Source organism: Fundidesulfovibrio agrisoli (assembly GCF_022808715.1).
Taxonomy (GTDB): Bacteria; Desulfobacterota; Desulfovibrionia; order Desulfovibrionales; family Desulfovibrionaceae; genus Fundidesulfovibrio; species Fundidesulfovibrio agrisoli.
This window is the reverse complement of record NZ_JAKZKX010000002.1, coordinates 192189-248585: the sequence shown is the minus strand read 5'-3', so window position 1 is coordinate 248585 and position 56397 is coordinate 192189. Positions and strand designations below refer to the sequence as shown.

Annotated in this window: 52 protein-coding genes (2 of these 52 running past the window's edge); 19 read left to right on the top strand and 33 right to left on the bottom strand. The window is 65.1% G+C overall.

The annotated features are described in order from the left end of the window. From MLE27_RS02540 to MLE27_RS02525, 4 genes are all read left to right on the top strand, one after another. A protein-coding gene (locus tag MLE27_RS02540; protein WP_243310313.1) for a D-alanine--D-alanine ligase family protein crosses the window boundary here: on the top strand, positions 1-552 show its 3' portion. It extends 354 nt beyond the left edge of the window; only the last 552 of its 906 coding nucleotides appear in the window; the start codon falls outside the window, past its left edge; it ends in the stop codon at positions 550-552. Positions 553-651: 99 nt separating this feature from the next. Further along, a complete protein-coding gene (gene carA / locus MLE27_RS02535; protein ID WP_243310312.1) occupies positions 652-1782 on the top strand; it encodes a glutamine-hydrolyzing carbamoyl-phosphate synthase small subunit in 1131 nt (376 codons plus the stop codon). A 21-nt stretch (positions 1783-1803) separates the two neighbouring features. Then, positions 1804-2613 (top strand): tetratricopeptide repeat protein, encoded by an 810-nt coding sequence (locus MLE27_RS02530; RefSeq protein WP_243310311.1) that lies wholly within the window; start codon positions 1804-1806, stop codon positions 2611-2613. Positions 2614-2619: 6 nt separating this feature from the next. Next, the gene (locus MLE27_RS02525) at positions 2620-3939 is read left to right on the top strand and encodes an FAD-binding protein (protein WP_243310310.1); all 1320 of its coding nucleotides are present in this window, start codon (positions 2620-2622) and stop codon (positions 3937-3939) included. 214 nt (positions 3940-4153) lie between these two features. Here the strand turns inward: MLE27_RS02525 and MLE27_RS02520 are convergent, their stop codons facing one another. Then, positions 4154-5563: a sigma-54-dependent transcriptional regulator gene (locus MLE27_RS02520; protein WP_243310309.1), complete on the bottom strand. Its 1410-nt coding sequence runs from the start codon at positions 5561-5563 to the stop codon at positions 4154-4156. A 10-nt stretch (positions 5564-5573) separates the two neighbouring features. Next, complete coding sequence (locus MLE27_RS02515; protein WP_279355637.1) at positions 5574-7088, bottom strand: PAS domain-containing sensor histidine kinase; 1515 nt, start codon at positions 7086-7088, stop codon at positions 5574-5576. Between the two features lie 176 nt (positions 7089-7264). Here MLE27_RS02515 and MLE27_RS02510 point away from each other — a divergent pair, with 176 nt between their 5' ends. Further along, positions 7265-7936, top strand: coding sequence for a DUF47 domain-containing protein (locus tag MLE27_RS02510; RefSeq protein ID WP_243310307.1), 672 nt, complete (start codon positions 7265-7267; stop codon positions 7934-7936). 215 nt (positions 7937-8151) lie between these two features. On the opposite strand, the gene MLE27_RS02505 is transcribed toward MLE27_RS02510, so the two are convergent. The 10 genes from MLE27_RS02505 to MLE27_RS02460 form a co-directional block, all read right to left on the bottom strand. Then, on the bottom strand, positions 8152-8589 hold the full coding sequence (locus tag MLE27_RS02505; RefSeq protein WP_243310306.1) for a bacteriohemerythrin: 438 nt from the start codon (positions 8587-8589) through the stop codon (positions 8152-8154). 108 nt (positions 8590-8697) lie between these two features. Then, entirely contained in the window at positions 8698-9687 is a 990-nt protein-coding gene (locus MLE27_RS02500) for an alpha/beta hydrolase (RefSeq protein ID WP_243310305.1), read from the bottom strand. Positions 9688-9837: 150 nt separating this feature from the next. Next, positions 9838-10344, bottom strand: a complete 507-nt coding sequence (pal, locus tag MLE27_RS02495) for a peptidoglycan-associated lipoprotein Pal (RefSeq protein ID WP_243310304.1) — start codon at positions 10342-10344, stop codon at positions 9838-9840. Positions 10345-10521: 177 nt separating this feature from the next. After that, on the bottom strand, positions 10522-11844 hold the full coding sequence (locus tag MLE27_RS02490) for a translocation protein TolB (protein WP_243310303.1): 1323 nt from the start codon (positions 11842-11844) through the stop codon (positions 10522-10524). Between the two features lie 3 nt (positions 11845-11847). Then, the gene (tolA, locus tag MLE27_RS02485; RefSeq protein ID WP_243310302.1) at positions 11848-12993 is read right to left on the bottom strand and encodes a cell envelope integrity protein TolA; all 1146 of its coding nucleotides are present in this window, start codon (positions 12991-12993) and stop codon (positions 11848-11850) included. A 37-nt stretch (positions 12994-13030) separates the two neighbouring features. Beyond that, complete coding sequence (gene tolR, locus MLE27_RS02480; protein ID WP_243310301.1) at positions 13031-13480, bottom strand: protein TolR; 450 nt, start codon at positions 13478-13480, stop codon at positions 13031-13033. Position 13481: 1 nt separating this feature from the next. Beyond that, the gene (locus tag MLE27_RS02475) at positions 13482-14222 is read right to left on the bottom strand and encodes a MotA/TolQ/ExbB proton channel family protein (protein ID WP_243310300.1); all 741 of its coding nucleotides are present in this window, start codon (positions 14220-14222) and stop codon (positions 13482-13484) included. 4 nt (positions 14223-14226) lie between these two features. Next, positions 14227-14988 carry an SIR2 family NAD-dependent protein deacylase gene (locus MLE27_RS02470; RefSeq protein WP_243310299.1) on the bottom strand — a complete coding sequence of 254 codons (762 nt, stop codon included), beginning with the start codon at positions 14986-14988 and terminating at the stop codon, positions 14227-14229. Between the two features lie 217 nt (positions 14989-15205). After that, entirely contained in the window at positions 15206-15625 is a 420-nt protein-coding gene (locus tag MLE27_RS02465; protein ID WP_243310298.1) for a ferritin-like domain-containing protein, read from the bottom strand. Continuing rightward, positions 15594-16415 carry a tRNA (adenine-N1)-methyltransferase gene (locus MLE27_RS02460; protein ID WP_243310297.1) on the bottom strand — a complete coding sequence of 274 codons (822 nt, stop codon included), beginning with the start codon at positions 16413-16415 and terminating at the stop codon, positions 15594-15596. The genes MLE27_RS02465 and MLE27_RS02460 overlap by 32 nt, the downstream gene beginning before the upstream one ends. A gap of 86 nt (positions 16416-16501) precedes the next feature. Here MLE27_RS02460 and MLE27_RS02455 point away from each other — a divergent pair, with 86 nt between their 5' ends. The 6 genes from MLE27_RS02455 (at position 16502) to MLE27_RS02430 (ending at position 22231) form a co-directional block, all read left to right on the top strand. Next, a complete protein-coding gene (locus MLE27_RS02455) occupies positions 16502-17479 on the top strand; it encodes a radical SAM protein (protein ID WP_243310296.1) in 978 nt (325 codons plus the stop codon). 90 nt (positions 17480-17569) lie between these two features. Continuing rightward, on the top strand, positions 17570-19027 hold the full coding sequence (locus MLE27_RS02450; RefSeq protein ID WP_243310295.1) for an Rne/Rng family ribonuclease: 1458 nt from the start codon (positions 17570-17572) through the stop codon (positions 19025-19027). 4 nt (positions 19028-19031) lie between these two features. Further along, positions 19032-19613, top strand: coding sequence for an epoxyqueuosine reductase QueH (locus tag MLE27_RS02445; RefSeq protein ID WP_243310294.1), 582 nt, complete (start codon positions 19032-19034; stop codon positions 19611-19613). A 40-nt stretch (positions 19614-19653) separates the two neighbouring features. Next, on the top strand, positions 19654-20403 hold the full coding sequence (locus MLE27_RS02440; protein ID WP_243310293.1) for a GGDEF domain-containing protein: 750 nt from the start codon (positions 19654-19656) through the stop codon (positions 20401-20403). A gap of 120 nt (positions 20404-20523) precedes the next feature. Continuing rightward, on the top strand, positions 20524-21657 hold the full coding sequence (gene hemW, locus MLE27_RS02435) for a radical SAM family heme chaperone HemW (RefSeq protein WP_243310292.1): 1134 nt from the start codon (positions 20524-20526) through the stop codon (positions 21655-21657). A 76-nt stretch (positions 21658-21733) separates the two neighbouring features. After that, complete coding sequence (locus tag MLE27_RS02430) at positions 21734-22231, top strand: hypothetical protein (RefSeq protein ID WP_243310291.1); 498 nt, start codon at positions 21734-21736, stop codon at positions 22229-22231. A 259-nt stretch (positions 22232-22490) separates the two neighbouring features. On the opposite strand, the gene MLE27_RS02425 is transcribed toward MLE27_RS02430, so the two are convergent. Together MLE27_RS02425 and MLE27_RS02420 are read right to left on the bottom strand one after the other, a co-directional pair. Then, positions 22491-22775: a sll1863 family stress response protein gene (locus MLE27_RS02425; RefSeq protein WP_243310290.1), complete on the bottom strand. Its 285-nt coding sequence runs from the start codon at positions 22773-22775 to the stop codon at positions 22491-22493. A gap of 73 nt (positions 22776-22848) precedes the next feature. After that, positions 22849-24246 carry a sigma-54 interaction domain-containing protein gene (locus tag MLE27_RS02420; protein WP_243310289.1) on the bottom strand — a complete coding sequence of 466 codons (1398 nt, stop codon included), beginning with the start codon at positions 24244-24246 and terminating at the stop codon, positions 22849-22851. A gap of 117 nt (positions 24247-24363) precedes the next feature. Here MLE27_RS02420 and MLE27_RS02415 point away from each other — a divergent pair, with 117 nt between their 5' ends. The 4 genes from MLE27_RS02415 to MLE27_RS02400 are packed head-to-tail and all read left to right on the top strand — an operon-like array spanning position 24364 to position 28253. Beyond that, positions 24364-25350 (top strand): 4Fe-4S dicluster domain-containing protein, encoded by a 987-nt coding sequence (locus MLE27_RS02415; RefSeq protein ID WP_243310288.1) that lies wholly within the window; start codon positions 24364-24366, stop codon positions 25348-25350. Then, on the top strand, positions 25343-25768 hold the full coding sequence (locus MLE27_RS02410) for a hypothetical protein (protein ID WP_243310287.1): 426 nt from the start codon (positions 25343-25345) through the stop codon (positions 25766-25768). Before MLE27_RS02415 ends, MLE27_RS02410 begins: the two co-directional genes overlap by 8 nt. Positions 25769-25772: 4 nt before the next feature. Next, positions 25773-26072, top strand: a complete 300-nt coding sequence (locus MLE27_RS02405; protein WP_243310286.1) for a hypothetical protein — start codon at positions 25773-25775, stop codon at positions 26070-26072. Between the two features lie 57 nt (positions 26073-26129). Further along, a complete protein-coding gene (locus MLE27_RS02400; RefSeq protein WP_243310285.1) occupies positions 26130-28253 on the top strand; it encodes a cytochrome b/b6 domain-containing protein in 2124 nt (707 codons plus the stop codon). A 60-nt stretch (positions 28254-28313) separates the two neighbouring features. Here MLE27_RS02400 and thiL read toward each other — a convergent pair whose 3' ends face one another. The 4 genes from thiL to MLE27_RS02380 form a co-directional block, all read right to left on the bottom strand. Then, positions 28314-29282, bottom strand: coding sequence for a thiamine-phosphate kinase (gene thiL, locus MLE27_RS02395; protein ID WP_243310284.1), 969 nt, complete (start codon positions 29280-29282; stop codon positions 28314-28316). Beyond that, positions 29279-30493, bottom strand: a complete 1215-nt coding sequence (locus MLE27_RS02390; RefSeq protein WP_243310283.1) for an oligosaccharide flippase family protein — start codon at positions 30491-30493, stop codon at positions 29279-29281. Before MLE27_RS02390 ends, thiL begins: the two co-directional genes overlap by 4 nt. Beyond that, entirely contained in the window at positions 30490-31095 is a 606-nt protein-coding gene (locus tag MLE27_RS02385; protein WP_243310282.1) for a D-glycero-alpha-D-manno-heptose-1,7-bisphosphate 7-phosphatase, read from the bottom strand. Before MLE27_RS02385 ends, MLE27_RS02390 begins: the two co-directional genes overlap by 4 nt. Before the next feature lie 218 nt (positions 31096-31313). Continuing rightward, complete coding sequence (locus MLE27_RS02380; protein WP_243310281.1) at positions 31314-32336, bottom strand: tRNA methyl transferase PRC-barrel domain-containing protein; 1023 nt, start codon at positions 32334-32336, stop codon at positions 31314-31316. A gap of 179 nt (positions 32337-32515) precedes the next feature. On the opposite strand from MLE27_RS02380, the gene MLE27_RS02375 reads away from it, so the two are divergent. The 3 genes from MLE27_RS02375 to MLE27_RS02365 all read left to right on the top strand — a co-directional run bounded on the left by MLE27_RS02375 (position 32516) and on the right by MLE27_RS02365 (position 36109). Then, positions 32516-33796 (top strand): nickel-dependent lactate racemase family protein, encoded by a 1281-nt coding sequence (locus MLE27_RS02375; RefSeq protein ID WP_243310280.1) that lies wholly within the window; start codon positions 32516-32518, stop codon positions 33794-33796. A gap of 202 nt (positions 33797-33998) precedes the next feature. Further along, entirely contained in the window at positions 33999-34802 is an 804-nt protein-coding gene (locus tag MLE27_RS02370) for a hypothetical protein (protein WP_243310279.1), read from the top strand. Positions 34803-34894: 92 nt separating this feature from the next. Continuing rightward, positions 34895-36109, top strand: coding sequence for an acyltransferase (locus MLE27_RS02365; RefSeq protein ID WP_243310278.1), 1215 nt, complete (start codon positions 34895-34897; stop codon positions 36107-36109). Positions 36110-36301: 192 nt separating this feature from the next. Here the strand turns inward: MLE27_RS02365 and MLE27_RS02360 are convergent, their stop codons facing one another. From MLE27_RS02360 to MLE27_RS02340, 5 genes are all read right to left on the bottom strand, one after another. After that, a complete protein-coding gene (locus MLE27_RS02360) occupies positions 36302-36913 on the bottom strand; it encodes a hypothetical protein (RefSeq protein WP_243310277.1) in 612 nt (203 codons plus the stop codon). 545 nt (positions 36914-37458) lie between these two features. Next, positions 37459-39867 (bottom strand): phosphoenolpyruvate synthase, encoded by a 2409-nt coding sequence (ppsA, locus tag MLE27_RS02355; RefSeq protein WP_243310276.1) that lies wholly within the window; start codon positions 39865-39867, stop codon positions 37459-37461. Positions 39868-39999: 132 nt separating this feature from the next. Continuing rightward, complete coding sequence (gene cydB, locus MLE27_RS02350) at positions 40000-41028, bottom strand: cytochrome d ubiquinol oxidase subunit II (RefSeq protein WP_243310275.1); 1029 nt, start codon at positions 41026-41028, stop codon at positions 40000-40002. A gap of 15 nt (positions 41029-41043) precedes the next feature. Then, a complete protein-coding gene (locus MLE27_RS02345; protein ID WP_243310274.1) occupies positions 41044-42345 on the bottom strand; it encodes a cytochrome ubiquinol oxidase subunit I in 1302 nt (433 codons plus the stop codon). A 12-nt stretch (positions 42346-42357) separates the two neighbouring features. Beyond that, positions 42358-42840: an RrF2 family transcriptional regulator gene (locus MLE27_RS02340; RefSeq protein WP_243310273.1), complete on the bottom strand. Its 483-nt coding sequence runs from the start codon at positions 42838-42840 to the stop codon at positions 42358-42360. A gap of 207 nt (positions 42841-43047) precedes the next feature. On the opposite strand from MLE27_RS02340, the gene MLE27_RS02335 reads away from it, so the two are divergent. Beyond that, the gene (locus MLE27_RS02335; protein ID WP_243310272.1) at positions 43048-43758 is read left to right on the top strand and encodes a molybdopterin-dependent oxidoreductase; all 711 of its coding nucleotides are present in this window, start codon (positions 43048-43050) and stop codon (positions 43756-43758) included. A gap of 103 nt (positions 43759-43861) precedes the next feature. Here the strand turns inward: MLE27_RS02335 and MLE27_RS02330 are convergent, their stop codons facing one another. From MLE27_RS02330 to MLE27_RS02285, 10 genes are all read right to left on the bottom strand, one after another. Beyond that, positions 43862-44911, bottom strand: a complete 1050-nt coding sequence (locus MLE27_RS02330) for an acyltransferase family protein (protein ID WP_279355636.1) — start codon at positions 44909-44911, stop codon at positions 43862-43864. A gap of 130 nt (positions 44912-45041) precedes the next feature. Continuing rightward, positions 45042-45266, bottom strand: a complete 225-nt coding sequence (locus tag MLE27_RS02325) for a hypothetical protein (protein ID WP_243310270.1) — start codon at positions 45264-45266, stop codon at positions 45042-45044. 101 nt (positions 45267-45367) lie between these two features. After that, positions 45368-45538: a hypothetical protein gene (locus MLE27_RS02320; protein WP_243310269.1), complete on the bottom strand. Its 171-nt coding sequence runs from the start codon at positions 45536-45538 to the stop codon at positions 45368-45370. A gap of 18 nt (positions 45539-45556) precedes the next feature. Then, the gene (locus MLE27_RS02315) at positions 45557-46996 is read right to left on the bottom strand and encodes a putative sulfate exporter family transporter (protein ID WP_243310268.1); all 1440 of its coding nucleotides are present in this window, start codon (positions 46994-46996) and stop codon (positions 45557-45559) included. Positions 46997-47283: 287 nt separating this feature from the next. Then, positions 47284-48489 (bottom strand): FprA family A-type flavoprotein, encoded by a 1206-nt coding sequence (locus MLE27_RS02310; RefSeq protein ID WP_243310267.1) that lies wholly within the window; start codon positions 48487-48489, stop codon positions 47284-47286. A 59-nt stretch (positions 48490-48548) separates the two neighbouring features. Beyond that, positions 48549-48707: a rubredoxin gene (gene rd, locus MLE27_RS02305; protein ID WP_243310266.1), complete on the bottom strand. Its 159-nt coding sequence runs from the start codon at positions 48705-48707 to the stop codon at positions 48549-48551. Positions 48708-48950: 243 nt separating this feature from the next. Then, positions 48951-50987 carry a methyl-accepting chemotaxis protein gene (locus MLE27_RS02300; RefSeq protein WP_243310265.1) on the bottom strand — a complete coding sequence of 679 codons (2037 nt, stop codon included), beginning with the start codon at positions 50985-50987 and terminating at the stop codon, positions 48951-48953. A 20-nt stretch (positions 50988-51007) separates the two neighbouring features. Continuing rightward, positions 51008-51466: a cytochrome c family protein gene (locus MLE27_RS02295; protein WP_243310264.1), complete on the bottom strand. Its 459-nt coding sequence runs from the start codon at positions 51464-51466 to the stop codon at positions 51008-51010. A gap of 353 nt (positions 51467-51819) precedes the next feature. Next, entirely contained in the window at positions 51820-54807 is a 2988-nt protein-coding gene (locus MLE27_RS02290; RefSeq protein WP_243310263.1) for an AIR synthase-related protein, read from the bottom strand. 81 nt (positions 54808-54888) lie between these two features. After that, positions 54889-56397, bottom strand: partial view of a diguanylate cyclase domain-containing protein gene (locus MLE27_RS02285; protein WP_243310262.1) — the 3' portion only. The gene runs 978 nt beyond the window's last position; the window shows 1509 of its 2487 coding nt (coding positions 979-2487); the start codon falls outside the window, past its right edge; its stop codon occupies positions 54889-54891.

Sequence of the window (56397 nt, the reverse complement as noted above, 5' to 3'; positions counted from 1 at the left end):
CACCCCGGCGAGGCCTGGCGGCCCCGCTTCGGCCTGCCCGCGTTCTTCAAGCCCAACAACGGCGGCTCCAGCCTGGGCATGAGCCTGGTGCGCCAGGAGTCCGGCCTGCCCGCCGCCCTGGCCGCCGCCTTCGAGCGCGACCGGGAGGTGCTGGTGGAGCCCGCCCTGGACGGGCTGGAGGTCACCTGCGCCGTGCTCGGCGACGAAGCCCTTCCGCCCATCCTCATCAAGCCCAAGGCCGGAGTCTTCTTCGACTACGAAAGCAAGTACGTGAAGGACGCCGCGGAGGAGATCTGCCCCGCGCCCCTGCCCGGCGAGATTCTCGCGGCGGTGGAGCGCGCCTCCCTGGCCGCTCACAAGGCCCTTGGCCTGCGGGGCTGCAGCCGCTCCGACTTCATCCTCACCGGGCAGGCCCCGGTGCTGCTGGAGGTCAACACCCTCCCGGGCATGACCTCCACCAGCCTGCTGCCCAGGGCTGCGGGGGCCGTGGGGCTTGACTATACGGCCCTGGTGGGGCGGCTGATAGAATTGGGCCTTTCCGGTAGGGAATAGAACAACGCACTGGACGAACAGGCCCCCGGCATTATACAGCACCTGTCCGGCCGAAGGCCCCGCCATTTCACGCCGCTCATGCGGTTTTCTGGAGCATCAATGAGAGCTTTTCTTGCCCTTGAGGACGGCACCTGGTTCGAAGGCGCCTCTTTCACCGGTTCGGGCCGCGCAGGCGGCGAGGTCATCTTCAATACCGGCATGACCGGCTACCAGGAGGTCCTCACCGACCCCTCCTACACCGGCCAGATGGTCTGCATGACCTACCCCCATATAGGCAACTACGGCGTCAACCTGGAGGACGTGGAGTCCGACCGCGTCCGGGTCGCGTCCTTCATCGTCAAGGAATGCTGCAAGACCCCCTCCAACTGGCGCGCCAAGGAGAGCCTTCCCGCCTACCTGGAGCGCCACGGCGTCATGGGCATCGAGGGAATCGACACCCGCGCCCTGACCCGCCACCTGCGCCTGCACGGCGCGCAGCGCGGCATCATCTCCACCGAATGCTCCGACCCGCGGGACCTCGTGCGCCAGGCCCAGGAGCTGCCCTCCATGGAAGGCCTGAACCTGGCCGACGCGGTGACCCCCAAGGAACCCTACGTCTGGGAGAACGGCAGGCCCCGCATCGTGGCCCTCAAGCCCGACGGCGGGTACGACTGGCCCGGCACCGGCCCGCGCGTGGTGGCCTTCGACTGCGGCATCAAGTGGAACATCCTGCGTCTGCTGGTTGCCCAGGGGCTCGATCTGCTGGTGGTTCCGGCCTTCTTCACCGCCGAGCAGGTGCGCAAGCTGAACCCCGAATCCATTTTCCTCTCCAGCGGCCCCGGCGACCCGGCCGCCCTCACCGACATGGTGCACGCCACCAGCCTGCTGGTGAACGACTACCCCACGGCGGGCATCTGCCTGGGCCACCAGCTGCTGGGCCTGGCCCTCGGCGGCAGGACCTACAAGCTCAAGTTCGGCCACCACGGCCTGAACCACCCCGTGAAGGAGATCGCCACCGGGCACATCGAGATCTCCTCCCAGAACCACGGCTTCTGCGTGGACCTGGCCAGCCTGGACAACGTGGAGATGACCCACGTGAACCTGAACGACAACACGCTGGAAGGCTTCGCGCACACCAAGAAGCCCATCATCGCCATCCAGTACCACCCCGAGGCCGGGCCGGGACCCCACGACAGCCGGTCCTTCTTCGTCCGCTACCGGGAGATGTTGCGCAGGGAGCTTGGTCGCTAAAAGCCGTCAGGAAGGTGGGAAATGTCCGCCGAACTCACCAAGGCCAGGAAACAGATCAGCGAGGTCAACTCGTACCTCAAGCAGGTGAAGCCGCTTCCCGCGGTGAACGCCCTGTACGAGGCCGTGGCCGCCATCCTCAAGGCCCCCTTGATGAAGGCGGAGCGCGACGAGTTCGGCAAGCTCATCGAACAGGCCGTTTACCAGCTCAACAACAACAGGACGCTGCGCAAGCTGTATCCGCTCATTATCCCCTACGTGGCGGGGGACGAAAAAGGCCTCCTGGAAGTTCTGCGGGAGCTGCTGCGCGAGCTGCAGGCCAACACCGTGGAGGAGGCCAAGGATCAGATGGAGGGGCGCTCCAAGCGCCGGGCCGAGGGCATCGCCCTGGGCCTGCAGCAGCTTGAGGCCAAGGATTTCGACCAGGCCCGCAAGACCTTCGCCTCCCTCTGCCGGGAGTTCCCCAACGATGCGGAGTTGCGCGCCGAAATCGCGGAGATCTACATCCAGGCCGAGATGTTCCAGGACGCCTTCGGCTACCTGGACGAAGCCCTCAACCTGAGCCCCGACCAGCTCAGGCTCTACAACCGCATCGGCATCGTGCTGCGCAAGCTCGGCCAGTTCGAGCTGGGCGAGAAGTACTTCATGCGCGCCGTGAACTACGCCAAGGACGACCCCAACCTCTATTTCAACCTGGGCCGCCTCTACATCGACTGGGAACGCTGGGACAAGACAGAGAAGGCCGCCAAGCTGGCCCTCAAGCTCGACCCGCAGTTCGTGCAGGCCCAGAAGATGCTCACCTTCGCCCTGAACAAGCAGGGCAAGGGAGCCTAGGGGCCCGTGCCGCCCTCACGGGTGGACGTGCTGATCCTCGGCGGCGGCCTTGCCGGGCTGCGCGCCGCGCTGAGTTGTTTGTCCGCCGCCCCGAAACTGCGGGTGGCGGTCGTCTCCCTCGCTTCAGTCCCCTCCGGCTCCTCCTTCGCCAACCGCAACGACGCCCTGGGCGTCCACGTCTGCCTGAACGACTCCGAGCGCGAACAATACGTGCGTGAGGTCCAGGCCCTGAACCGGGGCCAGGCCGTTCTCGATGCGCGCCTGCTCGCCATCCAGGCGGAGGAGGGCGCGGCGCGGCTGGCCGACCTGATCGGGCTGGGCCTGCCCTTCGAGCGCGACGAGCGCGGCGCGCTGATTCCCCGTTCCTCCTGCTTCTCCCCTGATTCCCGCCGGGCCTACGTGTTCAAGGGCCTTGAACGCGCCTGGGGCTGTTTCAAGGCCCGGCTGGACGCCCTGGGGTGCCTGTTCGTGCCGGGTGTCCTGCCTGTATCCGTTCGCGGCGGTAGGGAGCCTGGCGCGCTGCTCCTGCCTGTGGGCGGCGGCGCGGCCGTTCCGGTGCGTGCGAGGGCTGTGGTCGCGGCTCTGGGCGGCCCGGCGAGGCTGTTCCGGCACACCATGAGCGGGCCGGGGGCGCCCGGGTACAGCCACGGGCTGCTGGCGCACGCAGGAGCGGACATGGCCAACTGCGGGTACCTGCAATACATGTGGGGCACGGTGCCGGGGAAGCGCTTCTTCCAACCCGGGGACTGGAGCGGCGCGGACCCGGCGCTGGCAGGGGCGCGCCGGGGGCACTGCCCGTTCGGCTACGGGCTGGAGGATTCGGCCGTGGATTTGGCCCTGGCCGCGATGATGGAGCAGGACGGCACGGTGCGGCTGGAAGAGGGGCGTGTCGCGCCCATGGCCCACGCCAGCAACGGCGGGGCGGTCATCGACGAATGGGCGCAGACCCGCGTGCAGGGCCTGCTGGCCTGCGGTGAGTGCGCCACCGGGATGCACGGGGCCAACCGCATCGGCGGAGGCATGGTGCTGGCCACGCAGGTGTTCGGGCATAGGGCGGGTACGCGAGCGGCGGAGCTGGCGCAGGGCTCGGATGGTGGGCGCGGCCCGGACTGGGAGGCTCCCGTCATCGACCGCGCCGAAAGAATTGCAGGCCTGCGCTGGCTGGCGAAGGGGCTGTCGCGGTTCGCCGTCCTGGGCGGACGGCCGGGGCATCAGGAGTTCTTGTGGGACGTGCGGGTGCGGCTGGAAACGGCGCGGGACTGGCGGTTGCGGCTCAGCTTACGGACGGGGGAGTTTATTCTGGACGGGCTGCCAGGATGGCTGTAGGCGGGGCGGTTTGATTCAGGAGGAGCCTCCGGCGGGCAAAGGGCTGCGCCCTCTGCACTCCCAAACAGCTTCGCCTTGCTATCGGTGTGGTCGCGTTCTCGTCGGTAATACGCAATGAATGCGAAGCGGAAATGGATTCCAAAGGAACGAAGTTCCTTTGGCGGGAGAATCCAGAGAGGGCGGAGCCCTCTTTGGCCACCGGAGGCCTTCCTCCTTATCCCTCTCCCTTCCTCTTCTTCGTCAACAACCTCCTATTCAACGCCTGCCGCGTAATCCCCAGCATCTTCGCGGCCTCGCTCTGGTTGCCCCCGGCGCGCTCCAGAGCCTCTTGAATAATCCGCTCTTCCGCCTGTTTCAGCGTGGGCACGGGCTGCCCCCCGCCTTCCTCCAGCACCGGCGGGAACAGTTCCGGCCCGGCGCCCTTGCGCACCGAGCCTATCCAGGCCCGCAGCGGCTCCATGGGCAAACTATCCCCCTCGCAGAGGGCTACGGCGTTGAAGATCATGGCCTCCAGCTCCCGGATGTTGCCCGGGAAGCCGTGCCCGGCCAAGAGCGGCAGGAACTCCGGGGGCGTGGCGGGCACGGGCTTGCCCAGCCGCTCCGCCGCCTTGACCAGGAAGTGCCGTGCCAGCAGGGGCAGGTCGTCCATGCGTTCGCGCAGCGGGGGGATGGCCACGTAGTGCGTGCGCAGCCGGAAGAAGAGGTCGCTGCGGAACTGGTCGCGCTCGATGAGCTCCTCCAGCGGCTGGTTGGTGGCCACGATGAGCCGGGCCTCCAGGGGCTTGGTGGTGTCCGAACCGAGCTGGTAGTACTCGCGCTCCTGGATGATGCGAAGCAGCTTGAGCTGCGAGGCCTTGCCCAGGTCGCCGATCTCGTCCAGGAACAGGCTGCCCCCGGCGGCCTCCTCGATGAGGCCCCTGCGGCCGATGGAGGCCCCGGTGAAGGCGCCTTTCTTGTGGCCGAAGAGCGTGTCGGAGAACATGGCGTCGTCCAGGCCCGCCACGTTGACGCCCACGAACTTGCCGGTGAGGCCGCTGGCGTCGTGGATGGCGCGGGCCACCAGCTCCTTGCCGACGCCCGTCTCCCCCGCGATGAGCACGGGCTCGCTGGAGGGGGCCACGGCCTCCACGTAGGCCACCACGGCCTTCATGCGCGGGTTCTCCGTGACGATGCGCGCCGTGGGGGAGGGCTTCTCCTTCTCGGCGGAGTCCTCCTTCCGGGCCGGGGGCGCGGGTTCCTGGCGTTGCTCCAGGGCGTGGCGCACGGCCGAGAGCAGGTGCGCGCGGTCCACCGGCTTGACCAGGTAGTCCACGGACCCGGCGCGCATGCAGCGCACGGCGGTCTCCACCTCGTTGTAGCCCGTGACGATGATGACCGGTATCTCGGGGAATTCGTCCTTGATGAAGGCCAGCAGCTCCTCGCCCTTGAGGTGCGGCATGCACAGGTCCAGCATGATGAGGGAGACGGTCTGGCCGCGCAGGATGTTCTTGACCTCGCGCGGGTCCGAGCAGCGGATGGTGTTGGTCAGCCCGGAGTAGCGCAGGTTGAGGTCGTAGCTCTGCAGGGCCTGCTCCTCGTCGTCCACGAGCAGGATGGGGTGCCTGGGGATGGGGGCGGCGCTCATGGCCTGGCGATTACTGCATGGCGGCGGGGAGGGCAATGGCGGCCGTGGTTCCCTCGCCGGGTTCGGATTCGATGATGAGCCTGCCGCCGTGCTCGCGGGCGATGGAGAGGCTGATGGAAAGGCCCAGGCCCGTGCCGCCCTGCTCGCGCTTGGTGGAGTAGTAGGGGTCGGTGACGCGGGGGATGTCCTGCGGGGGTATGCCCACGCCCTGGTCGATCACGCTGATGCGCACGCTGCCGGACTGCTCGTCGTGGGTGGTCGCGATCTCGATGCCCTGCTCGGGGGAGCGCAAGGCGTGGCAGGCGTTCTGCACCAGGTTGACCACGATCTGCTCCAGGCGGTGCCTGCGGCCGCGCACCGGGGGAAGGCCCGCGCCGTAGCGCACCGAGAAACGGCTGGTGTGCATGCCGATGGTCTTGCTCATGAGCAGCACGGCGGTCTGGACCACGTCGTTGACGGAGAGCATCTCGAAGCCGCTCTCCATGTCCTGCCGGGCGAAGTTCTTGAGCTCGCGCACGAAGTCGCGGATGCGCTGCGAGCCCTCGATGATGCCGCCGAGCAGTTGGGGCACGTGGGCGGTCACGTCGTCCAGGGGGATGCCGCCCAGGGCCGCGCCAGGCTCCTTGTCGGCCAGCTCGCGCAGGCGGGGGCTCACCGCGTTCCAGAGGTCCAGCACCAGGGGGGCGTTGAGCATGATGAAGTTGTTGGGGTTGCTGATCTCGTGCGCCACCTCGGAGACCAGCGTGCCCAGGGAGACCAGCCTGTCCGCGTGCATGAACTGCGACTCGGTGACCTTCTGGTCGGTCACGTCCAGGCCGGTGGCCTGGAAATCCTTGATGTGGCCGGTGCGGTAGAAGAAGCCCTGGATGATCCAGCGCAGCCAGAGCGGGCGGCCTTCCTCGTCGCCGTCCACGCGCAGCTCCAACTCGGCGATGGGGTTGTCCGTGGTGATGGTGTCCACGGCCTGGCCGAACAGCTCGCGCACTTCGGGCGGGAGCAGCAGCAGAAAGTGCTGGCCCAGGATGGTCTCGCGGTCCATGTTGAAATACCGGCTGGCGGCCGTGTTGGCGTAGGTGAGGCTCCAGTCGGGCAGGAAGCAGCAGATGAGGTCGGGCCGGGTCTCCACGATGGACTGGTAGAGGTTCTTGCGGTTGAGCAGGCCCTCGATGGCCACCTTGTAGCGGGTGATGTTGTCCACCATCAGGCGGTGCGCCGTGCCGCCCTGCGGCAGCGGGCTCATGTCGGTGCGCACGCGGACCCAGGCCAGGCCGCCGTCGCGCATGGCCACGGGCTTGTCGATGTCGCGCCAGCCCCCGGAGGACTCCAGAAGTTCGGAGATGTCGCCGCACAGGCCCAGGCAGAACATGCTCAGCACGTCGCGGAACTCCATGAGCTCCAGGTCGGCCAGGGTGCATTCCGTCAATGTGAAAAAGGCGGGGTTGGCGTAGAAAACCCGGTAGTCGTCGTCGGCGAGCACGACTGCCATCGGCAGGCTTCCGTATAAGGCGTCGAGTGCTTCTCGCATGGGGCTCACGTGGGGCGGTGCGGCCGATGGCATGCATCACCCTCTGGTCGGGTATGAATTGCTCCTATATCCTCTTGTAACGTTTGGCAAGTTGCTGTTACAGGTTTCACAAGCGTGTTACAAGGCGGACCGTGGGGTCCATCCTGCACACCCCGCGCCGATCGACAGGAGCTGACATGTTACTTTCACGTCTGCTGGTGAAGATTACCGGCCGTAAATGCCTGGAAGGGCTCTACGAACATTACGAGCCCGTGGCCAAGGGCGTCGTGGTGGTTCAGGCCGCCATGAGCGAATACTCCAAGACCGGCTTCAGCCTGGCCTTTCAGACCCTCTCCGCCCAGATAGACACCCTGGAGGGGCAGGCGGACAAGATCAAGCGCAGGATCAGGAACCACCTGCCCAGGGCCATGTTCCTGGAGGTGGATAAGACCCTCTTCCTAAACTACACCCGCAGCCAGGACAACATCCTGGACGAGGCCCAGCACGCCCTGAACTGGCTGGGAATGCGCCCCATGAACCTGCCCTGCGAGCTGCTGCTCGGAGCCAAGGCCGCCACCAAGGAGACATGCCATTCGGTCGAGCTGCTCAAGCCCGCCATAGAGGCCACCATCGACCTGGTGTACGGCAAGGTGGACGACCGCTCCGCCGTCAAGGAGACCTTTCACAACATCCGCCTGCAGCACCACAAGGCCTCAAAGGCCTGGCGCAAGCTCATCCGCGAGGCCTACGACGTGGAGTGCGATTTCCGCGACGTGTACCAGTTCCTGAAATTCGTGGAGCACATGCACGCCATGAGCCACAACGCCGAGGGCTCGGCGGACGTGCTGCGGGCCATGATAGCGCGCTGAAGCCCGGAAGGGGCCAGGCCGGAAAATAAGGAAAGGGCCGCCGAGCAGTGTGTTCGGCGGCCCTTTTTTGCGCTTGAGCCGGGTGTTTTCCAGCCTGAAGGCTGGGCGCCGCGCCCCGGAAGGCTGGATGCACAAGGGCCTGGAAGCGGATGCCTCATGCCGTCGGCCCCTGCGCCCCGGGACACGGAACGCGAGCGGGCCCGGAACTCACCCGGTCAGGCCCTGCGTCCTGCGATACCGTTCCTTCCGGCTTGATCGAGCACGAAGGGGGCGTATTGCCTGTCTTCCTTGTTGATGTGGGTGAGCCACCATTCCTTGAGGAAGGCCAGGGCTTTCATGTCCGTATCGATGTTCGTGGAGGCCTCCTGGGCGATGGCCTTCGTCCGCTTCATCAACGCCCTGTGCAGGGTCACATGCTGTTCCATGTGGGGGTATCCGGCGGCGGCGATCAATTCCTCCTCCACGAGGAAATGAACGGACGTGAAGTGCAGCAGCCCCATCAGGGTGGGGACGATGATCTTCTCGCCGCGACCTTCGTGCACGAAGGAGTAGTAGGAGTTGATGATCGAGACGATGCCCCTGTGCTGCTCGTCGATGATGGGTATGCCGAGGCAGTTGGATTCGTTCCAGACGATGTACAGATTGCTGGCCATGAGCTCGCTCCGTTCAGGTGATGGGGCATGCGTCCCCGCTCCCAACATATAGGCTGGCCTCTTCCCGCACAAGGCCGATTCGTAGCGAAAGGGGTATCGTCCGGTATTCTACAGGGCAGGAGCCACAGCCGGACAGAAAGCCCTGCGCAGGGCGTCCCCGGCCATGCCCAGCGCCGCCAAGGTGGCCTGGGAGCGGGCCAGGGCGTTGTTCGCCGCGAAACCGTGGACCGTGCCGAGCATGCGCACCGCGCACACGGGCACGCCCGCGTTGGCCAGGCGGCGGGCGTAGAGCTCCCCCTCGTCGCGCAGCACGTCGAACTCGGCCGTGATGACCAGGGCCGGGGGCAGGCCCGCAAGGGTCTCGGCCGGGGCCTGGAGCACGGAGGAGGTGGGCAGGGCGCGCTGGGCGGCGTCGGGAGCGTACTGCTCCCAGTACCAGAGCATGTCCTGCCGGGTCAGGTTGAGCCCGGTGGCGAATTGCTCATAGCTGGGCTGGGAGCAGGTGGCGTCGGTGACGGGGTAGAGCAGCGTCTGGTGGGCGATGGCCGGTCCGCCGCGCTGCTTGCTGAGCATGCACGCGGCCGTGGCCACGTTGGCCCCGGCGCTGTCGCCGCCCACGGCCATTCGCGCGGGGTCCAGCCCCAGGGCCGGGGCGTTCTCCGCAAGCCAGCGCAAGGCAGCGTAGCCTTCCTCCACGGCCACGGGGTAGCGGGCCTCGGGGGCGCGCGAGTAGCGCACCATGAGCACCGCCGCGCCGCTCGCGGTCATGAGGTCGCGGGCGAGCCTGTCGTGGCTGTCGGGGCTGCCCAGCACCCAGCCGCCGCCGTGGAAATAGACCAGCACAGGCAGCTTCCCGGAAGCGCCCTCAGGCTTGAGCAGGCGCAGGCGCAGCATGCCGGAAGGGCCGCACGCGGCCTCTATCTCACGCACGTCGGCTGCGGGGGCCGCTCCCGGCGGGAGGGCCTGGGCGGCCTCCACGCCCTTTCGGGCCGCCGCGACCGGCACCGAATAGACCGGGGGCAGTTGCGCCGCGAAGCGCGCCTGCAAGTGCGCCAGGGCGTCGGGTTCCAGGGACTGGGCGATATGTTCGGGTATCATCGTTGCGTTCTCCTGACCGGGCTGCCGCCCGGGGTGTCTCGGCTGTCTGTCGCCACGCTGCGGGCGAAACGGGGCTGGGCAATCCGCAGGCCAAAGAAAAAAGGCCGCAGGAAACCCTGCGGCCTTTCTGTCAGCAGATGCTCGTGCGGTCTAGTAGCTGGGCTTGAACTCGTCGCGACGGTTCTTGGACCAGGCGGCTTCGTTGTGGCCGGGATCCAGGGGACGCTCCTTGCCGTAGCTCACGATGGAGAGGCGGGAAGCGGTGACGCCCAGGTTGGCCAGGTAGTCGGCCGCGGCGCGGGCGCGGCGCTCGCCCAGGGCGAGGTTGTACTCGGCGGTGCCACGCTCGTCGCAGTGACCCTCGACGACCAGCTTGATCTCGGGGTACTGCTTCAGGATCTCGGCCTTGCGGGTCAGGATCTGGCGGGATTCGGGCTTGAGGTCGTAGCGGTCCAGATCGAAGTAGATCATGGAGCCGAGCTCACCGGCGACCTTGGCCAGCTTTTCGCGCAGTTCGCGCTCCTTGGCGAGGCGCTCGCGCTCCTGCTCTTCCCAGGAGTCCTTGTCGGGTCCGGCGACCTTCTTGCTGGCGCAGCCGAAGCTCAGCAGCGAGACGCACATAAGAGCCAAAATAGCCAATAACAGTCTGTTCTTCATGAGTTGATCCTCCTCTTGCGGTAGATGACGCGGCCACCCATTACCGCGTTACGCTGTACGGAAAATTGATCCGCCAACGGGCGAAACTCATACTCTCTTAGATGAAAAAGGCAAGTCCGCCGGGGGGCGAATCCAAACTAATGCCTCAGTCTTTCACGATGGAAATCTTAGCGTGTATCAATCCTTTCCGACGACCGGGCTGAAGGCGGGCATCAGGGCTTCGCCTTCACCGGTGGGAATCTGCACTGCGCCGTCTCCGTTGCGGGTGGTCAGGTACAGTTTGCGACCGCCCGCCCTGCTGGAGGAGAAGGCGATGAAGTAGCTGTCCGGCGCGAAGCTGGGGTTCTCATCGGAGCCGGGGCCGAAGCTCACCTGCTTTTCCGAGTCGGTGGCCACCTCGTACACGTAGATGCGGTGGCCGCCGCCGCCCTGCTTGGAGTAGGTGACGAACTTGCCGTCCGGGCTCATGGAGGGGTTGGTGTTGTACCCGCTCTTGGAGGCCCGGCGCACCGAACCGGAGGAGAGGTCCTTGATGAACACGTTGGGGTTGCCCAGCCGGTCGGAGACGAAGGCCATCAGATTGCCGGACTGGTCGAAGCTGGGGGAGACGTCGATGGAGGAGTCCGCCACCAGGGTGCCGGCGGTGTTCTTGTAGGAACCGTCGAGGGTGAAGATGTCGGTGTTGCCCCGGATGTTCAGGGCCACGGCGATGGAGCCGCCGGGGGTGAAGTGCGGGCTGATGACCGTGGAGCTGGGCAGCGTGTACACGTTGGCCTTGCCCCCGCCCCAGACGCCCAGATAGTGCGAGGTGGAGCCGATCAGGGTGAAGCAGATGCGCGAGCCGTCCCAGGACCAGGCCGGGGAGATGGCCATGCCCAGGTCGCCGTAGCGGGTCACCTGGGCCAGGTCGCGGCCCATGGCCCCGACCATCCAGATGTCCTTGCCCTTGCCGGAGGGGCGCACGAAGGCCAGCTTGGCCTTGAAGATGGTGCCCTGGCCGGTGAGCAGGGCCATGAGCTCCATGCAGAAGCGGTCGGCCACCTCGGGCAGCTGGTCACGGGTGACGCCGGAGTACACCTTGCCCAGCAGGAGCTTCTGGGAGAACACCTCGAAGGCGCGCAGTTCAACGTCGCCCATGCCCTTGCCCGGCTTCCAGACCGAGGTGATCATCAGGTCCACCTTGGCAAGGGAGAAGGGCTTGAAGTCGATCTGGTCGGCCTTGGGGCCGGAGAGGCGCGCCCCGCCGAGAATGTCGGCGTCGCTCATGACCTTGAGGAAGGGCATGAACGAGAGGTTCTTGCGGATGAGCTCGTTGAGGTACTGGGCGTCGCTCGGCAGGTTCGGGTCTCCGAAGGGCTGCGCCTGGACCACGTTCATACGGGCTTGGCCCGGGCCGTGGATGTCCACGGAGAGATTGTCCTGAGCGAAGGCGGCGGAGCAGAGGCAGAGCGCCGCACACGCCGTGGCCAGCAGTTTGATGATGCCGCGGGGAGCTGTCATGTCTTAACGCTGTTCCTGGGAGTTGAAATTGAGTGTGAGCAGATTCAACGTGGGCGAGGGCGGAGCGGGCAGGTTTTCGGTCTCCTGCACGGCCCGCAGCGCCGAGTTGTCGAAATCCGCGCGACCCGATGACTGGACTATTCTCATATTCTGGATTCGTCCATCCCTGGCGATCTGCAATTCCACCTGGCAGACGAGCTTCAGGTTGGCGAACTGCGGGAAGCGCCAGTTCTGTTTGACGAGCTTCTCCACGATGGCGGCGTAGACCTGCAACGTGGCGCCCGCGCCACCGCCGCCGCCACCGCCACCGCCGCCGCCACCGCCCTGGCCGGCCTGCTGGCGCAGCTTGGCCAGCTCCTGGGCCACGGTGTTGGCGTTGGACGAGCCGGAACCGCCCGCCTTGGACTTGGCGTCCTTGAGGGCCTGGTTGAGCACGTCCTGACGTTCCTTGGCGGCCTTGTCGGCAGCGTCCTTGGCGGCTTTTTCCTTGGCTGCCTTGTCGGCGGCCTCCTTGGCGGCCTTCTCGGCCGCTTCCTTCTCGGCCTTCTCCTTGGCTGCCTTGTCAGCCGCGTCCTTGGCCGCCTTCTCCTTGGCGGCTTTGTCGGCGGCCTCCTTGGCGGCTTTTTCCTTGGCCGCCTTCTCGGCGGCCTCTTTCTCGCGCTTGGCGTTTTCAGCCGCAATGCGCGCGGCCTCGGCCTTCTCGGCGGCCGCCTTTTCAGCGGCTGCCTTCTCGGCGGCGGCTTTCTTGGCGGCGTCTTCGGCCGCGGCCTTCTTGGCAGCCTCTTCGGCCGCCTTTTTCGCCGCGTCCTCGGCGGCCTTCTTGGCCGCTTCCTGCTGGGCCTTGAGCTCGGCCTGGTCGGGCTTGGGCGGTTCGGGGATGGGCTTGGCCTCCTGCGGGCCGGGGGGCACGTCGGCCTTGGGGCCGGGAGGCTCGGGGGTGTTGGGCTGGCCGGGCTGGCCCTCGCCTTCCCAGCCAGGGGCGGCGTCGGGCTTCAGGGCGGGGCCGGGGGTGCGCAGGTCGATGAGCTCCACCTCGTAGACGGGGACGTCCAGGCGGATGGTGCGCATCTCCAGATTGGTGAGCAGGATGCTCCCCAACACCACCGTGAGGTGGAGGAATATGGAAAAAAGCCAGCTAAGATAGCGCATGTTTATCTGAGGGCGCCGCCGCTAAGGCGTGGCGGCGTCACTTTTTCTGACGGGCCTGGGTTTTTTCTTCCTTGGCGGGGGCGTCGGGTTCCGCCACCACGCCAAGCTTGTCCACGCCCGCGGTCTTGAGCACGCCCATCACCTGCACCACCAGGCCGTAGGGCACTTCCTTGTCGGCGCGCAGGAACATGAGCTTCTTTTGGTCGGTGACCAGGCGCTTGATGTGGCCGGGCAGCTCGTCCATGGTGACCGTGTACTCGTCAATGTGCAGGGTGCCTTCCTTCTTGATGGTCAGCACGATGTTCTCGGAGTCCTTGGGCAGGGTGGTGACGGCCTTGGTCTGGGGCAGGTCCACCTCGAGGCCCTGGGTCATCATGGGCGCGGTGACCATGAAGATGATGAGCAGCACCAGCATCACGTCCACGAAGGGCGTGACGTTGATCTCGGCGAGGAAGCCCTCCCCGCCGCCCCCTGTGGACATGCCCATGCTAGTACTCCTCCCGGGTGCGTCCGCCTTCCGGGCGGGGGCTCTGCTTGGGGGCCCAGCTCACCTCGCGCTGGATGCGGTTGAGGAACGCGCCCGAGAAGCCGATGAGCTCGCGCTCGATGTGGCGGATGTAGCCCAGGTAGAAGTTGTAGGCCAGGGTGGCGGGGATGGCCACGCCCAGGCCGATGGCCGTGGCCACCAGCGCCTCGGAGATGCCGGGGGCCACCGCGGCCAGGGCGGCGCTCTGCTGCAGGCCGATGGAGTGGAAGGAGTTCATGATGCCCCAGACCGTGCCGAACAGGCCGATGAAGGGCGAGGCGTTGGCGCAGGTGGCCAGGAAGGAGAGCGACTTGGTGAGCATGCCCAGCTCCGTGGCGACGGCCTGGCGCAGGGTGCGGCGGATGTTGTCCATGGCCACGCGGGACTTCTCGGCCGGGTCCAGGTCGGACTCCTCCATGCGCATGAGCTCCTCGAAGGCCTGCAGGCCCACCGCGTAGCAGGGGGACTGCTTGTTCTGGCTCACGGAACGCATGGCGGTCTTGAGGTTCTCCGCCTCCTGAAAGAGCTTGGCGTCTCTGGCGGCGTCCTTGCGGGCGGCGCTCAGGGTGAACAGCTTCATGAAGATGATGCTCCAACTGGCCAGGGACATGGTCACCAGCAGGCCCATCACGCATTTGACGGTCAGGGTCGCGTTGGCCAGCATTTCCAGGATGCCGCCATGCGGCGTCAACGACTCAAGCATAGTATCACCTTGCGGTATGGTTTCGCGTGCCCAGCAGCAGGTCGGCCAGCCTGGGCAGGAGTTCTTCAGCCTTGCCGCTGGCCACGGCCTCGCACAAGTGCGCCATGCGGCTCGACTGGACGTTTATCTCGACTACTTTCCCGCCGGTGCGGTTGCACAGCGCGGGCAATGCATTGGCCGGGGCCACCTCGCACGACGTCCCGGCGATGAGCAGCAACTCCGCACCGGAGGCCAATTGACCGCTTTTGTTCAAGGCGTCAAGTGGGATGGCCTCCCCGAAGAAGACGATGTCCGGCCGGACCACGCCGCCGCAGGAGCAACGCCAGGGAGCGGTGGCCGCCGTGATCGCGGACGCCTGCGAGGCTGGGTAGGCCTCCTTGCAGGCGTTGCAGTGGTAGCTGGCCATGCCGCCGTGGAATTCGACCACGTTCAAGGAGCCCGCGCGCTGGTGCAGCCCGTCGATGTTCTGGGTCACGACCGCTTCCAGCAGGCCCTCCCGCTCCAGGCGGGCCAGCGCCAGGTGCGCCGGGTTGGGGCTGGCGGCGTCCATCACGCGCACGGCGTCCATCAGGAAGTCCCACACGGCGGCGGGGTTGTCGTCCAGGGCCTCGACGGTGGCCACCCGCATGGGGTCGTAGCGGGACCACAGGCCCCCCGGGCTGCGGAAGTCCGGGATGCCGCTGGCCACCGAAATCCCCGCTCCGGTCAGGGCGACAGCCTTGCCGTTGCGGGGCCACAACTTCGCTATCTGCTCGATCACATCCATGCTGTATCGGTCGCTCCATTCATGCGACGAAGGCTTTTCCGGCGCTGCGCCGCCCTGCGCGGCGGTAGCAGATTGGGCCGGGGCTGCAAAGGGCCGCCACCCCACGGCGGGCCCCAAGGCGCGCATCCGCGTTCAGCCGGAATAGCTAACACGCCGGGATGTCAGGGCCTACGGAAATTCGGGCCGCTTGATTACAATGTGTTCATGTGCGGGGCGTTCAGGAACGGTCCGCCGAGTGCCCGCAGGCCGAACGCAGCCGGAGGATCTGTTCGCGGTGCAGGGCCTCCTGGTCGATGGAGGACTGCAACACCGCGCGGTCGGCCTCGGTGGGGAGCAGCGGCAGCAGGACGGTGTAGCGCAGGATGGCGTCATCCTCGCGGGCCAGGCTGCGCTCGAAGAAGTCGTCCAGGGAGTCGGCCGGAAAGCTCTGAGGGGCGCTCATGGAGACCTCGCCGCCGTTGCGGGCGATGAGGGCCATGAGCTGCCGGATGTGCTCGGCCTCTTCCAGGGCGAAGGCGGCCAGCTCGCGCTCCATGCAAGGGTCCCCGCAGGATGCGGAGCGCAGCGAGTACTCCAGGAAGGAGGCTATCTCCGTCTGGAGCTGCTCATTGAGGTACTTCAGCAGCGTCTTCGTCATGCGGCTGTTCCTCCTGAACGTCGAGGCCCCTGTGCCTGGCGAAAACAAGGAACCCGGTGTGCGCCACCATGCGATCCTCGGGGCGCAGCCTGTCGGCAACGGGCTTGTAGCGCCGCAGCATGATCTCCAGCACCTCGATGTCCTCGAAGGGGGAGTTCTCCAGGCCGCGCAGCAGGTCGCTGATCTGGTTCACGGTGGGCAGCAGGAAGCCCACGGGCGCGCCGGGACAGATGATGTCGGCGGCCTGCTCCAGGTAGTCCCAGGGGGTGCGCACGTCCAGGAAGAGGGCGTCCGCGCCCCGGGCCTCCTCGGGGAAGCCGTCGGCGATGTCGAGGTTGAAGCGGGTGGCGCGATGGGCCAGGCCCACGCGCTCCAGGTTCTCCCCGGCCAGTTCGTAGAACTCCGTGCGTTTCTCGCAGGTGTAGAGGCGGCCGTTGTCGCCCACCATCCAGGCCAGGGCGGTGCTGAGCCCGCCGGAGCCGCTGCCCGCTTCGATCACGCGCCTGCCCGGGCCCACGCCCAGCTTGAGCAGGATGTAGCCGATCTCCTTGGGGTACATGATGGTGGTGGCGCGGCGCACGCCCTTGATGCAGTCGTAGAGGGTGGGGCGCATCACGCGGTAGGGCTTGCCCTTGTGGGTGCGCACCACCGCCCCGAACCCGGCCTGGGCCGCCTCGGACATGTGCAGCAGACCGTCCTGGGTGTGGAAGGTGGTGTCAGGCACCAGCGTGCGAAGATAGCGCTTGCCCTCGGGGCTTATGAGCAGTACCAATTCTCCGGTTTCAATCATGCCGGAATGCATCCTTTTTTTCTTCGGTGTCGTCGAGCACGACACTGTGTCCCTCCAGGCTCCACCTGTCAAGCCGGGGTTTAGCCATGTCCGTTGAGCACCCGGGACTCATCTTCGGGCCGGTGCGCTCCGGCCGCCTGGGCGCATCCCTCGGGCTGGACCTGCTCTCGGCCAAGATCTGCTCCTTCGACTGCCTGTACTGCGAGGTGGGCGCCACCAGGGCGCTGACCACCAAGCGCAAGCCTTACGTCCCCGCGGACAAGCTGCTGGGCGAGCTGGCCTATTGGCTCTTCCACGACCACCCCGAGTTCGAGGTGGTCACCCTGGGCGGCATGGGCGAGCCCACGCTCAACTCCGACATGGGGCGCATCATCGAGGGCGTGCGGGAGCTGGTTCCCGGCGTGCCCGTGGCGGTGCTGACCAACTCCAGCCTGGTTTCCGACCCGCAGGTGCGCGCCGAGCTGTGCCAGGCGGACATCCTGCTGCCCTCCATGGACGCGCTGGTGCCGCTGGAGTTCAACGCCGTGAACCGGCCCGCCGGGGGCGTCTCCATGGTGGACATCCGGCGCGGGCTTTTGCAGCTGCGCCAGGAGTTCACCGGCAGGATGTACCTGGAGGTGCTGGTGCTTGCGGGCGTCAACGACTCCGAGGAGAACCTGGAGCGCCTGGCCGCCTTCTGCGCCGAACTGGGCCCGGACAGGGTGGACGTGACCACCATGACCCGCCCCGGCGCCTACCCCCAGGCCCTGCCCGCCCCGCCTGCCACATTGGAGCATTTCCGCCAGCGGCTGTGCCCCTTGACGGCAAGCCAGGTGGAAGTGCCGGAAAAAGCCCGACATTTTGCCCCCGGACTGGACAACAGCACGGGTGACGGGCTACATACCATGAGCATGAGGGTGCTCGATTCCCTTGCCAGGCGGCCGCAGACCTTATCCGGTCTCGCTTCGGCCCTTGGCCTGCCGGAAGAACCCTTGAGGAATTTGCTGGACGAGTTGTTGCGCAGGGGCCTCGTGCAGGCTACCGAGCTCCAGGGCGACATATTTTATTTTTGTGGCAGAAACTGATCCGCAGGGCCGGGCCCACGCCACAGGGCCGCTCCGTACCCCTCGCGCCACAATTCCGGCGCAGATGGCCCCGCGGTAGGAGAATTTCGCATGGCGACAAAGAAGCGCAAGCGTAAGATGTTCATCTCCGTGCTTCCCGGCGAGGAAGTGGAGGTGGCGGTCTCTGAGGACGGCGCTCTCCAGGAATACTACGTGGAGATGACGCACCAGGCCAAGACGCGCGGCAACATCTACAAAGGCAAGATCCACAACGTCGATCCCTCGCTGCAGGCGGCCTTCATCAATTACGGGGCCGAGCGCAACGGGTTCCTCCAGATCGACGAGGTCCACCCCGAATACTACCTGGAAGAGCCCAGCGGCGAGCGCCGGGGCAAGTATCCCCCCATCCAGAAGGTGCTCAAGAAGGGGCAGGAAGTGCTGGTGCAGGTGGTCAAGGAGCCCACGGGCAACAAGGGCGCCTTCGTCACCTCCTACCTGTCGCTGCCGGGCCGTTATTTCGTGCTCACCCCCGGGCGCGAGCAGAAGGGCATCTCCCGCAAGGTGGAGGAAGAGGAAGAACGCAAGCGCCTCAAGGAGATCGCCGCCGGGGTCAAGCTGGACGAGGGCATCGGCGTCATCGTGCGCACGGCCTCCATCGGCCAGTCCAAGGCGGCGCTGGAGCGCGACATCAGCTACTTGAAGCGCCTCTGGAAAGAGGTCCGCGCCAGGGGCACCTCCGTCTCCACGCCGAACATGATCTACCAGGAGCCCGACCTCTCCGCCCGCGCCGTGCGCGACTACCTCACCGACGACGTGGCCGAGGTCTGGGTGGACGACAAGGAGACCGCCGAGCGCGTCACCGAGATGGCCGCGCTGGTCTTCCCGCGCAGGCAGGGCCTGGTCAGGCTGCACCCCGACACCGACCACAGCATGTGGGAGCGGTTCAGCCTGCGCAAGCAGATCGACCAGCTGCACGGCCGCGACGTGACCCTGCCCTCCGGCGGGCGCCTGGTCATCGACCACACCGAGGCCCTCACCGCCGTGGACGTCAACTCCGGCAAGATCGGCGGAGAGACCAACTTCAAGGAAATGGCCCTCAAGACCAACCTGGAGGCCGCCGTGGAGGTGGCCAACCAGCTGCGCCTGCGCGACATCGGCGGGCAGGTGGTCATCGACTTCATCGAACTCAAGGACCGCAAGCACGTGGCCGAGGTCGAGAAGGTGATGAAGGCGGCCATGAAGAACGACCGCGCCCGGCACGACGTGGGCAAGATCTCGCGCTTCGGCCTGATGGAGATCGTGCGGCAGCGCATGGGCTCCTCGGCCATGTCCGTGAGCACGGAGCTGTGCCCCTGCTGCCACGGCTCGGGAACCCGGCGCAACCTGGAGTGGCAGGCCCTGCAATCCCTGCGGGAACTCTACAGGCTGCTGCGCAAGGGCGGCGGGGCCGACGCGGTGATCTACCGGGCAACGCCGGAACTGGCCTTCTACCTGCTCAACCACAAGCGCCAGCGGCTGCGCGCCATGGAAGAGCACTACGGAAAGGCCATCCAGATTCTGCCGGAGTAGCGCCGTGATCCTGGTGCACGCCTGCTGCGGCCCCTGCGCAATCACCGTGCTCCAGACGCTCGCGGGCGGGGGGGAGCGGGTCCGGGTGTTCTACTACAACCCGAACATCCACCCCCTCATGGAGTACCTGCGCCGCAAGGAGGCCCTGGAGGCCGTCTGCGCCCGCCTGGACGTCCCGCTGGACTGCGCCGACGCCGAGTACGACCTGGCGTTGTTCCTGCGCCTGAGCGCCTTCCGGGAGGCCGCCCGCTGCCCCGGCTGCTACGCGCTCCGGCTGGACCGGGCCGCGCGGGAAGCCAGGGCCCTGGGCTGCGAGGCGTTCACCAGCACGCTGCTCTACAGCAAATACCAGGATCACGCCGCCATCCGCGCCGCAGGCGAGGAGGCCGCCGCAGCCCACGGGGTGGCCTTCCATTACGAGGACTTCCGCGGCGGCTGGGACGAGGGCGTGCGCCTCTCCCGCGAGTGGGGGCTCTACCGCCAGCCCTATTGCGGATGCATCCATTCCGAGTTCGACCGGTACAGGAAGAAACTGGGCAAGCCCGCCCCGGCCGCACGGGACGGGCGCTGCGCCACCCAGAGCTGAACGCGGCAGGCAGGCCGCTCGGCCCCAAGGAAGGCAGGCCATGGTCAACGAAGCATCCGTCTGGGGTTTCTCCACCTTCAATGTCGTCGTGGGCATCGGGCTCCTGGTCCTCCAGGCAGTGCTGCTCGTCTGGCTCTGGCTGGACAGGGGCAGGCGCGTCCGGGCGGAGAAACGCCTGCTCATGACCAGCGCGGAGCTGGAGCACGCCCTGCTGGAGCGCTCGCGCGACCTGCAGCAGGCCATGACCGACCTGCACGACGCCAAGGCCAGCCTGGGCCAGCTCCACCGCCAGTTCGACCTGGGCACCCGCACCGACGCCCTCACGGGCCTCTTCAACCGGCGCCACATCGAGGAGCGCATGGTGGAGGAGTTCTCCCGCTTCCAGCGCAACAGCACGCCGTTCTCCGTGATCCTCGTGGGAGTCGACCGCCTGGATGAGATCAGGGAGCGGCACGGCCAGGAGGCGGCAGACCAGCTGCTCAGGAAACTGGGCAGAGAGTCGGCCCTGACGGTGCGCCCCTACGACGTGGTGTCGCGTTGGAGCGGATCCGAGTTCCTGCTTCTGCTGCCCAACACCAACGAGAGCGCCGCCCGCATCGTGGCCGAACGCATGGGCGCGCACCTGGCCGCTCTGGAGTTCAACCACGGGGACACGGCCGTGCTGGCGGGGGTGACCTGCGGGGTCGCCACGGTGGGCCCGGAGGACACGCTGATCGACGTTGTCCAGAAAGCGGATGCGGCCCTGCGCAGCCCCAGCAACCCCTGCCGCGACGCCATGAAGCAGGCCTAGGGGCCAGGGCCGAAGCGGTCTTTCGGGGCAGCCCCCTCCGGTCCACGCCCCGTGCCCCGCTGGGGGCCAGGTTGCGGGCCAGGTTGCGGGCCAGGCCGCACGCCAGACGGATGCGAGTTCATGCTGCTATACATCCACGTTCCATTCTGCGTCTCCAAGTGCCGCTACTGCGCCTTCGCCTCCGAGGTCATGGACATGGACGCCCTGGAGGCCTGGGGCAAGGCCCTGGCCAAGGAGGCGGCCCACTACGCCAAGCTCCTGGGCAATCCCAGCTTTGAAACGGTCTACCTGGGTGGCGGAACGCCAAGCCTGCTGCCCGCCTGGGCCTTCGAGCGCCTGGCACAAACCATCAAGTTCAACTTTAACATTTCGCCAGGCGCCGAGTTCACCATCGAGGCCAACCCCGAATCCTGCGTGGAGAAGGAACTCATCGGTCTGTGGCGCTCCGCCGGGGTGAACCGCGTCTCGCTTGGCGTGCAGTCCCTGCAGGACGACCTGCTGGCCGCGCTGGGCCGCCCTCACACGGCCATGCACGTGCACGCGGCCGTGGAGAGGCTGCGAGCCGCCGGGGTGCCCAATCTCTCGCTGGACCTCATGTGGGGCCTGCCCGGTCAGCGCCTCAAGGGCTGGATTGACACGCTCAAGGCGGCCGTCCGCCTGGCCCCGGAGCACATCTCGGCCTACGGCCTCACCCTGGAGCCTGGCACGCCCCTGGCGGCCCAGGCCGAAGCCGGGAACCTGGCCCAACCCGGGGAGGGCGAGGCCTCGAAAATGTACGTGAACGGCGGGGACTACCTGGAAGAGATGGGCTACATGCACTACGAAATCAGCAACTTCGGGCGCATGGGCTTTTTCTCCCGCCACAACCAGGGCTACTGGGAAGGCAAGGACTACCTGGGCCTCGGCCCCTCGGCGGTCTCCACCATCAAGGGCAGGCGTTGGGAGAACCCGCGCACCGTGGCCGCCTACCTGCAAGCCGCCGCGAAGAACGCCTGGGGCTCCGGCGCGGAGGCGCTCACGCCCGAGGTGCGCGCGCGGGAGTTGCTCATGCTGGCCCTGCGGACCGCCAAGGGCATGCGCCTCTCAGACTACAAGCGCCTCACCGGGCGCGACCTGGCCGCGTCCGAGGGCAAGCTGCTGGGGGCCCTGAGCCAGAAGGGGCTGATCCGCATCCGCGACGGCAGTCTGCGCCTGACCAGGCCCGGGATGCTGGTGAGCAACCTCATCATCGGGCGTTTTCTCTTTCCCGATTGAGGCCGGCGGGATTGCGCAAATGCCGCGTTGCTGTCAGAAGGTGGCTATGAAACCAACACCTTCCAAGGAGCTGCATATGCCGTCACGTACGCTATCATTGTTCCTGGGCGTGATCGCCCTGCTTGTAGCCCTCGGCGCCAGCCCAGCGCTGGCCCAACAGAATTCCGAGAAGCCCGGGCCCAGCGGCACGCCCATCAGTGACGGGACGCTGACCATGGAGTTCGGCCAGGGCGGCTTCATCCTGAGCGCTTCCGGCGGCAACGGCATGCTGACCTTCAAGGGACGCAAGCACGTGTTCAAGGTGGGCAGCCTGGGTGTCGGCGGCTTCGGCGTATCCAAGGTGTCGGCGGTGGGCGAGGTGTACAACCTCAAGAAACTCGAAGACTTCCCCGGAGCCTACTTCCAGGCCCGGGCCGGGTACGCAGCCGGAGACGGCAAGGGCGTGCTCTGGCTGGAGAACTCCAACGGCGTGGTGCTCAAGCTGCGCACCAAGACCAAGGGCCTGGCGCTCTCCCTGGGCGCGGACGGCCTGCTGCTGGAGATGGGCGACATCAACAGGCCCAAGAAAAAGTAGCGGCCTGTCCCGTTGCCAGCCTCATGACGCGTAAAACCGCGGTGCGCACCGGCGCATCGCGGTTTTTTCCGTCACAGGCGGATGACCCTCAGAGGGCCGGCCAGAAGGGTTATGCCGCCCGACGCGCCAGCGCGCCGCGTACCATCCGCCGGGGCCGGGAATCAGCCAGGCGGCGCCTCAGGGAACCAGCCGCCACAAGCCGATCCTCGAGGCGAGCCGCGCTCCCGCGTGTCCCGCCTGCCCGGCGGAGAGGGCGGTCCTAGAGCTTTTCCTTGGCCTTGCTCAGGGCGTCCTTGAGGTCGTGGTAGGCCTTCTCGAAGCCGTCGCGCAGCTCGCCCCAGGCCGAAGCGCTGCCCGAGCGCAGCAGGGAGAGCTTGTAGCGGGCCAGATCGTACTTGGATTCGAGTTTGGACAGGTCCTGCTCGTAATTCTTGATGAAATCCTGGCCTTTGGTTTCGGCCTTGGCCTTGGTGGATTCGATGCGGTCCTTCAGATGGCTGAGCTTCTCCTCCATCTGGGCGCGGAATTTTTCGCGCTCTGGCATGGCTCTACTCCTGGCTGCATTTTGTCATGAGATATCCCTCGCATGCATGGCGGTCAAGGAGAGGTTGCCCTGTTCATCCCTCAACGGTGCGCCCGCAGGAAACGCCGTGTTTGCGCATCCTGTTGAGCACGGTGAGCCGCGTCACGCCCAGCAGCCGGGCAGCCTGGCTCTTGTTGCCCCCCGCCTGGCGCAAAGCCTCGATCAGCGCTGCTTTCTGAGCCTCGTCCCCAGCCTGCGCGCCCTGGGCCGCAACAGGCGCGAGCGGCGCGGTGAGGACCGCGGGCACGGGGGACGCACGCCGCAGGGCGGGTGGCAGGTGCCGGGCCTCGATGCGCCCTGACTGCGCCAGTACGGCCGCGTACTCCAGGGCGCTGCGCAGCTCCCGGACGTTGCCGGGCCAGGTGTGGGCCATGAACAGGTCCATGGCTTCGGGGGCGATGCCGCTGAGCTCCTGGCCGCCGCGTGCGCCGATGGCCTCCAGAAAGTGCCGGGCCAGCAGGGGCAGATCCTCCATGCGCTGGCGCAGGGGGGGCAGCTCGATGGGGATGACGTTGATGCGGAAATAGAAATCCTGCCGGAAGCGGCCCTGGGCGATGAGCGTGGGCAGATCCTGGTGGGTGGCGGCGATGAGCCGCACGTCCACGGGCACGGGGCTGTTTTCGCCCACGCGCTCGATGTTCTTGGTCTCCAGCACGCGCAGCAGCTTCACCTGGATGGAAAGCGGCGCGTCCCCGATCTCGTCGAGGAAGATGTCGCCCCCGTGGGCCGCCTCGAAGCGGCCCCGGCGCTGCTTGTGCGCCCCGGTGAACGCGCCCTTGGCGTGGCCGAAGAGCTCGCTCTCCAGCAGGGATTCGTTGAGCGCCGCGCAGTTGAGCTGCACGAAGGGCGCGCCCTTGCGCCCGCCCAGATCGTGGATGGCGCGGGCGGCCAGCTCCTTGCCGGTGCCCGATTCGCCCAGCAGCAGCACCGGGGCGTCGGAGCGGGCGGCCTTCTCCAGGATGTCGTAGAGCCTGCGCATGGGCACCGAGGCCCCCACCATGCCGTGGAAGCTGCCGGGTTGGTCCAGCAGGCGGGCCAGGGTCTCCACGCGGCGGTCCAGGCGGTCCAGCTCGGTCAAGTCCAGCACGCTCTCCACCGCGCCCAGCACGGCCCCGTCCGAGTCTCGGATCAGGGACTGGTTCTTGAACACCGGCAGCAGGGTGCCGTCCTTGCGCTTGATGTGGCAACGCTTGGCCGGGCTCTCCTGCCCGGCGAAGAGCGGGCACCAGGCCCCGCGCACACGGGCGCGCTCCCTGGCGCAGGTGTCGCAGCCGAACAGGGCACAGGGCCTGCCAACGAGCTCCCCGGCCTCGTAGCCGGTGAGCCGGGTCATGGCTTCGTTGGCCATGACGATGCGGCCCTGCGGGTCCACGATGAACACGCCTTCCTGGATGGCGTGGCAGATTTCGCGCCAATGCTTTCCGATATCCATGTTGACCACCTGTGTATGCACATGTATATGCACTATACGCCCATACACACGCAACTTCAAAATAATCACCATGAAATTAGCAGGTTATACTTGGCATGCTCCGTGCTCTAAGGGGGCATGCTCAAACACATCTCTCCCGACAGCCGCATCACGCGCAGAACGCTCCTGAAGACGCTCGGCCTGGGCGGAACCGCAGCCCTGTTTCCGGGCCGCGCCCGCGCGGCGGCCCTGCCCGCCTCAGGCGGCGAGACCGCAACCCTGCTGGACCTGAGCAAGTGCATCGGCTGCGGGGCCTGCGTGGAGGCCTGCCGCGAAACCAACGGCAAACGGTACCCCAAGCCGATCAAGCCCCTGCCCACGCTGCTGCCCCCCGGCACCAAGAACGAGGACTTCTCGGACAAGCGCGGGGACGACACCCGCCTGACCCCCTACAACTGGCTCACCATCCAGAGCGCCACGGTGGACGGCCAGGAGGTCCACATCCCCAGGCGCTGCATGCACTGTCAGAACCCGCCCTGCGCCAACCTCTGCCCCTGGGGCGCCGCCTCCAAGCGGGAGAGCGGCACGGTGGAGATCGACCCGGACATCTGCCTGGGCGGCTCCAAGTGCCGCGACGTCTGCCCCTGGCAGATCCCCCAGCGGCAATCCGGCGTGGGGCTCTATCTGCACATCCTGCCCACCATGGCGGGCAACGGCGTGATGTTCAAGTGCGACCGCTGCCAGGACCGCGTGGCCAAGGGCCAGCTCCCGGCCTGCGTGGAGGCCTGCCCCCAGTCCGTGCAGAGCGTCGGCCCCAGGGACGAACTGGCGGCCCAGGCCAGGCGCATGGCCAGCGAGCGGGGCGGCTACCTCTACGGCCTGGAGGACAACGGCGGCACCAACACGATCTACTATTCGCCCGTGCCCTTCGAGAAGCTGAACGCGGCCGTGGCCAAGGGGCCGGGCAAGCCGCACCTGGCCTCAGTGGCCGATTCCATGGCCGATTCCAACACGCTGGCCTGGGCCGTGCTGCTGGCTCCTCTGGCGGGCGCGGCCTCGGCCCTGCTCAAGGGCACGAAGAAAATACTGGCTTCCAAAGAAACCAAGGAAGGCTCCCATGAATAGCGCCTGGATCTACAGAATCGCGATGGCCGTGCTGGCCGTCTCCGGCGTGGCCCAGATGCCCGTTTTCAAGCGCTACGGCATCGCCTCCATCCCGGGCCTGGGCTGGACAGCCGACTATTTCTTCACCCACCGCCTGCACTATGTCGCCGCCGCGCTGCTGCTGTTCTGGCTGGTCAGGCGGCTCCTGCTGGACGGCCCCGCCGCCCTGGGCAAGGCGCGGCTGGCGCTGCTCGGGGCGCTGGTGCTCACCGGGGCCATCCGGATGCTCAAGAACCTGCCGGATGTTGATTTCTCCCCGCTGACGGTCATGCTCGTGGACTGGACGCACCTCGCCGCGGCCATGGCCATCGGGCTGGCCGCACTGGTCATGCTCGCCAAGAGACGCGCCGATGCGCGTGAACGCATAAACAGGAGGTGAGGTTATGAAAGCGTTGCGGCTGCTCGCGGGGCTGCTCCTGGCGCTGGCGGCGTCGTCCGCCTGGGCCGGGAGCTGCCCGCCGTTCATGCTCCGTGCCGAGGACGGCTCGGTCATCAACCCTGTAACCGGTCAGAATGCGGACAAGCCCATATCCACGCGCCAGACCTGCGGCGCGGAGGGCTGCCACGACTACGCGGCCATAACCAAGGGTTACCACTTCCAGCAAGGCTGGGACGTCATCCGGGACGATTTCAGCAAGGACAAGCCCTGGGTGCTCTCCCCGGGCATGATGGGCAAGTTCTGACCCCCGTCCTTTCGCCAGTTGGCGAAAAAGAACAACGACAATCCCGACCAGATCGACATGACCCCCTTCATGTTCGCGGCCGCGGGCGAGAAGGACGCCAAGAACATGGGCGTCCCCGGCTGCGGCGGCTGCCACCCGGGCGGCGGCGGCCTGGAGTTCGACCGCGACGGCAAGCGCTACGACGCCCGCCTCAAGGATGACCCCAAGCTGGCCACCACCCTGGACGGCGACTACTTCAAGAGCCAGTGGGACAAGACCGGCGTGGTGGAGGCCGACTGCTTCATCTGCCATCTGCCCAACTACGACTTCAAGGAGCGCAACAAGCAGCTCAAGAAGCTCAACTTCCGCTGGGCCGCCACGGCCGCCTCCGGCATCGGGCAGGTGGAGGGCTTCGTGGACGAGGGCAAGCAGCCCGCCGTGAGCTACAACCTGCGCCTCTTCAACCAGGACGGGAAGTACGCCCCGAACTTCCCCTCCGAGCCCCCCAGCGAAAACTGCGTGTTCTGTCACGGCATGTCGGACATGAAGAAGCGCGGCTTCTCCTGGAACGACCGCGTGAACCACGACGTGCACAACATGCGCGGCATGTCCTGCGTGAGCTGCCACCCCTCGGACAAGAACCACAACTTCGCCAAGGGGCAGGAGAACGTCTCCACCGTGCGGGACGACCTGGACAACACCATCAAGAAGTGCGCGGACTGCCACACCACGGGCTACATGGGCGCGCCCAGGCCCGAGCACGCGGGCATTCGCCCCAGCCACCTGGAGAAGCTGGCCTGCGAGGCCTGCCACATCCCGGCCATCAACCGGGCCGCGGGCGAGGGCTTCGACGTCACCAGCGGGGCCATGGTCAACTACCCCAAGATAGGGGCCAAGGGCATGGGCGCGGAATTCAAGTGGGAGCCGCGCTACCAGCTGCTCAAGCGCGGGCAGATATCGCCCGTGAACCCGCTCTTGGTGGTCACCTGGACCAACCGCGACGCGGACGGCACGTACACCCCGCTGTTCATGCGCGAGATCAAGAAGGCCTACGATCAGGTCGCGCCCAAGCTCCAGGCCAAGAACCCGGCCAAGCCCGAGCTGCACACCCCCGAGCAGATCGGGCTGATGCTCACCGCCCTGAACGAGTCCCTCAAGGGAAACAAGCGCTTCAAGGCCGTGGCCCCGGCCTACCACAAGGGCGGCGAGATCCATGAACTGAGCCCCGACGGCAAGGTCGTCACCCGCAAGGACGACACCTGGGTGGGCCACGTGGAGGGCTTCAACATCAACCACAACGTGGCCCCGGCCAAGTTGGCCCTTGGCGCGAACGGCTGCGCGGACTGCCATTCCGAGAAGGCCAACATGTTCATGGGCCGCCAGGTGGCGGACATGTTCGGGCCGGACGGCAAGCCCGTGTACACCGACAACGCCCGGCTGCTGGGCGTGAGCCACGCGGCGTTCAGCCTCAACGCCTTCTACCAGGCGGCGGTGGTGCCCTACGGAAGCTGGATCATCCTGCTGGTGGGCTTCATGCTGACCCTGCACTACACCGGCCAGGGGCCCAAGGGACTGGACGCCCGCTGCGAGCCGGGCGAGATCGAGCGCTTCAGCCTGTCCGAACGCTGGACCCACCTGCTGCGCATGCTGGCCTTCCTGGCCTTGGCGGCCACGGGGTATGTGTTCTTCACCAGCAACGCCACCCTGGCCAAGGCCCTGTTCGGCTCCTATAAGGCGGCCGTGGTCTGGCACTGGGTCTCGGGCCTGGTGTTCACGGGCGCGGGGCTGTACGCGGCGATCCTCTGGGCGCGCGACGCGGTGTTCACCAGCTATGACCGCACCTGGTTCGCCCTGCGCGGCGGCTACCTCGGCCGCAAGATCGAGGGCGAGCACGCTCCGGCCGGGCGGCTCAACGCCGGGCAAAAGGTGTTCTTCTGGTTGAGCCTCGCCCTGACGCTGGTCATGGCGGCCACGGGCATCCCGCTCATTTGGAAGCAGAGCCTCTCGGCCTCGACGGCGCTGGTGCTGGCCACCATCCACGGTGTGGGCGGCGTGCTCTTTGTGGCCGTGGCCCTGGCCCACGCCTACCTGGGCACCATCGCCAACCCCGGCACCTGGCGGGCGCTGGTGGACGGCAAGGTGAGCCGGGCCTGGGCGGCCGAGCATCACAGCGAATGGTTCAAGAAACACTTTAAGAAATAGAGCCGCTCGGGCGCGGAGAAAAAAGAGGGGGCCTAGGCCCCCTCTTCATTTTGCGGAAGATCAGCCGAAGTGGTCGAATCCTCTGCTCAGCAGGGGCCGCCCGTTGATGGTGATGCCCTGGCCCTGCACGGCCTGGCCGATGGGCCACATGTCCGGCATGCGGCCGTAGAGCTCCAGGAAGAGTGTGCGGTGGCAGGCCCCGAGCAGGGCGTAGTCCTCCCCGCCGATGACGGCCAGTTCCGCCGGGTCGCGGCCTGTGGCGTGGGCGTGGCGGATCACCTCGGCGTGGAGCATGTCCTCCGGGATGGAGAGCTCCGCGCCCAGGCCCTCGGGCAGGAAGCGCGGCAGGTCGCGCGCCAGCCCGTCGGAGACGTCCATGAGCCCGCGCACGCCCCTGAAACCGGAGAGCTCCAGCCCCTGGGCCAGCTTGGCCTCGGGGCGCAGGTGCGCGGCCACGGCCTCGGGCCAGTTCTTGACGCAGGCCGGGCCTTCCGATTCCAGCCGGGAGAGGCCCACGGCGGCCAGGCCCAGTTCGCCCACCACGAAGAGCACGTCCCCCGGGTGGCACATCCTGCGCTGGAACAGCCTGCCGGATTCCCCCGGCTCGCCCCACACCGTGATCGAGATGACCATGGAGGAGCAGGCGTTGAGGTCGCCCCCCACCAGCGGGATGCCCGTGCGGTTGGCCAACTCGGCCATGCCGTCCAGCACGCCCTCCCAGCAGGCGGCGGGGGTGTCCGGCGGCCCGGCCAGGCCCAGGCAGAAGCCCACGGGCTTGGCGCCCATGGCCGCGATGTCCGAGAGGTTCACGGCCAGGGCCTTGTGCCCGGCGTCCTGGGGCGAGAAGTAGGCCCGGCGAAAGTGCACGTTCTCCACGAACATGTCGCAGGTCATGACCATGGTCTCCGGGCAGGCCAGCACGGCGCAGTCGTCGCCGCGCCCCACGGTCATGTGCGGGTGGGCGTTGGGGAACCGGGCCGAGATGGCCTCCAGGAAGTGGTCTTCGCTCTGGAACGGGGAAGTTTTCATGTCCGCCTGAGGTAGCCCACCCAGAGCCCGGCGGCAAGCCCGGCCGTGAGCACGGCTTCCGTGCATACGGTGGCCAGGGCGGAGCCTTCCGCGCCCAGGAAGGGGATGAGCGCCACGTTGAGCGCCACGTTGGCCAGGGCCGTGCCGATGGTCACGCGGGCGTAGAAGCCCTCGCGGCCCACAGCCACCAGGGCCTGGGTGAGCACGCCGTTGGGCAGGATGAACAGCAGCGAGGGCAGCAGCCACAGGCACAGGGTCTGGGCGTGGGCGTAGCGCTCCCCGAAGGCCAGGCGGATGATCCAGGGGCCGAGCCACATGGCCAGGGCCGTGCCGCACACGGCCAGGGCGCACATCACGGCCAGCATGATGCGCAGCGAGCGCCGGAACTGCCCCGGTTGATTCAGGCCCACCCGGAGCTTGCGGAAGAACAGGTGCGTCAGCGGCGTGCAGAACAGCACAGCCGCTTCGATGAGCCTGTAGGCCGCCGCGTACTGGCCCACGGCGGCCTGGTCGCCGCTCAGCTGGGTGAGCAGGATGATGTCGGACTTGAAGTAGATGGTGGTGGCGGCGCTGATGAGCAGGAACGAGCCGCAACTGCGGTAGAGCGAGGGCTCGATGCGCAAGGCCGGGAGCACTCGGGCGGGCGCGGCCTGCGGCAGGGCCAACGCCACGGCCTGACCGGCCAGCCAGCCCGCGAAGATTGCCGCCGGGCCGGGCGAGGGCAGGCACAGGGCCAGGCCCACGCCCGCGCAGGTGAGCGTGCGCACGCACATGCGCCAGAGGGCCTCGCGCTCGAACAGGCCGTGCCCTTTCAGCTCGGCCGAAACGTAATTCCCGGCGGAGAACAGGGCGTAATACGCCAGGGCCAGGTACATGGCCTGCTTGTCGCGCAGGGGCAGGGCCAGCACCAGCAGCGCGCCCGCCAGGGTGACCAGCCCGGCGTGGCCCAGGGCCTGGCGCATGAGCGGTATCTTATGCGTAAGCCCTTGCGTGGGGTGGGCGGACTCGCGGAAGATCAGGGTGGAGAAGCCGCCGTCCTGCAGGATGGCGAAGAGGGAGGCGATGGTCAGGATGTAGCTGTACCCGCCGAAGGCTTCCGGCCCCAGGAAGCGGCCCAGCGCGAAGGAGAGCAGGGTGGAGAGCGCCGCGTTGTAGAGCGTGGCCCCCCACTGCCCGGCCAGGGCCGAGGCGAAGCGTTTGGCCGCGCTCACGGCGTCGTCTTCCCGGGGTGCAGCAGGCAGTCCACTGCGGCGGGCAGGTCCACGGCCAGGGCGGTGGGGCTGCCTTCCCGGCCGGGCTCGAGGCGCAGCCAGCCCGAGGCCAGCTCCGGCAGTTCCAGTTGGGCCGCGAAGCGCCTGCCGTGCCCGGTGAGCACCAGCACGGATTCGGCCAGCCCGCAGGCCAGCCCGAAAGCCACGTCGGAGGCGTTGTCCCCGATCATGGCCGTTTCGGCCGCGTTCAGCCCGAAGCGGTCCCGCAGCTCGCACCACATGCCCTGTGCGGGCTTGCGGCAGCCGCAGGACTCCTGCGGGGCGTGGGGGCAGTGGGCCACGGCCTCGAAGGCCACGCCGTAGGGGGCCAGCAGTTCGGCAAGGCGCTCCTGCACGGCCTGGAAATCCTCCAGGGCGTAGTAGCCGCGCCCGATGCCCGACTGGTTGGTGACCACGAACAGCCGCGCCCCGGCTGCGGTCAGCCGGGCCAGGGCTTTGCCAGCGCCTGGCACCAGCTCCACCTGGGCCGGGTCGTGCAGGTAGTGCTTCTCCACGATGATGGTGCCGTCGCGGTCGATGAGCACGTTCTTGAGGGCTGTCATCTTTTCCTCCCGTGCATGTCCGCGAGGGCGCTCAGGGGCGGGGAGGGTATGTTCATTTCGAGGAGGGATTTCACCACGGTGCCTTTGGTTGGGGATGCCCCCAGGCAGTTATCTGAAGTGGGGCGGCGCTTCAAGCCCCGCGCCCGGCACTCGCCCGGCTCCCGGTTTGCGCGGCTCACCCCCCCCGCCCAACGTTCGGGCTGCTTCCGTTCAGGCTCTCAGTCGATGACCCCGGCGGCCAGCACGCGGCCGGAGGCGTCGTACAGGGCGGCGGTCTGCCCTGGCGCGGGCCTGGGGATGGGGGCGTGGAAGCGCAGGCGCAGCCGCCCCTCGCGCAATTCGGCACTCACGGGCCGGGGACGCTGGCGATAGCAGGTCTGGGCCAGGGTCTCCCGCGGCCAGTCCCGCGTGGGCACGAGCACGTTGGCCGCCTCCGTGGAGCACTCCAGCACGTCCAGGGCGGCCTTGGGGCCTGCGATGAGGGCGTTGTCCCGCGCGCGTTTCTCCAGCACGTAGAGAGGCTCGCTCCAGGCCACGCCCAGGCCCTTGCGCTGGCCGATGGTGTGTCGCCACAGGCCCTGGTGCTGGCCCACGCGCCTGCCGTCCTCCAGCAGGATGGGGCCGGGGCCGGGGAGCCGTGCGCCCTGCGCTTCAAGAAATGCGCGGTAGTCGTCGCCGGGGATGAAGCAGACCTCCTGGCTCTCGCGCGGCAGGGGCGGGGCCAGGCCGCGCCGGGCAAGCTCCGCCGGCACCTCGGCCTTGCGCCAGCCGCCCAGCGGGAACACCGCCCGGGCCAGGGAGGCGGCGGGCACCAGGGAAAGGAAATAGCTCTGATCCTTCACGGGGTCCGCGCCGCGCAGCAATTCCCCGTGCTCGCCCAGGCGCGCGTAATGCCCAGTGGCGATGCGCTTCGCGCCCAGTCGGGCCGCGTGCTCCGCCAGCAGACCGAACTTCATGTCCCGGTTGCAGCCCGCGCAAGGGTTTGGCGTCCTGCCTTCGACGTAGGCGGCCACGAAGGGCTCGATCACCCTGCTGCGGAACTCCCCGGAGAGATCCACGGCCTCGAAGGCCACGCCCAGTGCGGCGCACTGACGGGCCAGGGCCTCGGCCAGGGCCAGCTGCGCGTCGTCGGGCGGCAGAAAATGGGCGTGCAGGGCCAGCACGTCCGGCTTCCGGTCGCGCAGGAGCGCCAGGGCCAGCAGGCTGTCCATGCCGCCGGATACGGCGGCGGCGATGCTCATGCTAAAACTCTCATGGTGTTCGTTTCCGGTGGCACACGTAACAGGAGCTGGGCCGCTTGTTAACCACCCTTCCTGGATTGCCGACGGGCCGTGTCGGAAATGCGTGACATTGGGACGGCTTGCGTCGTATCGTGGGAGCGCATTCCCCCGGTTCAACCCTATCGCGAGGTTTCCAGCCGATGAAAGTGACCCTCAACTACGGGAAGACAGGTTACGAACTGGCGTTGCCGGAGGACTGCAACGTCACCGTCATACGAAAGCAGGCCATGCCCGTGCTGGCCGACCCCGCCCAGGCCCTGGAGCGCGCCCTGGACAACCCCACCTCCGGCCCGACCCTCTCCGAGGCCGCCAAGGGCCGCAAGTCGGCCTGCATCCTCATCTGCGACATCACCCGCCCGGTGCCCAACGGCATGATCCTGCCGGTGGTCATCAAGCGGCTCATGGACGCCGGCATGGACCCCAAGGCCATCACCGTGCTGGTGGCCACCGGCCTGCACCGCCCCAACGAGGGCGAGGAGCTGCGAGAGCTCATCGGCTCGGACTGGGTGCTCAAGACCGTGCGCGTGGAGAACCACTTCGCCCGCAACGACGAGGACCACGTGCTGCTGGGCACCTCCAGCCAGGGCACGCAGATCAAGGTGGACAAGCGCTTCGTGGAGGCCGACCTCAAGCTCGTCACCGGCCTGGTGGAGCCGCACTTCATGGCGGGCTACTCGGGCGGGCGCAAGGTGATCCTGCCGGGCGTGGCCCACCACGACACCATCACCCGCTTCCACACCGCCACCTTCCTGGAGTGCCCGGCCTCGGCCAACTGCGTGCTGGAGGGCAACCCCCTGCACCGCGACCAACTGGACGGCGTGGCCATGCTGGGCGACGTCTGGGCCGTGAACACCGTGCTGGACGAGCACAGGCGCGTCTCCTACCTCAATTTCGGCCCCCTGGAGGAGAGCCACCTGGACACCGTGGCCTTCACCCGGCCCTATTCCGAGATCAAGCTGGACCGCACCTGGAAGACCGTGGTCACCTCGGCGGCCGGGTACCCGCTGGACTCCACCTACTACCAGACCGTCAAGGGCATGGTGGGCGCCATGGACGCCCTGGAGCAGGGCGGCAAGCTGTTCATCGCCAGCGCCTGCACCCAGGGCATGGGCTCGCCCGAATACGTGGACGCCCAGAAGCGCCTGGTGGCCCTTGGGGTGGACGGCTTTTTGAGTGACATCATGCCCAAGCAGCGCGCCAGCATCGACGAGTGGCAGACCGAGATGCAGCTCAAGCCCATGCGCAAGGGCTCCATCTGCCTGTACACGCGCGGCCTCAAGGAGGAGGACAAGGCCTTGACCGGCGTGGAGGTCGTTGACGACCTGGAGGCCGCCCTGGCCAAGTGGCTGGCCGCCTGCGGCGACAAGGACGTGGTGGTGATTCCCGAGGGGCCGTACGTGGTGCCCTTGCAGGGTAAGTAGCGGATCGGCAGCCTTAATGTGCAGGGCGGGGTTGGGCGTATGCCCGGCCCCGCCTTGGATTGCTGTGTCAGGAGTAAGTTCGTTTTACATGTAGTTCTTTTGAGAATTGTGAATTTCAAGGTGGGCGCACCTGTTCTCATGTTTTTGTTGACAGGAATGTTAATCGCCTTCATTATTGATATATGTGTATAGCGGGGTGGGGATGGCTAAGACATATTGCGTGGTTATTAGGGCTCATTATATTGATGAGCATGTTTCAGCAGTCGTTGCAGAATTCAATAAGCTTCTTGGCGAAGATCAATTTGTAGTTCTCGATACTGACTCGGTATGTCAGTGTTCAGGGTTGAGTAATGTATTGCTGTACGGGTCGGCTGATATTAGAAGGGCAGGGTTGTTGTTCGATAATAATATATTCGAATATAGCAAGTGGTATAATGGTGACTATTCGTTGTATATTGCGTGCCGAATGATTGATAGGCAGTATGATGACTATTGGTTTATTGAGTACGACGTGCTCCTAAATTTTGATGATATACGTGATTTTTTTGATCATTTCCAAGAAATCGATTGTGATTTCATTTCTGCTAGATTTCGAAAAGCAGACAAGGACTGGATTTGGGCCAATAACCTTGAGTGGTTTTCATCTGACGTTTACGGGTCGTTTTTTCCGGTCGTTCGCGTCAGTCGGCGAGCAATTAATATGTTGTACTATTCGCGTGTGCTTTGTGGTCAGCAGTTTGTGAGACTTGGGTTAGATCGTAAATGCTGGCCACATGCGGAGGCTTATTGTCCTACCGCCTTGCAGAAATTTGGTTTTGACTGCGCTGACATTAACAATTTCGGCAAGCAATTCTATACGCCAGATTCACTAAAAGGGAAGAGGGCTGGCGCACATTATACGGATGATGACAGGTTTGGTGTTGCGGACAGTCTGATTTATCATCCAGTATACGACGCAACCCAAAAAAAGTTTTGTCCTGTCTGCAGGCAATTACGAAACATTTAAGAACTGATGACTTACTCGTTGATATGTTTAATTTTGGAAGTTGCCGTCGTTGAAATTCGCACTGCTGGTTGATCTGAAAGTGGGGTGTAAGGATGGATCTTGCTGCGTGTCCGGACGTTATTACCAAAAGTGACTTTTTATCTTCGTTTGAAACTCATGTTGGTTTGCCAATTTCAAATTTCTACACTCATGACCTACCTGATACATTTTGGAAATTGCCGATCGAACGGTCAGGTATTATTGACTGTAACTCTGCAAATTCCGCTCTTGATTCATTTGTTTACTGCCCAACAAGTATTGAGTGCCATAGATTGGCTGGTGTTAGGGTTCGATCGAAGCCAGGCTGCGTTTTTAGCAATTGCAATGTATATTTGGTCGATTTTCCATATGCTGGTTGTATTGATGTTATGATGTTTAATGACAGTAATTATTTGTTTAATTTTTCATCAAAGTACATCAAACTAAACTGTAAGCTCCGGGGTAAGTCAGTTTTTGTGATAGGTCAGGACACATCGTGTGTTGATGCAAAGTTGGATGGATATGAATTCTCTTGCACTATTGGATTGGATTCAATGCTCTCTGAAGAGATCGTTATTCAAGCTTCTGATGAGCATGCAATAGTAGATTGCAAGACAAATCATTCGGGGCCAAAGGGTCGGAGCCATGTTTGCATTGGACGCCATGTATGGGTGGGGAGGAGGGCGTTCATTTTAAAAAATGTGGTTGTCGGGGACGGCTCAATTGTCGGAGCATCTGCCTTGATAACGAAGTCTTATCCAAGATTTTCGGTAATTGGTGGGAACCCTGGAAGGTTGATCAAGTCTGGCGTAAGTTGGGCGAGGCTGCCAAGTGGCCTCAGCGACGAAGAAAGATTTTTGCTGGATGATATCACTCGCATTGCTGACGTATGCAGTGAGCCAACTGCCACAAACAATTACCGGTTTCTTGATAGCCTGCTCAATGTCGAGTCGGGAAATCTCGACAACCTCACCACCGGGCACCCCCCAGGTAATTTCCATACTGTCAGGCAAAGCATTTGCGATGGAAGGCAAGATATTGAGAAGCATGGTTTTGATGCAAAGCAGGCGTATTTGTATAATTGTATGTCAATCTTGTCCAATTTTCTTGTGGACGATTCAGAGGCATGCTCACTAATTGACATGTTTTGGGGCAGGATCAATTTCGACGATGCTGCCTACTTGCGTTTGAATCCAGACGTCGCAATGGCCGTTAGTCGTTGTGAAATTAAATCCGGATTTCACCACTGGATTAAGTACGGCATTAAAGAAAAACGCAGAATTATATAGTCGTTATTTTCAGGGTTGAGCGCTCGTGGTTCCTATGTTTTGTCGATTAACCCAGTTGTGTGATGTCATTTAATTCGTGCACGAAGATGCCTGTCGCCTAACGCCTCTACTTAGACGGTGGCAGGTGGAGAGCGCCGTCGAGCGACGAATGCTCTGCGTGCATAGTCGCAGTCGCAAATTTGTTGCCGATCATCAAGGTGCAGTCTTTGAAGATTTTATATTTCTGCAGAGTTGAAGTAGGCTTAGGTCGTAATTGTAGAATGTGGATAGATATTCAATTCCGGAAGGGGAGAGTGCGTAATCCCTTTCAAGATTTCTATGTATAGCTTCTTCTCCGGATGGAAGTTCAATCTGCACCCCGCTAGAGATTGTACTTAAAAGTACTTTAAAATCACTGTTTAATGTTTCCTGTTCAAGTATGTAAACAATATCATTGTAGCGCTTCAATAGGTATGGGCAGTCAATGAGCCAGTAAGAAAGTTTTCTTTTTATGTGATTGATTTCTGTTAGCCCAATCTTCGCGATATGGAAGTCTTCAGGTGTGCCATGGGTGAGGCCATAAAGCATCTCGTCTGGAGTTTGATAACGCGTGTAAACGATTTTTTCGGCTTCGCTCCATGGTGTTTTCCCTTGTGGTTTACCTTGCCTTTTCCTGGAATAGAATCCACTGCAAAACCTGGAGTGAATATTTCTGATGGAGAAGAACACCTTTTCCCCTACAGGAATATCCTTCAGTGTCGTTGAGTGTGGATGAAATTGAAGGTCGTATGGAATGAACGATGAATGCTTCTGGAGGGTCGTCATTATTGCAGAGCCACCCGTTTTGCCAACGTGGATAAAATGTAGCTTTTCCATATTATTGTAGAAAATGGCCCGCTTTTAGTGTTAGTGCGTACAGCGTGTCGACGTTAGTAAGCCGTGTGCTTTTTGGGGGGATGTCGCCTAATTTCCGGCTGCTAATGTTGAACTGCAACTTAGATATATGTCCACGTCGCTACTGCCTGTCGTATAAATTTATAACTTAATTGTACTTATGTTGCAAGGAAAGTGTTCGGTGCCAGCTGCCAAGATTTGTGCATTGATTGTTGCTGCCTGACACCGCGCCCTGGCGAACCGCTATTAGGCTAACTCGCCCTCATAGTCGGTGCTCCCCTCTCGTCGAAAGAAGGTCATTGAAGATGGCGGCGTACGGCTGCCTTCCACTCATATCGGTGCTCATGGCGGTCACTTCGCTTAATCGGGTGACGTGTCGTAACCCCATGCGAACCCCAGCCAGGCTCGGCATGACCACTTCCTCTTCGGGTGGGACCATCACGTTATGACTATCTATCTTCACCAGATTGTGCGTCCTACCGCCCCAGCTTCTTCTCAAGCTCGGCCACGGCCAGGGTGGTCTTGATCACCGTGTCGGGGTTCAGCGACATGCTCTGGATGCCGCACTCCACGATGAAGCGAGCGAACTCCGGGTAGTCCGACGGGGCCTGCCCGCAGATGCCGATGTACTTGCCCATGCGGTTGCAGACCTCGATGACCTGCTTGACCATCCTGAGCACGGCGGGGTTGCGCTCGTCGTACACGTGGGAGACCAGGGCCGAGTCCCTGTCCACGCCGAGGATGAGTTGGGTGAGGTCGTTGGAGCCGATGGAGAAGCCGTCCACCACCTCCAAAAATTCCTCCGCCAGAATCACGTTGGAGGGGATCTCGCACATGCCCACCACGCGCAGCCCGTTCTCGCCCTTTCTCAGGCCGTAGGCGGCCATGGTCTCAAGCACCTTGCGGGTCTCCTCCACGGTGCGCGGGAAGGGGATCATCACCTCAAGGTTGGTAAGCCCCATTTCGTTGCGGATCTTGAGGATGGCCCGGCACTCCAGGGCGAAGGCCTCCCTATAGTTGTCGGAGTAGTAGCGGCTGGCCCCGCGCCAGCCGATCATGGGGTTCTCCTCTTTCGGCTCGAACTGCGCGCCGCCGATCAGGTTGGCGTACTCGTTGCTCTTGAAGTCGGAGAGGCGCACGATGACCGGCTTGGGGTGGAAGGCCGCCGCGATCATGCCCACGCCTTCGGCCAGCTTGTCCACGAAGTACTGGGCAAGGTCGGTGTAGCCCTGGGTCATGCGGGCTATCTCGGCCTTGGCTGCCTTGTCCGTGAGTTCGCCGAAGCGCAGCAGGGCCAGGGGGTGGATGCGGATGTAGGAGTTGATGATGAACTCCTCGCGCGCCAGGCCCACGCCGTCGCAGGGGATGAAGCTCTTCTCGAAGGCCTGCTCCGGGGAGGCCAGGTTCATGGTGATCTTGGTGCTGGGCCGGGGCATGCCCTCCAGGTTGAGCTCCTGCACCTCGAAGTCCAGCAGGCCCATGTAGACCACGCCCTCCGAGCCCTGGGAGCAGTCCACTGTGACGTCCTGGCCTTCGGGGATGCGGTCCGTGCCGTCCAGGGTGCCCACCACGCAGGGGATGCCCAGCTCCCGCGAGACGATGGCCGCGTGGCAGGTGCGCCCGCCCCGATTGGTCACGATGGCCGAGGCGATCTTCATGATCGGCTCCCAGTCGGGGTCGGTCATGTCCGTGACCAGCACCTCGCCCTTGCGGAACTCCCGGATGTTGGCCGCCTCCTTGATGACGTGCGCCGCGCCGCGCCCGATGGCCTCGCCCACGGCCTTGCCCCGCGCGGCAACCGCGCCCGAGCCTTTGAGCACGTACGTGCGCAGGACGTTCGCGTCCTTGCGGGAGTGGACGGTCTCGGGCCGGGCCTGCACGATGAACAGCTCGCCGGTGCGTCCGTCCTTGGCCCACTCGATGTCCATGGGCTTGAAGTAGCCCGCCTTGGCGGAATAGTGGTCCTCGATGGTGCAGGCCATGCGCGAAAGCGACAGCACCTCCTCGTCATTCAGCACCAGCAGGCCCCGGTCGGCCTGGGGCACGTCCACGTTCTTGGTGGGGGACTTGGCGTCGTCGGTGTAGACCATCTTGATGGCCTTCTCGCCCACCTTCTTCATGAGCACGGGCTTGAACCCGGCCTTGAGCGTGGGCTTGAACACGTAATACTCGTCCGGGGAGACGGCGCCCTGCACCACGTTCTCGCCCAGGCCCCAGGCCCCGGTGATGTACACGGCGTCCTTGAAGCCGGATTCGGTGTCGATGGTGAACATGACGCCGGAGGAGGCCAAGTCCGAGCGAACCATCTTCTGCACCGCGATGGAGAGCGCGATGGCGAAGTGGTCGAAGCCCTTGTCCACCCGGTAGGAGATGGCCCTGTTGGTGAACAGCGAGGCGAAGCAGCGCTGGCAGGCCTCCAGGAGCTCCTCCACGCCGTGGATGTTAAGATAGGTCTCCTGCTGGCCCGCGAAGGAGGCGTCGGGCAGGTCCTCCGCGGTGGCGGAGGAGCGCACGGCCACGTCGCAGCCCGCGCCGTAGCGGGCCTCCAGCTTGGCGTAGGCCTGCTCGATGGCGGCGCGCAACTCGTCGGGGAAGCGCAGGGAGCGGACCAGGGCGCGAATCCTGCGCCCGCGCAGGGCCAGGTTCTCCATGTCGTGGGTGTCCAGGCCGGCCAGGATGGAGCGGATGGCCTCCCGGGCGTTGTTGCGCTCCAAAAGCAGGCGGTAGGCCGTGGCGGTGATGGCGAAGCCCCCGGGCACGGTGACGCCCTTGGGGCCGAGCTCGCGGTACATCTCGCCCAGGGAGGCGGTCTTGCCGCCCACCAGGGGGACGTCCTCGCTGGTGATTTCGTCGAACCAGAGGATCAGTGCGTCGTCTCTGCTCATTGCAAGCCTCCGGGGAGGTGGGATTGGGGCGAGGATAGCACGCGGGCGGGGCGCATGGGAAGGACGGGCCGCCAAAAGAAAGCCCCCGGCGCTTGCGCGACGGGGGCTTCGGTATCGTTCAGGCGACTGGGCCTAGTAGGCTTCGTCGTAATCCAGCTCCTTCTCGGTCACCTTGTGGCTGAAGGTCTTGTAGACCCAGGCCTGGTACAGGATGACGATGGGCACGAAGGTCAGGGCCACGATGAGCATGATCTTGAGCGTCAGCGGCGAGGACGAGCTGTTCTGGATGGTCATGGACCACGCCGGGTTCAGGCTCGAGGGCAGCAGGGCCGGGAAGATGCCCAGCACGCCGAACAGGGCCACGCCCACGATGGTCACGGCGGAGGCCGTCCAGGCCAGGCCCAGGCGGCGCTGGCCGATGTACACGCGCTGCATCAGCAGGCCGCCCACGGGCAGCAGCAGCACCACGAACAGCAGCGGGTTGGCCAGGTAGTTGGCGAACAGCTTGGTGTAGACGGCGGAGAGCACCAGGAACACCACGGCCACCAGCAGCAGGGCGGGCCAGAGCTTCTCGGCCACCTTGAGGGCCCTGTCGTGCAGCACGCCTTCGGTCTTGCAGGAGAGGAACAGCGCCCCGTGCATCAGGAAGGCGCAGACGAACAGAACGCCGCCGCACAGGCCGTAGGGGTTGAGCAGGGTGAACAGGTTGCCCTGCAGGATGCCGTTCTGGTCGATGGGCACGCCCTTGAAGATGTTGGCGAAGGCCACGCCCAGCAGCAGCGCGGGAAGGAAGCTGCTCACCGCGTGGATAACGTCCCAGATCTTCTTGGAGCCGGCGCTCTCGACCTTGGCCCTGAACTCGAAGCTGATGCCCCGGAAGATCAGGGAGAACAGCAGGAGCATCAGCGGCGTGTACAGGGCGGAGAACATCACCGCGTAGGTGCCGGGGAAGGCCGCGAAGGTCACGCCGCCGGCGGTTATCAGCCAGACCTCGTTGCCGTCCCAGAAGGGGCCGACCGAGTTGTAGAGGATGCGCTTTTCGTTGTCAGTGGCGGCTATGGCCGGGGCGAGCATGCCCACGCCCAGGTCGAACCCGTCCAGTATGAAGTAGACGGCCCACAACACGCCCCAGAGCAGAAACCATATGGTTCCGAGTTCCATGTCCGTTTCCTCCGTTTAGTGGGCCGGGCCCTTCTTGGCGTATTTGACCAAGAGGTAGATGTCGACGATGCCGAGCAGGGTGTAGACCACCACGAAGGCCAGCAGGGAGAAGGCCACCTGCTGCGGCTCCACCGGGGAGACGGCGTCCTTGGTGCGCATCAGCCCGTGCACGATCCAGGGCTGGCGGCCCACCTCGGCCACGGCCCAGCCCGCCTGGATGGCGATGTAGGGCAGGGGGATGGCGTAGAGCATCAGGCGCAGGTAGCCGGGGTAGTCCTGCAGCTTCTTGGACTTTATGAGGCCGAACAGGGCCAGCAGCGGCATGATGGTGCCGAGTGCGACCATGATGCGGAAGTTCCAGAAGGTGAGGGCCACGGGCGGGCGGTCTTCGGCCTTGAAGTCGAGCAGGCCCTTGACCTCGGCGTCGGGGTTGTTGAAGGCCAGGATGGAGAGCAGGCTCGGGATGCCGATGGCTTCCACGGAGTTGCGGCTGTTGGCCTCGTCAGGCAGGGCCAGCAGGTACATGGGGGCGTTCTTCTGGGTGTGCCAGTGGGACTCCATGGCCGCCAGCTTGGCGGGCTGGATCAGCGCCACCTGGTTGCCGTGGTGGTGCCCCTGCACGGCCACGACCACCGAGAAGATGAAGGCGAAGACAGCGCCGATCTTGAAGGAGCGGGTGAAGAACTCCACCTCGTTCTTGCGCAGCAGGTGCCAGGCCGAGACGCCCGCCACGAAGAAGCCGGAGAGCAGGAACGCGGCCGAGAGCACGTGCACGTACTGGCTCCAGGCGAAGGGGTTGGTGATGAGCGCGCCGAAATCCTCAAGCTCTGCCCGGCCGTTGCGCATCACGTAGCCCAGAGGGTTCTGCATGAAGCCGTTGGCGATGATGATCCACAGCGCGGAGAGGTTTGCGGCGAAGGCCACCATGCAGATGGCGGCGGCGTGCATCCCTTTGGAGAGCTTGTCCCACCCGAAGACCCACACGCCGATCATGGTGGATTCGAGGAAGAAGGCCACCGATGCCTCGATCGCCAGCAGGGGGCCGAAGATGTCGCCCACATAGGCCGAGTAGCGCGACCAGTTTGTGCCGAATTGGAATTCCAGGGTGATGCCGGTTACGATGCCGATAGCGAAGTTGATGAGAAAGAGTTTGCCCCAGTATTTGGCCATCTTCTTATACATCTCATCACCGGTTCTGACGTAGCGGACCTCCATGAAGGCAACGAGAATGGAGAGGCCCAGGGTCAGGGGGACGAAGATGAAGTGAAAGAAGGTGGCCGCGGCGAACTGCAAACGGGAAAGCATCAAGGTGTCCATGCGCCTTCTCTCCTATGCCTGGCCTTTTGAAGTTGTGGCGGATTTTCCGCCGGTGCATGCCGCATCGCACTGCGCTGCGGGGTCCAAGTTGCTGTCCGTTCTGGCGAGGCTTTCGAAGTTCGCCGCTCCCAGCGTCTGGCGGAACTGGGCCCTGGCCTTGTGCCACACGCGGTGCACCGCGCAGCAGGAGCTGCGCTCGCAATCCTGCGGGCGGGAAAGGCACTCGTTCACCAGTATCTCGCCGTCTACGGCCTCCACCACCATTAGCAAAGAAATCTCCCGCGGGGGAAGCGCCAATTCCATTCCCCCCAGTGCGCCCTGGCGCACCACCACGACGCCGGCCTTGGCCAGGCTCTGGGCGATCTTGCCCAGGAACGCCTGGGGGATGCTCATGGCCTCGGCGATCTCGCGGCGGCTGACGACCAGTCCAAACGGCTGCTTGGAGAGGTACAGGACGCAACGGATGGCGTATTCTGCGGCGCGTGTGAGTTTCATGCTGCCTCGAAACAGGATAATTAAGAGCTGATTTGTCCTATATCGAGGCGAGGCCTGGGTGTCAACAATCCATGCGGAAATTCGCACAAGAAAAACGAATCGGTTCCTCCCGCCCAGACCGGCACGACCCGCCGGGTTGCGCGCCGTTATTTACCGGATGCCGGTTCGGGGGTAGGGAAGGGTCATTCATAGGAACCCGAGGTGCGTATGCCCATGTGGACCCGCCGATTCGCTCTCAAGGCGCTCTCCTGCGCCGCAGCCGTGGCCGCGTGGCCCGGAGCGGCCTGGAGTATGATCGTCCAAGCCTTCCAGACCCGCACCGTGGAGGAAGGCCCTCCCGCGTTCGATTCCGTCACGGGGGAACTCGTGCTCACGGACGGCAGCCGCGAGGCCTACGAGTTGGTGGTGGACGGGATGGCCGAACACCCGCTCAAGCTGAATTACGCCCAACTGCGGGCTTTGCCCCAGGTGTCCCAGACCTCCGACTTCCATTGCGTGGAGGGCTGGTCCGTACTGGACGTGGCCTGGGGCGGGGTGCGCTTCAAGGAGATCACGGAGTTGGCCCGGCCCGCCGCCGGGGCCACACACGTGGTGTTCCACGCCCTAGGGGAGACCGGTTACGGCCGGGGCGCCCTGAGGCAGTATCACGAGTGCCTTCCCCTGGGGGACCTGCTGCGCCCCGAGCTGGACTATCTGCTGGCCCTGGACCTGGGGGGCGTTCCTCTGCCGCTGGACAGGGGGGCTCCTCTGCGCCTGGTCTGTCCGTTCGACCTGGCTTACAAGTCCATCAAATTCGTCACGCGCATCGAATTCACCGACGCTCCTCAGGACGGCTGGTGGACCGTGGCCAACCCCATCTATCCGCTCAACGCGCCGGTGCCTTCCAAGAGGCTGCGCCGCAAGGACCCCAGGGGGTAGCGCCCAGAGCCAACACGGCAAAACACTGTGACCAATAAACAAGGACCCTCGCGCTTCGCCAGCGCGAGGGTCCTTTGATTTATTCCCTGTCGGTGGAGGCCGGTCAGGAGCCGGACTGCGTCTGCGTCTGCGGGCGGGGGGCCGCCAGCGCGGCCTTGCGGCTGAGGTACTTGTTCAGCCAGACGCGCAGCCGGGCGTGGACGTTGACGTCCACCTGCCCAAGGAACCAGGCCCCGCCGATGCAGAGCACCAGGGCCATGAGCCCGGCGATGAGGCCCGGGGGCGTTTCCGTGAAATACTTCCAGCGGTCGAACACAAGAATGATGACGTTGGTGTGGATCAGGTAGAGCGTATAGGAATAGTCACCGTATTGGGCCAGCATGGGCGGCGAGGTTACGCGGCTTTCCAGCTTGATGAGCCAGTAGAGCAGAAAGCAAGAGCCCATGCCCATGATGTAAAGAACCGAAAAGCGCACGGCCCAGAGCTCCAGGCAGGCCAGCGACACGGCCGTCATCACCAGCAGCATCATCTGCTGGGTGAAGGGTTCGTTGAAGCGCTGAATGTAGTAGAAGGTCAACGCGCCCAGGATGAACGAAGGGTTCCAGATGGAGAACCAGATGTTGAGCACGTTGGGCACGGGCTGCGGCGGCCTGAAGGCGAAGATGTGCACCAGGATGCAGGCGAACAGCCAGGCCAGCAGGAACCCGGGGAAATACCTGGTCAGCTTCGGGCGCACGAACACGGCGCAGATGAGATAGTACCAGATCTCGTAGACCAGGGTCCACTCGATGCCCAGCTTGTAGCTCTTGCCCATGCCGAAAGGCAGCAGGGACATGACGAAGGGAAGGTCGTCCAGGTTGAGCTGGTGGTTGGTGAAGGCGCGCATCACGAAAGCCATGGCTATCACGATGAAATACATGGGATAGACGCGGACCAGGCGCTGCGCCAGGAAGTGCTTGGAGTTCCTGTCCACCAGGAAGGCCATGAAGTACCCGGAGATGGCGAAGAAGGCGCAGGGCACGCCGCCGATCAGGTCGGGCACGTATATGAAGTACGACGGGTCGCCCTGTTTCAGCAGGTATATCTTGACGTGCACGAAGGCCACCAAGATGCACAAGATGCCCCGGAGGGCTTGAATATGAGTATAGGTCATGGTGTGTCGGCGTGTTGTGCTGTGGAGCCGCCCGGCGGAGTCATGAGGAATTGGGCGGCGCCCAGCAACTACATCAAACGGTGGGGATGGTCAACGCGGCCGGACGCAAACGGTGTTCCCTGTTGCCGTCTTATTCGGTTCCGGGGGCCAGCTCGGCCTCCCAGGCTTCCACATGGTACAGGCTGGTGCCGGGGTTCTTGGCCCAGCCGCTCTGCTGGTCCCAACTGCGCTCGATGGGCCATTGGCTCACTTGCCTGAGAGCGCCGTCCACGTTGTCGGCCATGACGACGCGGTGCTCCGTGGCCTTGAGGGCGCCCTGCGGCCCGGAAATGTAACGGACGAGGTACTGCTGCATGTGCCGCCCTCCTGCACGTGGCGGAAAAGGGCGGCGGCGCCCCTTGCGGGTCGCGCCGCCGCCGTTGGTTGCTTGGCCTGTATTCCGCGCGGCCCGGCGGGCTAGCCGTGGGCGCTGGGGAAGAAGGCGTTGCTGACGAAGTAGAGCACCACCAGCAGGGTCACCCCGATGCCCAGGCTCCAGGCCACGAGCTTCTTCTCGGTGTCGTCCAGCGGTTCATACTCCATTTTCTTTATTTCTTCGCTGATCTTCAGGTCGTTGATGTTGGACATACGTGTCGCTCCTTGGGGTTAGCTGGCCAGCGGCGGCTTCACACCGTGGAAGAAGAGCCAGGAGATGAACAGCCCGACCCAGATGATGAACCCGAACAGGCAGACCACGTACACAGCGGCCAGCCTGCCGATCCCTTCCTCCCACAGCTTGCGGAAGTTGGAGACCACGCCGATGGTGAAGAAGGTCAGCACGAAGAAGATCAGACGGAACGATGAAAGCCCGCCGATGATGGCGTTGCCCAGCTTCACGCCGCCGGCGGAGCTGGTGCAGACCAGCAGCAGGATGGCGAAGGAGATGATGTAGCCCAGAACGAAGCGGGGGAAGCGGTTCCACACTTCGGAGAACTTCATCCTCTGGCCGTCCTTGCACTCGAACTTGGAGCACCAGATGTAGGCCAGCACGAAGGACCAGATGCCGATGAACACGTCGATGAAGATCTTGACCGTGGTGGTGACCATCACCACCCAGCCTTCCTTGTAGTTGACGCCGTCGACGGCCAGTGCCTTGGCGCGGATCAGGGCGTCCGTGATGGCGCCGCTGGCGATGGCGCCGCCGTCGCTCTTCACGGCCAGGCCCATCCAGCCGCCGGCCACCATGGGTTCGCCGTGCAGCCACCACTGGGCCACGAAGGGCAGGACCAGCATTTCAACGCAGGTGAACACGACCACCAGGGAGGAGACCATGATGGGCACCACGGGGCGCGCCCTGATGGCGCCGCCGGTGGCGATGGCCGCGGACACGCCGCAGATGGAGATGCCCGAAGCCAGGGGGGCGGCCCACTCCCTGCTGAATTTGAAGTACTTGCGGGAGACGTAGTACACCACGGCCCAGTAGATCAGGTAGGCCTCGACGATGGCGCACAGGCCCCGGAAGATGATGGAGGAGGCCAGGCCCATGGCGTCGGCGGCCTTGACGCCGAGTTCCGAGCCCATGATCACGATGGCGATCTTGACGAACATTTCGGGGCGGCAGGCATCCTTGATGCTCTCGGCCAGCCCCGGCATGAAGTTGCCGACGATGATGCCCGCGAGAAGCGCTATGACGAAGCCCGCTTCACCCGTGAGGCCCATGGACCAGGAGATGCCGAACTTGGCCGTGGTGTTGGGCGTCGCGGCGATGTGGGCCTCGTTGCCCAGGGCGAAACAGAAATAGCAGATGAAGAATACGACGGTGAACGATTTTACGAACTTCACCACGTCGGCGCCAAGCAGTTTGATGCCGACAGAGAGCACCGCCGTGATCGCGACATAGGTGAGTATCAATGCGGCAAAGCCGGAAACGCCTTTATAATTCGCCGTGGAGGCGGTGAAAACCTTGTCGAAGGAAGTCCACATGTTCGATTTGACGGCCCATCCGAGCAAATCGATCCCTGCAACGTTGAATAGTGACAGGATGAAGATCAATGACCCCACCAGCAACGCCACTTTGTCTTCCGTAAACGCCGTGTTTTGCTTCATACTTCCTCCGGAGCGGTTTTGTGAGCGTCTGTTTTCAGCCACCTCTGTGCGACGGCCAGGCTGGTCGCATTTGACGGCACGATGCCATAGCATCGGCGAAGTGCCAAGTATTGCGGGATAATTCGTGTCCGGCGGCGTGCGGTTTGAGCTGATTATTGTCTACATTTTCCAAATTGTAATATCGCCACGCTTACTACCGTCATCACTTGAAGTGCAAAAAAAGCCCCCTCTGAAATACTCAGAGAGGGCTTCGCTGATCGGGCCGACGCCGTGTTGCGGCGGGTGCGTCAGAAGGAGGCGATCTTGGCCTGCAAGGCCTCGGCCACCTTGCGTCCCAGATCCACGCAGGCCTTGAGCTGGTCGTGGGTGGGCCTGTTCTTGGCGCGCACGCCTTCAATAACGTCGAAGTGCATGGCGGTGAGTTGCTCGGTGACCAGCTTGAGGGACTCGCCGCTCCAGCCGTAGGAGCCGAAAGCAGCGGCCACCTTGTTCTGGGGGCGCAGGCCCTTCATGTAGGTGAGCATGGCGGAGACGGGCGGCAGCACGCCGTTGTTGTGCGTGGCCGAGCCCACCAGCACCGCTCCGGATTCGAACACCTCGGTCATCACGTCGGAGTGGTGGTTGGCCTTCAGGGACATGACCGTCACCGGCGTGCCCGCGTCGGAGAGGCCCTGGGCCACGGCGTGGGCCATCATTTCGGTGGAGCGCCACATGGTGTCGAAGAACACCACGGCCTTGTTGGCGGGCTTTTGCAGGGCGAAATTGCGGTAGGCCTCGATGACCTGGCCCACGCCCGCGCCGCGCCAGAGCAGGCCGTGGTCCGGGGCGATCATCTGGACGTCCCAGCCCTGCTTGCCCACTTCCTCAAGGATCTTGAGGGTCACGGAGGAGTACGGCAGCACGATGTTGGCGTAGTAGCGGGAGAGCTGCCTGGCCAGTTCGGCCTGGTCCACCTCGTCCGCGAAGCGCTCGGAGGTGGCGTAGTTCTGGCCGAAGGCGTCCTGGGAGATGAGCAGCTTGTCGTGCGGGATGTAGGTCATCATGGAGTCGGGCCAGTGCAGCATCCTGGTCTCCATGAAGTGCAGGGTGCGCTTGCCGATGGAGAGTGTGTCGCCGGTCTTGACCACGTGCAGGGGCCAGTCCTTGGCGTCGTAGTACTCCTTGATAGCCTTTTCGCCCATGACCGAGCAGACGATCTTCTCGGGCTTGCAGGCGGCCACCAGCCGGGGCAGCGCGCCGGAGTGGTCGGGCTCCACGTGGTTGACCACTATGTAGTCCACCTTCTCCACGGGCATCACATGCGCGATCTTGCACAGCAGGTCGCCCGCGAAGGAGGCGTCCACCGTGTCGACCACGGTGTTCTTCTCGTCCTGGATCAGGAAGGCGTTGTACGTGGTGCCCTTGGGGGAGAGGGAATAGCCGTGGAAGTTGCGGCGATCCCAGTCGACGGCACCTATGTAGTGAATATCTTTTAGAATCTCGACGGATTTCATTGGGGATTCCTCAAAAAAAGAGAGGCCCGCCGGATACCCGGCGGGCTGGGAAAATGGGCCTATTCCTTGGAGAATTCGTCCTTGGAGGCTCCGCAGACGGGGCAGGTCCACTCATCGGGAACCTTCTCCCACGGGGTGCCGGGGGCAACGTTGTTGTCGGGATCGCCTTCGGCGGGATTGTACACGTATCCGCAGACGTTGCAGACATATTTATCCATGAATATCCTCCGGATGAAAACGGTGAAGGACGAATCGCCATCTTTTTACCCCCAGCGCCGGACTCCGCCACGGGGGCGAGCCTTGCCTGAGCGGCAAAGAGGTCGATGCGTCGGTTGCGCGAACCGGCCGAAGCCCTGAGGCGCGGCGCGGAAAAAACTCCTGGTCCGACATGCCGGCGGGGCTCCGGTTACGGAGCGCACCACGCGACTATCGAAATCTATCATGCGTGATCGCCCCGCCTGTCAAGAGGGAAGTGCCTGCTTCCCCCCATCGCCGTTGCCGGAGAAACGGCCGGCAAGCTTCGCCAGGTGGTGGGACATGTCCCTCACGGCGGTGATGCGCTTGTTGGCCTCCATGACGCGCATGGCCACGTCCTGCGAGAGGCCGTTGATGTGCGAGACGTTGTCGTTGATGGCCTCGCTGGTGGAGGACTGCTGCTCCGCGGCCGAGGCGATGGAGCGGATCATGTCCGCGATGCGCCCGGAGTGCGACACGATGTCGGAGAACACGGAGCCGGAGCGCTCCGCCATGCTGGCGGCGTGCTCCACGGACTCCTTGGTGCCGGCCATGCCCCCGGCCACGTGCCTGGTGCCGTCCTGTATCTCGGTCACGGCGTGGCTGACCTCGGCCGTGGCCTGCATGGTCTTCTCGGCCAGCTTGCGGACCTCGTCCGCGACCACGGCGAAGCCCCGCCCCGCATCCCCGGCGCGAGCCGCCTCGATGGCGGCGTTGAGGGCAAGCAGGTTGGTCTGGTCGGCGATGTCGCCCACCACGCCCATGACGCGGCCGATGTTCATGGCCCTCTCGGTCAGTTCGCTGAGGGACTCGGCAAGGGACTGCGCCCGGGAGGCCACCTGGCGCGTCTCGTCCACGGTGAGCTTCACCTCGGTGCCGCCCTTCTGGGCCACGGCCTGGGCCTGCTCGGAGGCCTTCGAGGTCTCGCTGGCGTTGCGGGCCACCTCCAGCACGGTGTCGTTCATCTGGTCCATGGCCTTGGTGAGGTTGGCCGTGAGGGCAGCGGTGTCATCCACGCTGTGGGCCACGACTTCCATCTGTCCGGCCAGTTCGGTGGCGGCTTCGGAGAGGTTGGCCGACACGGACATGACCTCGCGCGCCACCTCGAGCAGGCTGGCGCGCTGCATCTCGATCTGCACCTTGGCCTCCTCCTCTTCGGTGAGGTCCATGAGCACTCCGATGACGCCGAGCATCTGGCCCTTGGCCCCGCGCAGGGGGGAGACCTCGTAGTGCAGGGGGAAGATCACGCCGTCCTCGCGCTCATAGAGGATCTTGCCGCCCGAGGACGTGCCCGAGGCCAGCACCGTGGCGCAGAGGTCAAGCGAGGCGCCGCCCGCGCTCAGGATCATGTCGGCCCGGCGGCAGTTGAGGGCGTCTTCGGGGTGCCCCAGAATTTTGCAGAGCGGCGTGTTGGCGAAGCAGAAGTCACCGTTCTGGTCGGTGACGAAGAGCGGGATGTTGATGCCTTCCAGGACGCTCTTGTTGTATTCCAGCTGGTCCTGGATGGTGCGCACCATGCCCGCCAGATCGCGGGAGAGGCCGGCCAGCTCGTCCTGGCCCTTCATGCTGAAATCCACGTCGTGGCGGCCCTGGCGCACCAGAGCGGTGTTGGCGGCGATGGTCCGGATGCGGCTCAGCACCGCCCGTTTCATGAACCAGGTGACCAGGCAGAGCAGCAGCACCAGCCCGGCCAGGGAGATGCCGCCGTTCATGAGCTGGTCCTGCCGGGCCTGGGCCAGGGTGGGGGTGATGTCCTGCAGGACGACGATGGTGCCCAGGATGGGCTTGGAGGCCCCGTGGCAGTGGTGGCATTCGGGCTCGTTGCGGATGGGGGTGGCCATGGCCATGAAGCTCGACCCGTTCAGCTCCGTCTGGGCGGAGCCCTCCGCTCCGGCCAGGCCCTTCTCCAGCAGGCCGGTGACGGCCTGGCTGCCCAGGAAGGGGGCCAGATCCCTGCGCAGGGCCTTCTGGTTGGTTGAGTAGGTCACGTTGCCTTTGTAGTCGGTGAGGAAGATGTGCCCCGCCGCGTCGCGCTTGGCCATCTTCTCGAACACCCCGGCGGTCTCGGAGTTCTTGCCCAGGCGCATGGGCTCCTCAACGGCCATGAGCATCAGGTGGGAGATGCGGTTGGAATTGGCGGTCACGAGGCCCATGGTGGAGCGCGACTGCCAACTGGCGTTTGCCAGGAACAGGCCCGTGAACACGGTCACCGTGACGGCGGTGATCAACAACAGGACGCGGAACCCGAGTGACTGATGGAACACATGCACAGCCGTTTTCCTCCCTAGTGTGCGCCGCCGTACAGCATCGGCTTGAAACCAAAGGATTTCACGCGCTGCTCGTTGTGGCATGCCTGGCATTGCTCGACCGAAAGCTTGGACTTGATGAGGGACTTGTCGCCGGACTGGGCGTGGGCCTCGCCCGGCCCGTGGCAGACCTCACACCCGGCGTTGGCGAGCTGGGGCGTCTTTTCGACGCTGATGAAACCGCCCGGCTGCCCGTACCCTGTCGTATGGCAGGCGTAGCACTCTTGAAGCTCGGCCGGACTCAACTTCGAGGCCATGATCTGGATCGATTGGAAGGAGTGGGCCTTCTTGGCCGACTTTGAATACGACTCGAATTCTTTCTGGTGGCATTCAGCGCAGGCTTTGGAGCCCGTATACCCGGCGGACAATGCGTTCGACACTGCCAACAGCGGCACAAGGCATACAGCAACGGCTAACAAGACGGCTGCCCGGCGCATACGGCCCCTCCCTGCGGGTTCTGGTTGCAACACATCAGGCGCCTGGCCGGTTGATGGAGCCAGGGGCTTGCAGCCGCAATCCAGAGCGGGGAAGGTGCGTAACTGAACAATCCATCGGTCTTCGGCGGACCGCCAGGACAATACGCCCCGTCCTTGGCGCTGTACGGCTGAATTGTCAAGTACAGCTACTCTTGCAAGGATTCTGCAAGCAGAATAATCGTTACACTACGGAGTCAAAAGTTGCAATACTAAATGCTTGAAACAACGATGCTTGCTGCCCTTTTCTGCCTTACAAATCAGAAAGCCCCGTCCGCAAGGCGGACGGGGCTTGATAGGCGCGGTCTATAGTAGCTCTACCAGTCCAGGGTGCCCTTGAATGCCTGGGCCAGGTCGTCCACCCCGCAGCGCAACAGGGCGGCTCCGCCGTTGCGGATGGTGAGCGCCCCGTCGTCCGTGACGCGCCCGATGGGGGCGATCCACTGCCCGGCGAAGAGCTTCTCGAAGCTGGGCACGTTGCCCGAGGGCACGCTGACCACGAAGCGGGAGTGGCTCTCGGAGTAGAGCACCTCCAGGGAGGTGGCGCAGTCCGGGCTGGCGGGCACGCGCAGCAGGTCCACGTCGGCGCCCATGCGGCCGCCGATGCACATTTCCGCCAGGGCCACGGCCAGGCCGCCATCGGAGCAGTCGTGGCAGGCGTTGACGACGCGGCCCTTGATGGCCTTGCGCAGGCCGCGGTAGCGGGCCTTGGCCGAGAGGGCGTCCACCTCGGGCACGCGGCAGTCGCTGAAGCCCAGCTCGTCCGCCAGCTCGGAGCCGCCCATCTCGGGGCGGGTCAGGCCGAGCACGTAGAGCACGTCTCCGGCCTGCTTGAGGTCGGAGGTCATGGTCTGGGCCGCGTCGGGGATCACGGAGAGCACCGTGAAGAGCACCGTGGGCGGGATGGAGATCTTGGACCCGCCGCCGGTGTAGTCGTTCTTCATGGAGTCCTTGCCGGAGACGCAGGGCACGCCGTAGGCCTGGCAGAAATGGGCCAGGGCCTGGTTGGCGCGCACCAGCTGGGCCAGCTTGTAGCGGCCGTCGGGCGTCTTGGCGGACTGCACCGGGTCGCACCAGCAGAAGTTGTCCACACCGGCCATGTGGGCCAGGTCGGCGCCGGTGGCCACGGCGTTGCGCACGGCCTCGTCGATGGCGCCGGCCATCATCCAGTAGGCGTCCAGGTCGGAGTACTTGGGGCAGATGCCGTGGGAGAGCACCAGGGCCTCCTTGCGGGCCAGCACCGGGCGCATCACGGCCGCGTCCGCCGGGCCGTCGCGCTTCACGCCCACCAGGGGCTTGACCACGCTGGCGCCTTTGACCTCGTGGTCGTACTGGCGGATCATGTACTCCTTGCTGCAGATGTTCAGGCGGCCCAGCATGCTCATGAGCAGGCCGGCCTGGTCCTCCACGGCGGGCTGGGGCTGGCAGGCGGCCTCGGGGCGCTCCCAGCGGGCCTCCAGGCGCATCCTGGGGGTGCCGTCGTGCAGGAAGCCCATGTCCAGCAGGGCCACGGGCTTCTGGCCGTAGCTCACGCTCAGGGTGCCCGAGTCCGTGAAGCGGCCCAGGTCGGTGGCTTCCACGTCCATCTCGGCGGCCAGGGCCATGAAGCGCTCGAACTGGTCCGGGCCGACGGCCACGGTCATGCGCTCCTGGGCCTCTGAGAGCAGGATCTCCCAGGGGCGCAGCCCGTCGTACTTGAGCGGGGCCTTGGAGAGGTCGAGCTCCGCGCCGCCGCTGTCCTGGGCCATCTCGCCCACGGAGGAGGACAGGCCGCCAGCGCCGTTGTCGGTGATGGCGTGGTAGAGGCCCAGGTCCCTGGCGCGCATGAGGAAGTCGTACATCTTGCGCTGGGTGATGGGGTCGCCGATCTGCACCGCCGTGGCCGGGGAGCCCTCGTGCAGCTCCTCGGAGGAGAAGGTGGCCCCGTGGATGCCGTCCTTGCCGATGCGCCCGCCGGTCATGACGATGCGGTCGCCGGGCAGGGCGCGCTTCTCGAAGCTGGGCATGCCGCCCACCTGGGCGGGCATGATGCCCACGGTGCCGCAGAACACCAGGGGCTTGCCCAGGAAACGCTCGTGGAACACCACCGAGCCGTTCACCGTGGGAATGCCGGACTTGTTGCCGCCGTGCTCCACGCCCTCGCGCACGCCTTCCATCACGCGGCGCGGGTGCAGCAGGCGCGGCGGCAGGGGCTCGTCGTGGAAGGGGGAGGCGAAGCAGAACACGTCCGTGTTGCAGAGCAGGTTCGCGCCCATGCCGGTGCCCATGGGGTCGCGGTTGACGCCCACGATGCCGGTGAGCGCGCCGCCGTAGGGGTCCAGCGCGGAGGGGGAGTTGTGCGTCTCCACCTTGACGCAGAGGTGGTGGTCGTCGGTGAAGCGGATCACGCCCGCGTTGTCCTTGAACACGGAGAGGCAGATGTCGCCCGCGCCCATGGACTTGCGGATGGCCGCCGTGGAGCCCTGGATGTAGGTCTTGTAGAGGCTCTGGATGCTCTGGCGCGTGCCGGTCTCGGCGTTCTCGTAGTCGATGTCGGCGGAGAAGATCTTGTGCTTGCAGTGCTCGGACCAGGTCTGGGCCAGCACCTCAAGCTCGGCGTCGGTGGGCTGTGCCGGGAGCCCGGCGGCCTTGCGGCGCTCGGCCGTGCCGGGGGCGGCGTAATGCTCCCGGATGGCCAGCATTTCCTCAAGGGAGAGGGCCAGCACGTTGTCGCGGCTGAAGGCCATGAGCTCCTCGTCGCTCATGGCGGCCAAGTCCACGGTGAGCACCTCGTCGCTGGCGCGGCCGGTCACCTGGGCGGCGCGGGGCTCGAAGCCGGGCTTCTCGGCCCACTGCGCGGCGGACTTGACCTCGAAGCGCTGGATCAGCTCGTTGCAGAGGTGGTCCTTGGCGATGTGCTCCACCTGGGCAGGGTCCAGCTTGCCGGAGAGGGCGTACTGGCTGGAGGTGTACACGGCCAGGGAGCGCGCGCGGGCCTTGTCAAGCCCGAGCACCAGGGCCAGGGTCTCCTTGGCGGTGCGGCCCTCGTTGTCGGTGACGCCGGGGCGCAGCCCAACCTCGATGATCCAGTCGAAATCGTGGGCCAGGGGCGTGATCGAGGCCACGTGGGACACGGGGTCGTGCAGGGCGGCCGCCTCGATGACACGGTCGATCTCCTGCTTGTCCAGCCCGGCCACGGTGTAGGTTTTCACCACGGCGGCGCCTTCGACCTCCACGCCAAGTTCATGCGTGATCCTCATCGCGGCGCGGCGTCCGGGAACGTCGAGAACGTGCGGCTTGGGAGCTACTTCCACCCGAAAGAGCATGCGGATTTCCTCGTCAGTAAGTGTAGGGAGTTGCACGCCGGACAGACCCCTGGGCCGACCGGCGGTTCATATCGCCATCGTTCAGGCCCAGAGGATGCGGTGCCCCCCCTGGTTCTTGGCCTGGTAAGAAGCCTGGTCCGTCCTGCGCAGCAGGGCGGAGGGCAGTTCGTCGTCCTTGAGCATGGCCATGCCGATGGATAGGCCCAGCACGCCCTTGAACTCCTCCTTGACCGCGGCCAGCACGCGCCCGGCCAGATGCTCGAGCTGGTCCGGCTCGATCTCGGTGACCACCACGGCGAATTCGTCCCCGCCGTAGCGGCAGGGGTAGTCCATGCCCTTGCGCAGCCGAGCCTTGAGGATGCGCGCCACCGTGCGCAACACCTCATCACCGGCCTGGTGGCCCAGATTGTCGTTGACTGCCTTGAAGTTGTCCAGGTCGAAGAAGATCAGGCCCAGGGAACGCCCGGTGCGGCGCGAGCGGTTGACCTCGCGCTCCAGCACCACGTGGAACTGGTAGTGGTTCAAAAGCCCGGTGAGGCCGTCGAACAAGGCCATGCGTTTGAGTTTCTCCTCCAGGCGGCGCACGGCGGTGATGTCGCGCCCCACCACGAGCCACTGGCGCATGCCGCCGGAGGCGCTGGGCAGGGGGGAGAACACCAATTCCAGCGTACGCCCCGCGGCCCCCAGGGAGGGCAACACCGTCTCCACCGGGGCGGGCGCTCCGGCGAGCATCTGCGGCCCCCAGTCGCCCTGGAAGGAATGTGTCGGGGTGGCGCAGTCGAAGAGGTTGCGCCCGAGCAGGTCGATGGCGCGGGGCGAGGCGAAGGTGATGCGCCCGCTGACGTCGATGGTGAACACCTTGTCGCGCATGGAGCCCACGAGCTTTTCGAGGAACTCGCCCTGCTTGAGGGCCTTGAACTCCCAGCCGGAGACCAGGGAGACGTCCTCCAGGAAGAGCAGGATCTCCTCGCGGCCCTGCCAGGTGCGCTTCTCGGCCGCCAGGTACACGCAGGAGTCGTGGGCCTGGTGTTCGCCCTGCCAGAGGCAGAAGATCTTGTGCAGGGAACGGGCCGAGGCGTCCCGGAGGAAGGTGTCCCACTGGCCGTCGCGGGAGAAGCCCTTGCCTTCGCCCAGCGAGGTCCAGAGGTCCGCCCCGCGCTCCACCCCGGGGACGGCCAGGAAGTCGCGCAGGCGGTTGTTGATCTCCAGGATGGCCCCCTTGGGGGAGAGCCTGGCCACGCCCACGGGGAGCTGGTCCAGAGTGTGGGCCTTGAGCTCCAGCACGGTCTGGCGCAGGGCGTACTGCTCGTAGTTCTGGCTGGCGAAGGAGACGTAGAGCGCCACCTCCTTGAGCACGTCGCCGCGCAGGCCCCTCTTGGAGAGGCGCAGCTCGCCCAGATGGACGTCGCGCGCGACAATGGGGAAGTGCGCGCCGTGGCTCAGGGACCAGCTCAGCTCCTCGAATTTTTCGCCGTGCTGCACGCAGGCCACCCCGTCGGACTTGGAGGCCCTGAACAGGTCCCAGTCGCGGTACTCTGGCACGCCCAGGGCCAGCTCCCATTCGTCCACGCCCCATTCCCACTTGAGGTG

What these genes read in the sequence shown, in the direction of transcription:
- carA (WP_243310312.1), top strand. Translation starts at nt 652, where the DNA reads ATGAGAGCTTTTCTTGCCCTTGAGGACGGCACCTGGTTCGAAGGCGCC.
- MLE27_RS02530 (WP_243310311.1), top strand. Translation starts at nt 1,804, where the DNA reads ATGTCCGCCGAACTCACCAAGGCCAGGAAACAGATCAGCGAGGTCAAC.
- MLE27_RS02520 (WP_243310309.1), bottom strand. Translation starts at nt 5,563, where the DNA reads ATGAGCGCCGCCCCCATCCCCAGGCACCCCATCCTGCTCGTGGACGAC.
- MLE27_RS02515 (WP_279355637.1), bottom strand. Translation starts at nt 7,088, where the DNA reads ATGCGAGAAGCACTCGACGCCTTATACGGAAGCCTGCCGATGGCAGTC.
- MLE27_RS02510 (WP_243310307.1), top strand. Translation starts at nt 7,265, where the DNA reads ATGTTACTTTCACGTCTGCTGGTGAAGATTACCGGCCGTAAATGCCTG.
- MLE27_RS02505 (WP_243310306.1), bottom strand. Translation starts at nt 8,589, where the DNA reads ATGGCCAGCAATCTGTACATCGTCTGGAACGAATCCAACTGCCTCGGC.
- MLE27_RS02500 (WP_243310305.1), bottom strand. Translation starts at nt 9,687, where the DNA reads ATGATACCCGAACATATCGCCCAGTCCCTGGAACCCGACGCCCTGGCG.
- pal (WP_243310304.1), bottom strand. Translation starts at nt 10,344, where the DNA reads ATGAAGAACAGACTGTTATTGGCTATTTTGGCTCTTATGTGCGTCTCG.
- MLE27_RS02490 (WP_243310303.1), bottom strand. Translation starts at nt 11,844, where the DNA reads ATGACAGCTCCCCGCGGCATCATCAAACTGCTGGCCACGGCGTGTGCG.
- tolA (WP_243310302.1), bottom strand. Translation starts at nt 12,993, where the DNA reads ATGCGCTATCTTAGCTGGCTTTTTTCCATATTCCTCCACCTCACGGTG.
- tolR (WP_243310301.1), bottom strand. Translation starts at nt 13,480, where the DNA reads ATGGGCATGTCCACAGGGGGCGGCGGGGAGGGCTTCCTCGCCGAGATC.
- MLE27_RS02475 (WP_243310300.1), bottom strand. Translation starts at nt 14,222, where the DNA reads ATGCTTGAGTCGTTGACGCCGCATGGCGGCATCCTGGAAATGCTGGCC.
- MLE27_RS02470 (WP_243310299.1), bottom strand. Translation starts at nt 14,988, where the DNA reads ATGGATGTGATCGAGCAGATAGCGAAGTTGTGGCCCCGCAACGGCAAG.
- MLE27_RS02465 (WP_243310298.1), bottom strand. Translation starts at nt 15,625, where the DNA reads ATGACGAAGACGCTGCTGAAGTACCTCAATGAGCAGCTCCAGACGGAG.
- MLE27_RS02460 (WP_243310297.1), bottom strand. Translation starts at nt 16,415, where the DNA reads ATGATTGAAACCGGAGAATTGGTACTGCTCATAAGCCCCGAGGGCAAG.
- MLE27_RS02455 (WP_243310296.1), top strand. Translation starts at nt 16,502, where the DNA reads ATGTCCGTTGAGCACCCGGGACTCATCTTCGGGCCGGTGCGCTCCGGC.
- MLE27_RS02450 (WP_243310295.1), top strand. Translation starts at nt 17,570, where the DNA reads ATGGCGACAAAGAAGCGCAAGCGTAAGATGTTCATCTCCGTGCTTCCC.
- MLE27_RS02440 (WP_243310293.1), top strand. Translation starts at nt 19,654, where the DNA reads ATGGTCAACGAAGCATCCGTCTGGGGTTTCTCCACCTTCAATGTCGTC.
- hemW (WP_243310292.1), top strand. Translation starts at nt 20,524, where the DNA reads ATGCTGCTATACATCCACGTTCCATTCTGCGTCTCCAAGTGCCGCTAC.
- MLE27_RS02430 (WP_243310291.1), top strand. Translation starts at nt 21,734, where the DNA reads ATGCCGTCACGTACGCTATCATTGTTCCTGGGCGTGATCGCCCTGCTT.
- MLE27_RS02425 (WP_243310290.1), bottom strand. Translation starts at nt 22,775, where the DNA reads ATGCCAGAGCGCGAAAAATTCCGCGCCCAGATGGAGGAGAAGCTCAGC.
- MLE27_RS02420 (WP_243310289.1), bottom strand. Translation starts at nt 24,246, where the DNA reads ATGGATATCGGAAAGCATTGGCGCGAAATCTGCCACGCCATCCAGGAA.
- MLE27_RS02415 (WP_243310288.1), top strand. Translation starts at nt 24,364, where the DNA reads ATGCTCAAACACATCTCTCCCGACAGCCGCATCACGCGCAGAACGCTC.
- MLE27_RS02410 (WP_243310287.1), top strand. Translation starts at nt 25,343, where the DNA reads ATGAATAGCGCCTGGATCTACAGAATCGCGATGGCCGTGCTGGCCGTC.
- MLE27_RS02405 (WP_243310286.1), top strand. Translation starts at nt 25,773, where the DNA reads ATGAAAGCGTTGCGGCTGCTCGCGGGGCTGCTCCTGGCGCTGGCGGCG.
- MLE27_RS02400 (WP_243310285.1), top strand. Translation starts at nt 26,130, where the DNA reads ATGACCCCCTTCATGTTCGCGGCCGCGGGCGAGAAGGACGCCAAGAAC.
- thiL (WP_243310284.1), bottom strand. Translation starts at nt 29,282, where the DNA reads ATGAAAACTTCCCCGTTCCAGAGCGAAGACCACTTCCTGGAGGCCATC.
- MLE27_RS02385 (WP_243310282.1), bottom strand. Translation starts at nt 31,095, where the DNA reads ATGACAGCCCTCAAGAACGTGCTCATCGACCGCGACGGCACCATCATC.
- MLE27_RS02380 (WP_243310281.1), bottom strand. Translation starts at nt 32,336, where the DNA reads ATGAGCATCGCCGCCGCCGTATCCGGCGGCATGGACAGCCTGCTGGCC.
- MLE27_RS02375 (WP_243310280.1), top strand. Translation starts at nt 32,516, where the DNA reads ATGAAAGTGACCCTCAACTACGGGAAGACAGGTTACGAACTGGCGTTG.
- MLE27_RS02370 (WP_243310279.1), top strand. Translation starts at nt 33,999, where the DNA reads ATGGCTAAGACATATTGCGTGGTTATTAGGGCTCATTATATTGATGAG.
- MLE27_RS02365 (WP_243310278.1), top strand. Translation starts at nt 34,895, where the DNA reads ATGGATCTTGCTGCGTGTCCGGACGTTATTACCAAAAGTGACTTTTTA.
- MLE27_RS02360 (WP_243310277.1), bottom strand. Translation starts at nt 36,913, where the DNA reads ATGACGACCCTCCAGAAGCATTCATCGTTCATTCCATACGACCTTCAA.
- ppsA (WP_243310276.1), bottom strand. Translation starts at nt 39,867, where the DNA reads ATGAGCAGAGACGACGCACTGATCCTCTGGTTCGACGAAATCACCAGC.
- cydB (WP_243310275.1), bottom strand. Translation starts at nt 41,028, where the DNA reads ATGGAACTCGGAACCATATGGTTTCTGCTCTGGGGCGTGTTGTGGGCC.
- MLE27_RS02345 (WP_243310274.1), bottom strand. Translation starts at nt 42,345, where the DNA reads ATGGACACCTTGATGCTTTCCCGTTTGCAGTTCGCCGCGGCCACCTTC.
- MLE27_RS02340 (WP_243310273.1), bottom strand. Translation starts at nt 42,840, where the DNA reads ATGAAACTCACACGCGCCGCAGAATACGCCATCCGTTGCGTCCTGTAC.
- MLE27_RS02335 (WP_243310272.1), top strand. Translation starts at nt 43,048, where the DNA reads ATGCCCATGTGGACCCGCCGATTCGCTCTCAAGGCGCTCTCCTGCGCC.
- MLE27_RS02330 (WP_279355636.1), bottom strand. Translation starts at nt 44,911, where the DNA reads ATGACCTATACTCATATTCAAGCCCTCCGGGGCATCTTGTGCATCTTG.
- MLE27_RS02325 (WP_243310270.1), bottom strand. Translation starts at nt 45,266, where the DNA reads ATGCAGCAGTACCTCGTCCGTTACATTTCCGGGCCGCAGGGCGCCCTC.
- MLE27_RS02320 (WP_243310269.1), bottom strand. Translation starts at nt 45,538, where the DNA reads ATGTCCAACATCAACGACCTGAAGATCAGCGAAGAAATAAAGAAAATG.
- MLE27_RS02315 (WP_243310268.1), bottom strand. Translation starts at nt 46,996, where the DNA reads ATGAAGCAAAACACGGCGTTTACGGAAGACAAAGTGGCGTTGCTGGTG.
- MLE27_RS02310 (WP_243310267.1), bottom strand. Translation starts at nt 48,489, where the DNA reads ATGAAATCCGTCGAGATTCTAAAAGATATTCACTACATAGGTGCCGTC.
- rd (WP_243310266.1), bottom strand. Translation starts at nt 48,707, where the DNA reads ATGGATAAATATGTCTGCAACGTCTGCGGATACGTGTACAATCCCGCC.
- MLE27_RS02295 (WP_243310264.1), bottom strand. Translation starts at nt 51,466, where the DNA reads ATGCGCCGGGCAGCCGTCTTGTTAGCCGTTGCTGTATGCCTTGTGCCG.
- MLE27_RS02290 (WP_243310263.1), bottom strand. Translation starts at nt 54,807, where the DNA reads ATGCTCTTTCGGGTGGAAGTAGCTCCCAAGCCGCACGTTCTCGACGTT.